This is a genomic window from Polyangium sp. 6x1 (genome assembly GCF_029946515.1).
GTDB lineage: Bacteria > Myxococcota_A > Polyangia > Polyangiales > Polyangiaceae > Polyangium.
Window position 1 is genome coordinate 112174 of record NZ_JARZHH010000018.1, and the last position, 57472, is coordinate 169645.

50 protein-coding genes (2 of these 50 running past the window's edge) are annotated in these 57472 nt (G+C 69.1%); 21 read left to right on the forward strand and 29 right to left on the reverse strand.

Going from position 1 to position 57472, the window contains the following annotated elements; all coding sequences use genetic code 11:
* On the forward strand, window positions 1–537 hold the 3' portion of the coding sequence (locus tag QHF85_RS19020; RefSeq protein ID WP_281328641.1) for an alpha/beta hydrolase. The gene continues 324 nt to the left of window position 1, outside the view; only the last 537 of its 861 coding nucleotides appear in the window; the start codon falls outside the window, past its left edge; its stop codon occupies window positions 535–537.
* 7 nt (window positions 538–544) lie between these two features.
* On the opposite strand, the gene QHF85_RS19025 is transcribed toward QHF85_RS19020, so the two are convergent.
* Window positions 545–1261, reverse strand: coding sequence for a hypothetical protein (locus QHF85_RS19025; RefSeq protein WP_281328642.1), 717 nt, complete (start codon window positions 1259–1261; stop codon window positions 545–547).
* A 138-nt stretch (window positions 1262–1399) separates the two neighbouring features.
* Here QHF85_RS19025 and QHF85_RS19030 point away from each other — a divergent pair, with 138 nt between their 5' ends.
* The 4 genes from QHF85_RS19030 to QHF85_RS19045 all read left to right on the forward strand — a co-directional run bounded on the left by QHF85_RS19030 (window position 1400) and on the right by QHF85_RS19045 (window position 4943).
* The gene (locus tag QHF85_RS19030) at window positions 1400–1942 is read left to right on the forward strand and encodes a zinc ribbon domain-containing protein (RefSeq protein WP_281328643.1); all 543 of its coding nucleotides are present in this window, start codon (window positions 1400–1402) and stop codon (window positions 1940–1942) included.
* Window positions 1939–2352, forward strand: coding sequence for a hypothetical protein (locus tag QHF85_RS19035; RefSeq protein ID WP_281328644.1), 414 nt, complete (start codon window positions 1939–1941; stop codon window positions 2350–2352). Before QHF85_RS19030 ends, QHF85_RS19035 begins: the two co-directional genes overlap by 4 nt.
* Window positions 2353–2434: 82 nt before the next feature.
* Window positions 2435–4108, forward strand: a complete 1674-nt coding sequence (gene ffh, locus QHF85_RS19040; RefSeq protein ID WP_281328645.1) for a signal recognition particle protein — start codon at window positions 2435–2437, stop codon at window positions 4106–4108.
* Window positions 4109–4118: 10 nt separating this feature from the next.
* Window positions 4119–4943 (forward strand): carbohydrate-binding family 9-like protein, encoded by an 825-nt coding sequence (locus QHF85_RS19045; protein ID WP_281328646.1) that lies wholly within the window; start codon window positions 4119–4121, stop codon window positions 4941–4943.
* Between the two features lie 4 nt (window positions 4944–4947).
* Here the strand turns inward: QHF85_RS19045 and QHF85_RS19050 are convergent, their stop codons facing one another.
* Window positions 4948–6228, reverse strand: coding sequence for an agmatine deiminase family protein (locus QHF85_RS19050; protein ID WP_281328647.1), 1281 nt, complete (start codon window positions 6226–6228; stop codon window positions 4948–4950).
* An 86-nt stretch (window positions 6229–6314) separates the two neighbouring features.
* Here QHF85_RS19050 and QHF85_RS19055 point away from each other — a divergent pair, with 86 nt between their 5' ends.
* Complete coding sequence (locus QHF85_RS19055; RefSeq protein ID WP_281328648.1) at window positions 6315–6941, forward strand: hypothetical protein; 627 nt, start codon at window positions 6315–6317, stop codon at window positions 6939–6941.
* Between the two features lie 30 nt (window positions 6942–6971).
* Here the strand turns inward: QHF85_RS19055 and QHF85_RS19060 are convergent, their stop codons facing one another.
* The 3 genes from QHF85_RS19060 to QHF85_RS19070 all read right to left on the reverse strand — a co-directional run bounded on the left by QHF85_RS19060 (window position 6972) and on the right by QHF85_RS19070 (window position 9580).
* Complete coding sequence (locus QHF85_RS19060) at window positions 6972–8627, reverse strand: protein kinase (RefSeq protein ID WP_281328649.1); 1656 nt, start codon at window positions 8625–8627, stop codon at window positions 6972–6974.
* Window positions 8628–8709: 82 nt separating this feature from the next.
* Window positions 8710–9192, reverse strand: a complete 483-nt coding sequence (locus QHF85_RS19065) for a hypothetical protein (protein WP_281328650.1) — start codon at window positions 9190–9192, stop codon at window positions 8710–8712.
* Window positions 9193–9220: 28 nt separating this feature from the next.
* The gene (locus QHF85_RS19070) at window positions 9221–9580 is read right to left on the reverse strand and encodes a hypothetical protein (protein WP_281328651.1); all 360 of its coding nucleotides are present in this window, start codon (window positions 9578–9580) and stop codon (window positions 9221–9223) included.
* A gap of 187 nt (window positions 9581–9767) precedes the next feature.
* Here QHF85_RS19070 and argC point away from each other — a divergent pair, with 187 nt between their 5' ends.
* The 3 genes from argC (at window position 9768) to QHF85_RS19085 (ending at window position 14266) form a co-directional block, all read left to right on the forward strand.
* Window positions 9768–10814 carry an N-acetyl-gamma-glutamyl-phosphate reductase gene (argC, locus tag QHF85_RS19075; protein WP_281328652.1) on the forward strand — a complete coding sequence of 349 codons (1047 nt, stop codon included), beginning with the start codon at window positions 9768–9770 and terminating at the stop codon, window positions 10812–10814.
* 70 nt (window positions 10815–10884) lie between these two features.
* Complete coding sequence (gene argJ, locus QHF85_RS19080) at window positions 10885–13011, forward strand: bifunctional glutamate N-acetyltransferase/amino-acid acetyltransferase ArgJ (RefSeq protein ID WP_281328653.1); 2127 nt, start codon at window positions 10885–10887, stop codon at window positions 13009–13011.
* Between the two features lie 16 nt (window positions 13012–13027).
* Window positions 13028–14266, forward strand: a complete 1239-nt coding sequence (locus QHF85_RS19085) for an NAD(P)/FAD-dependent oxidoreductase (protein WP_281328654.1) — start codon at window positions 13028–13030, stop codon at window positions 14264–14266.
* Here QHF85_RS19085 and QHF85_RS19090 read toward each other — a convergent pair.
* Window positions 14232–14963, reverse strand: a complete 732-nt coding sequence (locus QHF85_RS19090) for a hypothetical protein (protein ID WP_281328655.1) — start codon at window positions 14961–14963, stop codon at window positions 14232–14234. The genes QHF85_RS19085 and QHF85_RS19090 overlap by 35 nt on opposite strands.
* 102 nt (window positions 14964–15065) lie before the next feature.
* Between QHF85_RS19090 and QHF85_RS19095 the strand changes: the two genes are divergently transcribed.
* The 3 genes from QHF85_RS19095 (at window position 15066) to QHF85_RS19105 (ending at window position 18674) form a co-directional block, all read left to right on the forward strand.
* Window positions 15066–17060, forward strand: coding sequence for a hypothetical protein (locus QHF85_RS19095; RefSeq protein ID WP_281328656.1), 1995 nt, complete (start codon window positions 15066–15068; stop codon window positions 17058–17060).
* A gap of 170 nt (window positions 17061–17230) precedes the next feature.
* Entirely contained in the window at window positions 17231–17647 is a 417-nt protein-coding gene (locus QHF85_RS19100) for a TraR/DksA family transcriptional regulator (protein ID WP_281328657.1), read from the forward strand.
* Between the two features lie 43 nt (window positions 17648–17690).
* Complete coding sequence (locus tag QHF85_RS19105; RefSeq protein ID WP_281328658.1) at window positions 17691–18674, forward strand: DUF3105 domain-containing protein; 984 nt, start codon at window positions 17691–17693, stop codon at window positions 18672–18674.
* 36 nt (window positions 18675–18710) lie between these two features.
* Here QHF85_RS19105 and QHF85_RS19110 read toward each other — a convergent pair whose 3' ends face one another.
* The 6 genes from QHF85_RS19110 to QHF85_RS19135 all read right to left on the reverse strand — a co-directional run bounded on the left by QHF85_RS19110 (window position 18711) and on the right by QHF85_RS19135 (window position 25402).
* The gene (locus QHF85_RS19110) at window positions 18711–20171 is read right to left on the reverse strand and encodes a DUF1552 domain-containing protein (RefSeq protein ID WP_281328659.1); all 1461 of its coding nucleotides are present in this window, start codon (window positions 20169–20171) and stop codon (window positions 18711–18713) included.
* 7 nt (window positions 20172–20178) lie between these two features.
* Window positions 20179–21885 (reverse strand): DUF1592 domain-containing protein, encoded by a 1707-nt coding sequence (locus tag QHF85_RS19115; protein WP_281328660.1) that lies wholly within the window; start codon window positions 21883–21885, stop codon window positions 20179–20181.
* 270 nt (window positions 21886–22155) lie between these two features.
* A complete protein-coding gene (locus tag QHF85_RS19120; protein WP_281328661.1) occupies window positions 22156–22767 on the reverse strand; it encodes a TetR/AcrR family transcriptional regulator in 612 nt (203 codons plus the stop codon).
* 136 nt (window positions 22768–22903) lie between these two features.
* Window positions 22904–24070 (reverse strand): hypothetical protein, encoded by a 1167-nt coding sequence (locus QHF85_RS19125; protein WP_281328662.1) that lies wholly within the window; start codon window positions 24068–24070, stop codon window positions 22904–22906.
* A 100-nt stretch (window positions 24071–24170) separates the two neighbouring features.
* Window positions 24171–24884, reverse strand: a complete 714-nt coding sequence (locus tag QHF85_RS19130) for a hypothetical protein (RefSeq protein ID WP_281328663.1) — start codon at window positions 24882–24884, stop codon at window positions 24171–24173.
* Window positions 24881–25402 (reverse strand): hypothetical protein, encoded by a 522-nt coding sequence (locus tag QHF85_RS19135; RefSeq protein ID WP_281328664.1) that lies wholly within the window; start codon window positions 25400–25402, stop codon window positions 24881–24883. Before QHF85_RS19135 ends, QHF85_RS19130 begins: the two co-directional genes overlap by 4 nt.
* Window positions 25403–25630: 228 nt before the next feature.
* On the opposite strand from QHF85_RS19135, the gene QHF85_RS19140 reads away from it, so the two are divergent.
* Window positions 25631–25933: a hypothetical protein gene (locus QHF85_RS19140; RefSeq protein WP_281328665.1), complete on the forward strand. Its 303-nt coding sequence runs from the start codon at window positions 25631–25633 to the stop codon at window positions 25931–25933.
* Between the two features lie 109 nt (window positions 25934–26042).
* Complete coding sequence (locus QHF85_RS19145; RefSeq protein ID WP_281328666.1) at window positions 26043–27314, forward strand: vWA domain-containing protein; 1272 nt, start codon at window positions 26043–26045, stop codon at window positions 27312–27314.
* A gap of 8 nt (window positions 27315–27322) precedes the next feature.
* On the opposite strand, the gene def is transcribed toward QHF85_RS19145, so the two are convergent.
* Window positions 27323–27898: a peptide deformylase gene (gene def / locus QHF85_RS19150; protein ID WP_281328667.1), complete on the reverse strand. Its 576-nt coding sequence runs from the start codon at window positions 27896–27898 to the stop codon at window positions 27323–27325.
* Between the two features lie 76 nt (window positions 27899–27974).
* Here def and QHF85_RS19155 point away from each other — a divergent pair, with 76 nt between their 5' ends.
* Window positions 27975–28721, forward strand: coding sequence for a DUF2383 domain-containing protein (locus QHF85_RS19155; protein WP_281328668.1), 747 nt, complete (start codon window positions 27975–27977; stop codon window positions 28719–28721).
* Between the two features lie 69 nt (window positions 28722–28790).
* Here QHF85_RS19155 and QHF85_RS19160 read toward each other — a convergent pair whose 3' ends face one another.
* The 7 genes from QHF85_RS19160 to QHF85_RS19190 all read right to left on the reverse strand — a co-directional run bounded on the left by QHF85_RS19160 (window position 28791) and on the right by QHF85_RS19190 (window position 36307).
* Complete coding sequence (locus QHF85_RS19160; protein WP_281328669.1) at window positions 28791–29873, reverse strand: serine/threonine-protein kinase; 1083 nt, start codon at window positions 29871–29873, stop codon at window positions 28791–28793.
* Window positions 29874–29896: 23 nt separating this feature from the next.
* A complete protein-coding gene (locus QHF85_RS19165) occupies window positions 29897–30523 on the reverse strand; it encodes a hypothetical protein (RefSeq protein ID WP_281328670.1) in 627 nt (208 codons plus the stop codon).
* A 59-nt stretch (window positions 30524–30582) separates the two neighbouring features.
* The gene (locus QHF85_RS19170; RefSeq protein ID WP_281328671.1) at window positions 30583–31260 is read right to left on the reverse strand and encodes a dienelactone hydrolase family protein; all 678 of its coding nucleotides are present in this window, start codon (window positions 31258–31260) and stop codon (window positions 30583–30585) included.
* A 126-nt stretch (window positions 31261–31386) separates the two neighbouring features.
* Window positions 31387–34047, reverse strand: coding sequence for a serine/threonine-protein kinase (locus tag QHF85_RS19175; protein ID WP_281328672.1), 2661 nt, complete (start codon window positions 34045–34047; stop codon window positions 31387–31389).
* A gap of 16 nt (window positions 34048–34063) precedes the next feature.
* Window positions 34064–34717 (reverse strand): hypothetical protein, encoded by a 654-nt coding sequence (locus tag QHF85_RS19180; RefSeq protein ID WP_281328673.1) that lies wholly within the window; start codon window positions 34715–34717, stop codon window positions 34064–34066.
* A gap of 98 nt (window positions 34718–34815) precedes the next feature.
* Window positions 34816–35769 carry a sigma factor-like helix-turn-helix DNA-binding protein gene (locus QHF85_RS19185; protein WP_281328674.1) on the reverse strand — a complete coding sequence of 318 codons (954 nt, stop codon included), beginning with the start codon at window positions 35767–35769 and terminating at the stop codon, window positions 34816–34818.
* Window positions 35770–35782: 13 nt separating this feature from the next.
* Window positions 35783–36307: an O-acetyl-ADP-ribose deacetylase gene (locus QHF85_RS19190; RefSeq protein WP_281328675.1), complete on the reverse strand. Its 525-nt coding sequence runs from the start codon at window positions 36305–36307 to the stop codon at window positions 35783–35785.
* Window positions 36308–36553: 246 nt separating this feature from the next.
* On the opposite strand from QHF85_RS19190, the gene QHF85_RS19195 reads away from it, so the two are divergent.
* Both QHF85_RS19195 and QHF85_RS19200 read left to right on the forward strand, forming a co-directional pair.
* Complete coding sequence (locus QHF85_RS19195; RefSeq protein ID WP_281328676.1) at window positions 36554–38461, forward strand: bifunctional homocysteine S-methyltransferase/methylenetetrahydrofolate reductase; 1908 nt, start codon at window positions 36554–36556, stop codon at window positions 38459–38461.
* Window positions 38462–38494: 33 nt separating this feature from the next.
* Window positions 38495–41005: an SUMF1/EgtB/PvdO family nonheme iron enzyme gene (locus QHF85_RS19200; RefSeq protein ID WP_281328677.1), complete on the forward strand. Its 2511-nt coding sequence runs from the start codon at window positions 38495–38497 to the stop codon at window positions 41003–41005.
* A 9-nt stretch (window positions 41006–41014) separates the two neighbouring features.
* Here QHF85_RS19200 and QHF85_RS19205 read toward each other — a convergent pair whose 3' ends face one another.
* Complete coding sequence (locus tag QHF85_RS19205) at window positions 41015–42469, reverse strand: caspase family protein (protein ID WP_281328678.1); 1455 nt, start codon at window positions 42467–42469, stop codon at window positions 41015–41017.
* A 152-nt stretch (window positions 42470–42621) separates the two neighbouring features.
* On the opposite strand from QHF85_RS19205, the gene QHF85_RS19210 reads away from it, so the two are divergent.
* Entirely contained in the window at window positions 42622–43545 is a 924-nt protein-coding gene (locus tag QHF85_RS19210) for an FHA domain-containing protein (protein WP_281328679.1), read from the forward strand.
* A gap of 9 nt (window positions 43546–43554) precedes the next feature.
* On the opposite strand, the gene QHF85_RS19215 is transcribed toward QHF85_RS19210, so the two are convergent.
* Complete coding sequence (locus QHF85_RS19215; protein ID WP_281328680.1) at window positions 43555–44850, reverse strand: hypothetical protein; 1296 nt, start codon at window positions 44848–44850, stop codon at window positions 43555–43557.
* Between the two features lie 113 nt (window positions 44851–44963).
* The gene (locus QHF85_RS19220) at window positions 44964–46067 is read right to left on the reverse strand and encodes a hypothetical protein (RefSeq protein WP_281328681.1); all 1104 of its coding nucleotides are present in this window, start codon (window positions 46065–46067) and stop codon (window positions 44964–44966) included.
* A gap of 532 nt (window positions 46068–46599) precedes the next feature.
* Here QHF85_RS19220 and QHF85_RS19225 point away from each other — a divergent pair.
* From QHF85_RS19225 to QHF85_RS19235, 3 genes are all read left to right on the forward strand, one after another.
* On the forward strand, window positions 46600–47109 hold the full coding sequence (locus QHF85_RS19225) for a hypothetical protein (RefSeq protein ID WP_281328682.1): 510 nt from the start codon (window positions 46600–46602) through the stop codon (window positions 47107–47109).
* Window positions 47110–47515: 406 nt separating this feature from the next.
* Window positions 47516–48331, forward strand: coding sequence for a hypothetical protein (locus QHF85_RS19230; protein ID WP_281328683.1), 816 nt, complete (start codon window positions 47516–47518; stop codon window positions 48329–48331).
* A gap of 38 nt (window positions 48332–48369) precedes the next feature.
* Window positions 48370–50946 carry a DUF2169 domain-containing protein gene (locus tag QHF85_RS19235; RefSeq protein ID WP_281328684.1) on the forward strand — a complete coding sequence of 859 codons (2577 nt, stop codon included), beginning with the start codon at window positions 48370–48372 and terminating at the stop codon, window positions 50944–50946.
* 16 nt (window positions 50947–50962) lie between these two features.
* On the opposite strand, the gene QHF85_RS19240 is transcribed toward QHF85_RS19235, so the two are convergent.
* The 6 genes from QHF85_RS19240 to QHF85_RS19265 all read right to left on the reverse strand — a co-directional run.
* Complete coding sequence (locus QHF85_RS19240) at window positions 50963–51385, reverse strand: META domain-containing protein (RefSeq protein ID WP_281328685.1); 423 nt, start codon at window positions 51383–51385, stop codon at window positions 50963–50965.
* Between the two features lie 143 nt (window positions 51386–51528).
* Window positions 51529–52215 carry a penicillin-insensitive murein endopeptidase gene (locus QHF85_RS19245; RefSeq protein WP_281328686.1) on the reverse strand — a complete coding sequence of 229 codons (687 nt, stop codon included), beginning with the start codon at window positions 52213–52215 and terminating at the stop codon, window positions 51529–51531.
* A gap of 22 nt (window positions 52216–52237) precedes the next feature.
* Complete coding sequence (locus QHF85_RS19250) at window positions 52238–52858, reverse strand: hypothetical protein (RefSeq protein ID WP_281328687.1); 621 nt, start codon at window positions 52856–52858, stop codon at window positions 52238–52240.
* Window positions 52855–55680, reverse strand: coding sequence for a type VI secretion system tip protein TssI/VgrG (tssI, locus tag QHF85_RS19255; RefSeq protein WP_281328688.1), 2826 nt, complete (start codon window positions 55678–55680; stop codon window positions 52855–52857). The genes QHF85_RS19250 and tssI overlap by 4 nt, the downstream gene beginning before the upstream one ends.
* Window positions 55681–55692: 12 nt before the next feature.
* Window positions 55693–57288: a DUF2235 domain-containing protein gene (locus QHF85_RS19260; protein ID WP_281328689.1), complete on the reverse strand. Its 1596-nt coding sequence runs from the start codon at window positions 57286–57288 to the stop codon at window positions 55693–55695.
* Window positions 57289–57306: 18 nt separating this feature from the next.
* Window positions 57307–57472: the final stretch of a hypothetical protein gene (locus QHF85_RS19265; protein WP_281328690.1), read on the reverse strand. The gene runs 248 nt beyond the window's last position; only the last 166 of its 414 coding nucleotides appear in the window; its start codon lies off the right edge, out of view; its stop codon occupies window positions 57307–57309.

Below are 57472 nucleotides of genomic sequence, written 5' to 3' on the forward strand. Positions count from 1 at the left end.
ACCGCGCTCGCGCCCGCGCGCTTCTCCCACCTCGTCACGATCGCGGTGCCGCACCTCGGCGCCACGTTGCCCAGGCTCGCGCAGCCCGCGCAGCTCCGTCGCTCCTGGTACACCGCCTTCTTCCAGCTCCGCGGCGTCGCCGAGCGTGGCCTCGCGAAGAACGACTTCGCGCTCATCGATCGCCTCTGGCGCGACTGGTCCCCCGGCTACGTCGCCTCGCGCGAGGATCTCGACATCATCAAGGCAGGCATCGCGCCCCGCGTCTCCGAGGTCATCGCCTACTACCGCGCGTTCTTCACGCCGAGCGCGCTCTTCGGCGCGTCGCGACGCCTGCTCCTCGCGAAGACCACCGTGCCGGCGATCCACATCCACGGCGAGGACGACGGCTGCGTCGGCGTCGAGCTCACGCGCGGCATGGAGAAACATTTCCTCGCGGGCATCCGCGTGCACACCGTGCCGCGCGCGGGCCACTTCGTGCACCTCGAACGACCCGAGGTCGTGAACCCGATCCTGCTCGAGTTCTTCAACGCTCCCTGACGCGCACCTACCGCGCTTCGCCGTCTCGCACCCGCGCGAGCACGCGCACGATGCCCGCGAGGTTCCACGCGGCAAAGCCGAGGAAGAGCGCGACCAGCGCGACGGCCCAGCGCGACGCGCGCGGCGAGCTCCCGTCGATGAGCACCCAGGCATCGTCGGGCACGTTCTTGTTCGTCTGCGCGTGCACCGCTTCGGGCAGGCGCGCGTGGCGCAGGCCTGCTTGACGGAACGGGACGAGCCTGCCGGCGAAGCTCGTCGGCGGCACGAAGCGCGGACCCTCGAAGCCCTCGGGCACGCGGATCTCCACCCAGATCTTGTCGTTGCCCGCGACGGGCGCGAGCCGGAACGAGTCCCCTTCCGCCGCGCGCCCGTAGCGGATCGCGCCCGTCGTGCCGAGCAGGCCCGTCGCGCGCACGTAGCGGTTGTCCAGATCCGCGCCGGGCGTGAGCGTCGCGAGGTCCGGCACCTCCATGAGCTGGCCCGGCGTGAGCGCGTAGCGCGCTTCTCCAGACAGCACGAACGCCATCCATGCGGCCGCGAGCGCCGTGATCCCCATCAGCACCACCGTCGCCGTGCGCTCGCGTTTCGGCGGCGCGGGCAGCGCGATGAGCTCGGGATCCGACCCCGCGGCGTCGAGGGCAGGCGGGCGGGGCGCGGTCAGGGTGGGCGACGGATCGCGGGGCACGAGCAGGGGCGTGGGGGGGGCGTAGGGGTGTCCGGTCACGAGTATAACCGACGGACATCTCCGGGCGGGCGCGGTTCCTTCGTCCTCGCGTCGGATTTCGGCGCCTGCCCGTCCGGTTCCTCGGGGCCGAGCGGGGGATCTCTTGCCCTCGTGCCCTCGCTTTTCTAGCCTACGCGCGTGGCAACGTCCGCGAAGAAGCTTTCCTCCGTCGTCTGCCCCTCCTGCGGGGCGACGAACTCGCCCGTCCCGCCGAGCGGCCGGTGCGTCTCGTGCGGCGCGTCGATGGAGCTCGGCCGGAGCCGCGACGACGGTGAAGGCCGGCGCGGCGGCGACGGGTTCAGCGTCGCCTGGGCCGGCATCGCGCTGCTCGTGCAGGCCGTCCTCACGGCGGCGATCGTCGTCGGCCTGCCGATGGTCGTCAGCGCCTTCGACTTCGAGGGCCGCTACGGGATGATGATCGCGGTGCCCGTCTGGTTCGTCGGGGGCATCCTGCTCGGCATGATCTCGCCCGGAAAGACGGTGGCCGAGCCCGTCGTCGCGACGCTGCTCGTCGCGATCCCCACGGTCTTTCAGCTCATGAAGTCGCAGACCGTCCGGACGCTGCCGCTCTTCATGTACGTCATCCTCGCGGTGATCGGCGTGCTCTTCACGATGGTCGGCTCGTACATCGGCGAGCGCATCCAGATGGGCCCGGCGCCGAAGCGCGCGGGCGCGGATTGATCCGCCTCCGCCCGCACCTCCTCGCCCTGGGCTTCACCTCCGCCCTCGGCTGCGCGTCCGCCGAAGCCGAGGAGGAGCGCGCGCTCGTCGCGGCGATCGAGTCGCTCCGCGACGCGCCGGCGGAGGACCTGGCGGGACGGAAGAACCTCCTCTCGACGCTCGAAAAGAAGCCGGCGAAGAGCCCCGAGGCCTTGCGAGCTCGGGACCGTTGCGTCGAGGCGTACCGACTCCTCCTCGAAGGCAAGGAGGGCACCGAGGGCGTCAAGCGCGCGCTCGGCGGCCCGGGTCCGGTGCCCTCGACCCTGCTCGCGGACCTCGCCGCGGCCGAGGAGAAGATCAAGAAGAGCAGCGACGAGGCCATGCCCGCCTGCGAAAAGGCGGCGACCGAGCTGCGCCTTCGCCGCCGCTGACGGAGTTTTCGGAACCAGGCAAGGGAAAACGCGAGCTGGGGGGTACGGGACACGCGCGCCTCGTGCTAAAGAGCGCCCCCGTATGTTCGACACGCTCGCCCGAGGTTTTCGTCAGGCCCGCAACCGCCTCGCGGGGCTCACGGAGCTCACGGACTCCAACATCGAGCCCGCGCTCCGCGAGGTGAGGCTCAGCTTGCTCGAAGCCGACGTCGAGATCGGCGTCGTGAAGGCCTTCCTGAGCCGCGTGAAGCAGAAGGCCGTCGGCCGCACGCTCGACGCGAAGGTGAAACACGAGGGCGAGACCCTGCAGGTCTCGGCGAGTGATCACTTCGTCAAGATCTGCCACGACGAGCTCGAGGCCATGATGTCGCACGAGGGCGAACCCGTCGTGTGGGCGTCGGGCCGTCCGACCGGGCTCATGATGGTCGGCCTCCAGGGCTCTGGAAAGACGACGACCTGCGCCAAGCTCGCCCGCTACATCGCGAAGCAGGGCAAGAAGCCCATGCTCGTCGCGGCCGACATGCAGCGCCCGGCGGCCGTCGAGCAGCTCAAGGTGCTCGGCAACCAGATCAAGATCCCGGTCTTCAACATCGCGGGCAAGTCGCCTGTCGAGATCTGCGCGGCGGCCGAGGCCGAGGCGAAGAAGCTCGGGCGCGACGTCATCATCTACGACACCGCGGGCCGCCTCGCGATCGACGAGAAGCTCATGCAGGAGCTCGCGGAGATCAAGTCGAAGGTCGCGCCGGACAACATCTTCCTCGTGGTCGACGCGATGATCGGCCAGGACTCGGTGAAGACGGCGCGCGCCTTCCACGAGCGTCTCGGCATCAGCGGCGTCGTGCTGACGAAGCTCGACGGTGACGCGCGCGGCGGCGCGGCGATCAGCATCAAGGAGGTCACGGGCGCGCCCGTCCTCTTCAGCGGCGTCGGCGAGACGACGGACAAGTTCGAGGAGTTCCGCGCCGACGGCATGGCGAGCCGCATCCTCGGCATGGGCGACGTCGTCGGCCTCATGCAGGACTTCGAGCAGGTCGTCGATCAGAAGAAGGCCGAGAAGGACGCCGAGCGCTTGCTCCAGGGCGACTTCTCGCTCGACGACTTCCTCGAGCAGGTCCGCATGATCCAGAAGATGGGGTCGCTGAAGGACCTCGTCGACAAGCTCCCGCTCGGCGGCATGTTCCCGGGCGGCCTGCCGAAGGACGTGAACCTCGACGACAAGGAGCTCGTGCGGATCGAGGCGATCATCCAGTCGATGACGCGGTTCGAGAAGCGCGATCCTTACGCGCTCATCCGCGAGCCGCGGCGTGCCGAGCGTATCGCGAAGGGCTCGGGCACGAACGCCGAGGCCGTCGCGGAGCTCGTGCAGAAGTTCCTGTTCATGAAGCAGATGATGTCGGGCCTCGGCCAGAACATGGGCCTGATGGGCAAGATCCCCGGCATGAAGCAGATGGCCCAGATGCGGAACATGCAGAAGGCCATGGCCGGCATGGGCGGCGGCGGCGGCATGCCGGGTTTCCCGGGCATGGGCGGCATGCCGGGCATGCCGGGCGGCTTCCCCGGGATGGGGATGCCGGGCTTTCCGGGCATGGGCATGCCGGGGTTCCCTGGGATGGGGATGCCGGGCATGGGCATGCCGGGCGGCGGCGCCGAGGGGCCGAGCATGACGAAGATGCGCACGCTCAGCCAGGCCGAGAAGAACCAGAAGAAGGCGCAGCGCAAGCGCGAGCGCGACGCGCGGAAGAAGGGCCGGAAGTAAAAGGCCGCGCATGCGTCGATTCCTCTTCGTCGCGTGCGCGCTCGCCGTCGCCGCGTGCTCGCGGGATCCGGGCGGCGGCAAACCGGAACAGCAAGCGGGCGGGACGGGCGCGAAGAGCGCGTCGGCCGAGGATCCGCGGCGCGTGATCAAGGAGATCGCCGTGAAGGCGATCTCCTCCGGCGAGGCGATCACGATCGACGGCAAGCTCGACGAGCCTGCATGGGCGAAGGCCGCGGACACGGGTCCGTTCGTCGACGTCTCGTCTGGCGCGCCAAACCCGCGGATCCCGGTGCAGGGCGGCGCGCGGCTCCTCTGGGACGATCAATACCTTTACGTCGGCTTCGACGTGAAAGACACGACGATCCGCGGGGGTTTTCCCACGGACGCGCCGGATCCGCACCTCTGGGAGCGCGACACCGTCGAGGTCATGATCGACCCCGACGGAGACGGCGACAACAAAGACTATTACGAGATCCAGGTCAACCCGCAGAACCTCGTCTTCGACTCGCAGTTCGACGATTACAATCGTCCCCGGGGCGGCAATGCCGGCCCCTTCGGGCACCAGGACTGGAGCGCCGGGCTCGAGAGCGCGGTCGTCCTGCGCGGCACGATCGACGCGGACGAGGACAAGGACGAGGGGTACACCGTGGAGGCGCGGATCCCCTGGAAATCATTCGCCAAAGCGAAAGCTTCGCCGCCCGCGCCCGGGGATGCCTGGCGGATGAATTTTTATGCGATGCAGAACAACGGCGGCGTCGCCTGGTCCCCGATCCTCGGGATGGGGAATTTCCACAAGGCGTCGCGGTTTGGCCGGGTGAAATGGGTGCGCGAGTAGCCGCTCAGAGCGGCTCCTGCTGCGTGATGCAATGAACGCCGCCGCCGCCGAGGTTCACGGCCTCGGCGTCGATCGGGACGATTTTCCTCCCGGGAAAAACCTCCCCGAGGATGCGCTGCGCAGCCTCGTCCTTCTTTTTCACGCGCGGCGATCGCCCTTCCTTGAAATAGACCTGGACGAGCACGACGCCATTCGTGACCAGGAAATTCAGGTAACTCGTCGACACGATGACCCGCACCGGCGAGCCCTTCGGAAAGGTCACGCCGCTCGTGTATCGCATCCTCTTCATGGCCTCGTAGACGCCGTCGCCGGGCCGGAGCGTGTCGTAGAGCGGCTCGGGCATCGGGACACGCACGATCCGGAAAGGACGGCCGTCCTGATCGACCGACGCCTCGATCGCCGCGCGCGCCTTTTCGAGCCGCTCGCGCGTCATCGCGCGGATTGCATCTTCCCGCGCCTCGGCCTCGGTCACCTCGCCGAGCAGGATCGTGTGGGCGTCGGCGAAACGCGCATACTCGTCGATGTGCCCTCCCGGCGTGAGCGGCGTGTAAATGCCTCCTGGCAGCGGCCCTTCCCACGTCGCGTCGTCCTCCGCGATTCCTTGCGGCAGCCACACGAAATGCTTCGCGCCGAGCGTCCTTCGGAATTCCGCTTCGATCTGCTCGCGCGAGAGCCCCGGGTTTCGTTGCCGCTCCACCTGCTCCGTGAGCATCAACGTCCCCGCGCCGTTCGACTCCCGATCGCCCCCTTCGCTCGACAGGCTCGACCGCACGACCGGCAGGCCCCGCAGCGCTGCCACGTTTCGATCGACGGCGTCCTCGATCAACCCCGTTCGGCTCGATCGATCGAAGCCGGGATATCCCCAGGCATTGAACGCGTAATCGACGACCGCGCGTCCGCCGCCGCTCGTCCTCACGAAGATCGGCCCCATGTCGCGCAGCCAGATGTCCGCGTGCGGCACGGCGTGGATTCGTACGTGATCGGACGGCACGGCGTCGCGGGCGAGCCGCTCCCGGATCACGCCCGCCTCGGCCTCGTCCTGGGCGAGCAGGTCGACCGACACGTGACCGTGGAGCGCGCGGAGGATGTCCTCCACGACGGGCTCGGTCGGGTGACCTGCCTTGTTCTGGTAGGTCGGCCAGGCGAGCCAGATCGACGCGTGCGGCTCGAATTCGGCCGGGAACGAATACGTTTCTCCGGGCTCCGCCCGCGGTGCGGCGGCCTCTGGGGCCGTCGTACACGCCGCGATCCCGAGGCCAAGGAGAGCGAGGGCGAGGAAGCGCATGGCAGGCGCGATTCGTACCACGAGCGGTGGGGGCTTGGGGGGGAAGGAACGAGAGGTTCGCGCGAAGTTGAGTTATCGTCGCACGCATGCGAATGTTTTCGGCACTCTTGGGGATGGGCCTTCTGGGCGCGGCGAGCTTGCTCTCCGCGTGCGAAGGCGACTCGACGAACAACGATTCGGGGGGCGCGGGGGGCGCGGGCGGCGCCGGTCCGACAATACAGGCCTGTTACGATTACTGTGACGCGCTCGAAGCGAACAGCTGCCCGGATGCGTCGGACACGTGCATGAAGCGGTGCGACGGCTTCATCGACCTTTACACCGCCGAATGCGAGGACGAACTGGGTGCGGCCTACGCCTGCCTTCTGCCATTCGCGTCGACTTGCGCGGACGACCAGGGCGCGTGCAAGGACGCGTGGGACACGTTCGAGACGTGCGGGGGGATGCACGGGTGTCTCATCCTGGGCTCGGACTCGTGCCCGGGAGACGTGGACATGAACGGCGACGTGAACTGCGGCTGCGGCAACCTCTGCTTCAACAAGACCTACGAGACCGACTGCTCGGCGCCTGCCGGCGGCACGATGACCTGCAAATGCCTCGTCGACGGCGTCGAGGTGGGCACGTGTGACGAGGGAGAACAGCAGTCTTGCAAGTCTGCTACGAGGGGCTGCTGCCAGGCCGAATATTTCAAGATTCCCCCACCGTGGGGGTTCTGATTCCGCCCCCCAATTTCGTGGGCAGGTCTGTCAGGCGTCGCTCTGCAATGCCGCCCGCGACGCGCGCTCGATCAAATCGGTCGCCGACTTCTCCAGCGGATCGACCCGCTCGGCGCCCACGCGCAGCCGCAGCGTGAGTCGCCGCGTCTCCTTGCGCTTGCCGAACTCCTCGCGGAGCTTCTCGCTGAGCGCCTTCGCGAGCGCGCGGGAGAACTTGCTGCCCGCGTCGGGCACGATGAGCACGAGGCTCGACGGCCCGTACCGGCCGAGGAAGTTCTTCCGCCCGTAGAGCCCGTGCAGCGTCGTCACGAGCTCGCGCACGTCGGCGTCGATCGACGCCTTGTCCCGCGTCGGATCGAGGCCCCGGAGCGGCAGCTCGAAGACGACGATCGAGAACTTCGTGCCCGTCATCTTCGCCTTCGCGATCGCCTCGTCGAGCGTCAGCCGCAGGTAACGCTCGCTGTAGGCGCCCGTCGCGGGATCGCGAAACAACGGGACGTTGTCCTCCCAGCTCTCGTCGACGGGCTTCGCCTTGCTCTTCGGCGGCTTCGACGAGCCCGAGGGCGGCGCGGGCGCGTCGGCGTAGAGGAGCGGTTTGTCCGCGGGCGGCGGGCGCAGGGGCGCGGGCGGGTTCGCGATCGCCGCGTCGGCGTAGAGGAGCGGTTTGTCCGCGACCGGCACCGGACGGACGGCGGACACGGGCGGCGCGTGGCGCGGGCTCGACGGCGGGGGCAGGGGCATGGCGATCATGGCGTTCGAGGTCACGACGCCGAGGGCCTCGCAAAGCTCGGCGATCGCCTGCGTCGCGCGCTCGGGCCGCTTCTGCGGCTCGAGGTTCGTCGTCCGCGAGAACCAGGCGTCGAACGGGGGGGGGATCCGCACGCCGCGCCGCGCCGCGCGGGTCGTCGCCGGCTCGGGCGGACCCGCCATGATCCGCTTGAACAGCACGAAGAGCGAGAGCGAGCTCTTCGCCTCGCTCATCCAGTACGCCTCACCCGAGAGCAGCGTGTAGGCGAGGTGGCCGAGCGCGTAGACGTCGGCGCGCGGGCCGATCGCGCCGTCGCCCTGGACCTGCTCGGGCGCCATGTAGAGCGGCGTGCCGACGATCGCGGTGCGGCGCTGGAACGTCGTCTCCACCATCACCTTCGCGACGCCGTAATCCAGGATCTTCACGCACGGGCTGCCGTCGTCGCGCGTCGTGATGAACAGGTTTTCGGGCTTGAGATCCCTGTGCACGATGCTCGCTGCGTGCGTCTTGTCGAGCGCGATCGCCGTCTGTCCCAGGTAGAGCACGACCTCGGCCGGCGGCAGCGCGCCGCGGCGCGCGATCATGCTGCCGAGCTCTTCGCCCGAGAACAGGTCCATCACGAGGAACGGCATGCTCGTGCCGTCGTCGATGCCCGCGTCGGAGACCTGCACGATGTGATCGCTCTCGATGCCGCCCGTGATCGTGGCCTCCTGCGCGAATCGCTCGCGCAGGATCGGGTCCTCGATGGTCCCGGGCAGCATCACCTTGAGCGCGCGCCTGCGACGCGTCGCCTCGTCGGCGACCTCGTAAACGGCGCCCATGCCGCCCGCCTTGATGCAGCGGATGACGCGGTATCGGCCGTGAAAGAGCGCGTCGGGTACGAGCACGTGGGCGAGGCGACGCCTTGCCGGGAAGCCGGAGGCGAGCGCGGAGAGCATGGATGAAGATGGGGCCGCAGATCAAGGCCGACGCGTCTGCCTCCGCACGAGCCTCGCGTCCTTCTGCCGCGCGTCCCTTGGATCAGGGAGCTTCTTCGTCGACGTCCGCGCTCGATGCGGCCGCGTCGACCGAGAGCACCGTCAGCATCGACGACGACGGGAAGTCCGTATCGACGAACGTGTCGGTACCTTGATAGATGCGGAAGGGCCGCAGCGGCAGCGTGGTGCTCACCTCCGACCCGTCGGAGGCGATGAGCTTCGCGTCGCCCACGTACGTCCCTTCGGGCAGCGTCACCGTCATCTGCAGCTCTTCGCACGGCTGATAGGCGCGCGCGACCATGCGGCCGGACGTGTCGCGGATGATGAGCTCCATGCGATCGGCGCCGTAGGTCCTGCAGAGGCGCCCGTCGAGGCGCCCTCCGAGCGACCAGCGCTGCGTCACCGTCCCCGTGTCGCGGGTGACGGGCACGTAGATGCCCCCCTCGGCCTGGCACCCCATCGTGGCGGGGGCGAGCGAGAGGACGAAGGCCACGGGGCCTGCCCATTTCAGGATCGAATCGCGCATGGAAAAACCTCCCCCTGTTTGTCGCCGATCAATGCGGCCGATACTCGCGACGAAGCTCGCGAGGTTGCGTCGGCTGCACCGGCGGATAGCCGTACTCGACCGCGGGCGGCGGAACGGCGCGCGGCGGCGCGGTCTGGACCCGCGTGCGGTACATCGCGAGCTCCGGCGGCTCCTCGAGGAACGTCACCCAGCCGTTATCGGTCGGCCAGTACCAGCGCCCCTCGACCAGGTACGCGAGCCGGCCCCGATACTCGACGGCCGGGTACCTGTTCACATCGACGGGAACGGCCTCCGCATACGCCACGTCGTACCCGCCCACGTTCGGGGTCCCGGCCGACAATGTCGCGATACAGCCGGCCGCCAGCATCGAGAATGCGAGGACGGGCAAGAGCAGCCACGCGCCGCGTCCTCCCCGATTCGCTCGCCCATATCGTCCGTCCTGGGCGCCTACGTTGCATCTGATCCGCACAGGTCACCTCGCTTGCGGCTCGGACGAGCAACCGAGGTGCCATCCTCCCGGCGGGCACGCACAACCGTTTGACAAGGGCGCCGTCGGTCAGTAGGGAAGCGCGCCCGTGAGTGCGTCCAAAGTCCCCGTCTCGATCCTCGGCGTCAGCGGCTTTGCCGGCAGCGAGCTCGCGAGGCTCGTCGCCGACCACGCATCGCTCTCGCTCGTGGGCGTCGCCGCGGATCGATGGCAGGGATCGAAGCTCGGCGAGCGCGTGCGCGTGCCCGCGAGCGCCTCGAAGCTCCCTGTCGCGCCGATGAGCGACGCCGTCGCCGTGGCCCGGCAGAGCGAGGTCGCGCTGCTCGCGACGCCCGCCGAGGTCTCGGCCAAGCTCGCGCCGGAGCTGCTCGCGCACGGCGTGCGCGTCGTCGACCTCTCGGGCGCGTTTCGCCTGGAGGATCCGGCCGCGTATCCGCGCTGGTACGGCTTCGAGCACCCGGCGCCGGAGCTGCTCGCCGAGGCGCATTACGGCCTGCCCGAGGTCGCCTCCGCCTCGACGCGCACGGGCGGCGCGAAGGACGCGCGCCTCATCGCGAACCCCGGTTGCTACGCGACGGCGGCGATCCTCGCGCTCGCGCCGCTCGTCGAGGCGGGCGCGATCGACCCGGCTTCGATGTACGTCGACGGCAAGAGCGGCGTCTCGGGCGCGGGCCGCAAGGTCGAAGAGCGGCTCATGTTCATGGAGGTCGACGAGAACCTCTCGGCCTACCGCGTGGGCAACCACCAGCACACGCCCGAGATCGAGCAAGCGCTCTCCCGCGCGGGCCGCGTGCGCGCCTCCGTGACGTTCGTCCCGCACCTCTTGCCCGTGCGCCGCGGCCTGCTCGTCACGGCCTTCGCGCGCCTCTCGGGGGCGGTCCCGCACGACCAGATCGAAGCGCTCTTCCGCCGCGCGTACGGCCCCACGGACCTCGTCGAGGTGCGCGCGCCCGAGGACGTCACGCTCGCCCAGGTCGCGTACACCCCGTATGCGCGCCTCGGCGTCCGCGCCGACCGCGAGCGTGGCACGGTCGTCGTCACCTCTGCGCTCGACAACTTGCTCAAGGGAGCCGCCTCGCAGGCGCTCCAGAACCTCTGCGCCATGATCGGCGCGCCGCCGCTATCGCCGCATTGACAGACAGACCCAAGAAGGGCTCCCCCGCGTCGCGCCTCGCGCCGCGGCTCCCCCTACCCCGAGGTGGCCCGTGAAAATACCGCTTGGTTTCTCGTTTGCCGGGGCCTCTGCCGGCATCAAGGTCAAACGCTCCGACCTCGCGCTCGTGCTGTCGGAGGTGCCCGCCGTCGCGGCCGGGTGCTTCACACAGTCGAAGTCGCGCGCGGCGTGCGTCGACTGGAACGTAGCGCGCCTGCCTCGCACCGACGCGCGCGCGATCGTGGCGAACAGCGGCAACGCGAACTGCCTCTCGGGTGAAGAGGGCGTCCTCGCGAACCAGCGCATGGCCGGGGCCGTCGCCGACGCGCTCGGCGTCCCCATCGACGCGGTCCTCACGTGCTCGACAGGCGTCATCGGCGTGCCCTTGCCGCACGCGAAGGTCTCGGCCGCCATGCCCGGCCTCATCGCCAAGCTCGGCCAGGATCCCTTGCCCGCGGCCGAGGCGATCCTCACGACGGACACCTGCACGAAGCTCGCCTCGCGCGAGATCTTCCTCGGCGGCGATCGCGTGCGCATCGCGGGCATCGCCAAGGGCTCGGGCATGATCCACCCGAACATGGCCACGATGCTCGCGTTCCTCGTGACCGACGCGGCCATCGACGTCTCCTTGCTCGACGCGATCCTGCGCTCCGCGGTCGACGAGACCTTCAACATGGTCAGCGTCGATCGCGACACGTCGACGAACGATCAGGTCCTCGTGCTCGCGAACGGCATGGCGGAAAACGATCCGATCACGCGCCGCGACTCGCCCGAGGCGCAGAGCTTCGCCGCGGCGCTCGTCGACATCTGCCGCGAGCTCGCGCGCACGATCGCCGGCGACGGCGAGGGCGCCCAGCACCTCATCACGGTCACGGTGCGCGGCGCCGAGGACCTCACCTCGGCGCGCGCGCTCGCTCGCGCCGTCACCGAGTCGAACCTCGCGAAGGCCGCGTTCTTCGGGACCGACCCGAACTGGGGCCGCGTCCTCGCGGCCGTCGGCTCGCGCGCCGCCGAGCAGCAGATCCGCTTCGATCCGGCCGTCGCGAGCGTGCGCCTGCAGAACGTCCTCGTCTACGCGCAGGGCAAGCCGCAGTCCTTCGACGCCGACGCGCTCCGCGCGCTCCTTCGTGGCGAGGAGGTCTTCGTCGACATCGAGGTCGGCGCGGGCCCGGGCGAGGCCACGGCCTGGGGCTGCGACCTTTCCTACGACTACGTACGAATCAACGCCGACTACGCCGCGGTGCTCATCGAGTCGCCCGACGGCCCCGTGCGGCGTGATCCGAGCCTCGACCGAAAGACGCCCGAGCTCAAGGCCGACACGCTCGTGCAGGCGCTCCGCTACATCGAGCGCTTCGCCGGCACGCGCGCGGTCATCAAGTACGGCGGCGCCGCGATGGTGCGCGCCGACCTGAAGGATCGCTTCGCCGAGGACGTGCGCCTGCTCCAGGCCGTTGGTCTCCGTCCGATCATCGTGCACGGCGGCGGCCCCGAGATCTCGCGCACGCTCGAGCAGATGGGCCAGGTGACCGAGTTCGTCGACGGCCTGCGCGTCACCGACGCCGCGAGCCTGCGCGTCGTCGAGATGGTCCTCACGGGCCAGATCAACAAGGAGGTCGTCGCCTCGCTCGCGCGCGCGGGCACGAAGGCCGTGGGTTTGTCCGGTAAGGACGGCGGCCTGATCGAGGCGCGCAAGATGAACATGCCGCCGGGCAAGGACCTCGGCTACGTCGGCGAGGTCGCGCGGGTCGATCCCGACGTGCTCGAGCTGTTGCTCGGCAAGGGGTACATCCCGGTCATCTCGCCGATCGGCCTCGGCAAAGACGGGAACACGTACAACATCAACGCCGACACCGTGGCCGCCGAGGTCGCGGTCGCGTGCGGCGCGCGCAAGCTCATCTACCTGACCGACGTCGCGGGCATCCTCTCGAACGGCCTCCTCGTGTCGGAGATGAGCGCCGAGGAGCTCGACGCGCGCATGCGTGACGGCACGGTCACGGGCGGCATGCTCCCGAAGGCGGCGTCGATCCTGCGCGCGCTCGAGGGCGGCGTGGAGACGGTGCACATCATCGACGGCCGCGTCCCGCACAACGTCGTGGCGGAGCTCTTCACCTCGCGCGGCGTCGGCACGATGATCCGCGCCGGCGCACCCAAAGAGGGCGAAGAGTTCCCCATGGGCTGAAGGCCTGCGCTTCGCCATGCTCGACGCGGAGATCGTGATCGTCGGCGGCGGCCCCGCCGGCATCTCGACGGCGCTCTTCCTCGCGCACGCCGCGCCGCGGCTCGCCGAACGGATCCTCGTCATCGAGCGGGCGAAGTTCCCGCGTGAAAAGGTCTGCGCGGGCGCGATCGGCGCGCGCGCGGACAAACTGCTCGCGTCCATCGGCGTGCGCGTCGACGTCCCCTCGGTGCCGATCCACGGTTTGTCCGTGGACGCCTCGGGCCGAAGGCTCGCCGCGCGCGCCGAGGGGCCGCCGATCGGCCGCGTCGTGCGGCGCTTCGAGTTCGATCACGCCTTCGCGCGCGAGGCCATGGCGCGCGGCGTCCGCGTGCGCGACGGCGTGAAGGTCACGGGCCTCGTGATCGGCGAAGGCGACGCGCGGATCGACACCTCGATCGGCGAGGTTCGCGCGCGCGCCGTCGTCGGCGCCGACGGCGTCGGCAGCGTCGTGCGGCGCGCGCTCGGCTTGCCGCGCGGCGCGTTCATGGCCCAGGCCGTCGAGGTCGACACGATGGCGGCCCGCGGCGACGGCCCTCGCGACGTTCTTCATTTCGACATGGCCGCGCGCGGTTTGCCCGGGTACGCGTGGGATTTTCCGACGCTCGTCCACGGCCGACCCATGGTTTGTCGTGGCATCTACGAGCTCCGCGCCGAGGGCGTGCCCGAGCGCGCCGCGACCGAGCTCGCGCCGGCCGAGCGGCTGCTCGCCCGCGCGGACGAGCAGGGCGTACCCGCGTCCGCGTCGTCGCTCCGCCGCTTCGCCGAGCGGGGGCTTTCCTTGCACGAGCCTTTCGCGCGGCCGCGTGTGCTCCTCGTCGGCGAGGCGGCGGGCATCGATCCGGCGCTCGGCGAGGGCATCGCGCAGGCGATCCAGTACGGCGCCGTGGCAGGCCCGTTCCTCGCGCGCGCGCTCGAAGCGGGCGACCTCTCGTTCGCCTCGTTTCCGGCGACGCTCCGCGAGAGCCGCCTCGGCCTCGACCTTCGCTTGCGCGGGCGCGCGGCGCGCTTCGTGTACGGCGGCGCGCGCCCCGTGATCGAGCGATGGGTCACGCGCTCGCACGCGCTCGCGCAGGCGGGGATGGATTATTTCGCGGGTGAACGAGTCGATCGGCGCGCGCTCGGCAGGAGCGCGCTCGATCTCGGTGGAGCCATGCTCTCGTGGGCGCTCGATCAGGCGCGGATCACTTGGGCGCCTCGGTCGGGGGCTTCGCCGTGACGTGCATGAAGAAGTTGCCGATCGACTTGATCTTGAAGAAGGCCATCCCCGTCGCGTCGTCGATCTTCTCGGGCGCGTAGATGGTCCACGTGATCTTCTCGCGGCCCTTGTCGTCGACCTTCACCTCGCCGATCGCCAGGTTCGCGTCCTTCTTGTTGCCCGCGGGGAAGCTGAACTCGAAGGGTTTGTCCAGGGTCTCGAGCGTGGGCGTCTCCGCCGAGTTCTCGATCTGCACGAGCAGCCGGTAGATCTTCCCGATCGGCACGCCCGTCGTCTTGCCCTTCGGATCGAGCTTGAACGTGATGATGTGCGGCGACCCGAGCGAGCCTTCGCGGATGCGGAAGACGGCGCGGCCGCTGTCGTCGCCGAGCTCGAGCTTCGCGCCCGGGCTCGTCGTGAAGATCGATTGCAGCTCCTTCTCGGAGCTCATCAGCACCGGCGGCCGGCTCTCCTCGGAAGACTTCGGCGGAGGCGGCGCTTCGGCGGACGCCGACGCCGTGGGCTGGGCCGTGGGCTCCGGCGCGGCCGTCGGGGTCTCCGTCGGCGCGGGCGCAGGCTTCGCCGCGGGGGGCGGCTCGGGCGTGGCCGGGGGCGGGGTCGGCTCGCCGCCGCACGCCGCGGCGACGACGGCAACGAGCGCCGGCAATCCAAGGGTCGTGAGGCGGAGCAGCTTATCGAAGCGGGGCCGTACGCGCATGAAGCTCGGCGTAGGACGAGGTCGCGCGGAAGGCAAGCCCGAGCCCGCGCGTGAATCTGGCTCTTCTCGACGCCCGCTCTGGCTCGCCGTATAAAGCGGCCCATGCGCACGTCGCTCCTTCCGGCCTTTGCCCTCCTCGCCCTCGCGTGTGGCCCGTCCCCCGCGACCGTCGAACCCACGAAGACGCCGGCCGATACCTCGAAGGAAAAGGGCGCCGCGCAAGTCGCCGCCCCCACGCCTGCCGAGACGGCCTACGACCTCTCGCCGGTGCCGGAGCCCGAGGACGTCGTCGCGTTCTTCGGCTGGAAAAACCCCGCGGCGACGCTGAACGCATTCGGGAGCTGCGCGGCCATCCCGCCGGAGCCGCTCATGGGCGGCGTCGAGGGCGAGCTGCGGAAGGTCTTGCGCGACGTCGTGTCGAGCAACGCCGACGTGCGTGGCCTCGCGGCCGCCGTCTCGCTCGACGCGCCCGTCTTCGCCGTGGCCTCGCTCGAGACGCAGTCGAAGCGCGCCGGCGCCTTCGTGGCCTTCTCGCTCGGCCTCACCTCGCTCGAAAAGGCGAAAATGGCCGTCGAGGGCGCGGGCCCCGTGACGGAGCTCGGCCCCGGCATGTTCCGCATCGGCGGCAGGTCGAGCGCGACGTGCGTGATCGCCGCGTCCGCGGGCGCGACGCCCGCGCGGCTCGTGTGCGGGCCGAAGGAGAAGGACGTCACCACGCTCGCGCCGTACCTCACGCGCACGTTGCCGGCGAAGGCCGGCGCCGCTTCGGACATGCACCTCGAAGTGCGCTTCGCGCCGGCCGAGGCCCGGTACGGCTCGCTCCTCCGCACGCAGGTGCAAGGTTTGCCCGTGATCGCGCAGGCCGAGCTCGCGATCGGCGAGCCCAAGTTCGATCGCGCGATCGTCGACGCCGCCACGGGCCTCGCGGACGAGGTCGTCGCCTTCGCGCAGGACGCGGACAAACTCACGTTCGACGTGGCCATGGATCCGGCGACGTGCCTGCGCGGGAGCGTCGCGCTCTCGATGCGCGGGAAAAACTCCTGGGTGAGCGGCCTCATGGGCGAGCGTCCCGAGCGCGCCGGCCCGCCGCCCGCGATTTTCTGGCGCGCGCCGAAGGACAGCGCGAGCGTCTTGTACGGCCGCGGCACCGATCCGAAGCGCTTCCAGCCGATCCTGCGCACCGCGCGCCTCCTCGCCGAAGGCATCCTCGCGAAGCTGAACATCGGCTCCGAGGCCGATCATCGCGCGGTCGGAGAGCTCTTCGACTGGCCCATGGGCAAGGACGTCGAGACGGTCTCGGCGAGCGGCCGCATCGAGGTCCCGGAGGTCAAGGGCAAGCGCACGCCGCAGCAAGAGGCCGATGCCATGGTGAACGGCTGGATCGGCTGGGGCCTCGCCGGCTACGAGGAAGGCTCGGCGAACCTCGGCAAACAGCTCCGCAAGATCGCGGATGTCTACAACCGCAAGGGCTTCCAGGATCCGCTGCGCAAGGAGCTCGGCCCGGAGCTCGCGAAGGCGATTCCCAAGGTGAAGGTCGGCCCTGGCCCCGCGGCCCTCGGGTCCGACTCGCTGGATCTTTCGATCAGGATCGAGAACGTCCCGGCCGCGCTGCTCGAGATCAAGGGCGCCACGCAGAAGGACCTCGTCACCTTCGAGGTGCACGTCCTGCTCATGACCGACGGCAAGTCGCGCACGTGGATCGCCGTCGGGGGCGGTAAGCCGGACGGGCTCGTCAAGCGCCTGCTCGCGGTGAAGACCGGCGCGCCCGACGCGGGGACGATCGCGTCGCGCACGGATCTCGAGCCGCTCCGCCGCGGCACCTTCATGGGCGCGGGCTTCCTCTCGATGGGCCCGCTGGTCAAGAGCCTCGATCGCATGAAGGAAGTGTTCGGCCCTCGCGAGGATGCTCGCATCCAGCAGCTCATGCGCGCCGTCACGACGCTGCCGCACCAGGGCGACACGCCCATCTTCATCACGTCGAGCTCGACGGGCACCGTGGACGCACCGCGCGGCGAGGTCACCGTCACGGCTTCGAAGGCGACCTTCGAGGACATCGGCTGGCTGATCAAGACGCTCGGGACCGGCGCGCGCCGCTGAGCCTGCTAGGCTCCCCGTCTTCAACGCGACGTGCGATTCGTGCGCAGGGCGAGGGGCATGTCCCTTGCCGTTCGTCCGGAAAACATCGCCGAACCGCAAAGGGGACCATGGACGCTCGAAAGGGAGTAGGGATCGGGAGCATCGCGCCGCGAGGGCCCGGTGCGAGGCCGGTGACGCGCGCGGGAGCGCTGAACCCCGAGTCGAACGACGAGCAACCCGAGCTCACGCAAGAGCAGCGCGAGGAGTTGCGCGGCTTGCTGGACGCGCGGCGCGCGGAGATTCTGGCGAGCATCGAGACGCGCCAGGAGCAAGAGCGCGACACGGGCCGCGAGGTCGGCGACGAGATGGACGAGGCGAACATCGAGGGCGCGACGGCGATGGCTTCGCGCCTGCTCGAACGGGACGTGCAGCTCCTCTCGGAGATCGACCGCGCGCTCGCGAAGTTCAACGACGGCACGTACGGCCTGTGCGAGGGCACGGGCGAGCCGATCGGCTTCCCGCGCCTGCGGTCGCGGCCCTGGGCGCGCTTCAGCGTGGAGTACCAGGAGCAGCTCGAGCGCGAGGCGCGCACGCGCGGCGGCATCTGAAAACCGAGCCCGACGGGGGCGCCAGCCTGATAACGTCTCGGGGGTGATTCGCCGCCGAGACCGCTCGTTTTTGCGGAGCGTCGTGCTCCTTTCTGCGCTCGCGCTCCCCGTCGTCGTGTTCGCGTGCTCGCCGGTCGAGACGGTGTCTCCTGCGCCGGTGGACGCTGGCGCGGATGCGTCGTCTGCGTCGTCGTCCTCGTCGTCTGCGTCGTCCTCCTCGTCGAGCGGCGCGGGAGGGCAGGGCGGCGGCGGAAGCGGCGGCGCGGGCGGTGTCGGCGGAAGCGGCGGCGTCGGCGGCACCGGAGGCGGAAGCGGCGGAAGCGGCGGCGTCGGCGGCACCGGAGGCGGAAGCGGCGGCGCGGGCGGCGTTGGTGGAACCGGCAGCGGTGGCTCCGGCGGAAGCGGCGGCGTTGGCGGAAGCGGCAGCGGTGGCTCCGGCGGAAGCGGCGGCGTCGGCGGCAACGAGCCCGACGCCGGCCCGAGCGACGCCGGCGCGTGCCCCGTCACCACGATGGCCGTGCCCATCCTCCCATCCCCGCACGTCGCGATGTGCTCCCCCGTCGTGTATTCGACGAACCCTCCGACCTCGGGCCCGCACTATCCCTCGTGGGCCGCATTCAAATGGTATGACGCCCCCGTCCCGCGTGGTTTCCTCGTCCATTCGATGGAGCACGGCGCGGTCGTCATCTCGTACCATTGCGAGGGCGGCTGCGCGTCCGAGCTTGCGACCCTCGCGGCCTTCCTCGACGCGCGCCCGGCCGATCCGCTCTGCGCCGCGCCCTTGAAGGCGCGCATCATCGTCGTGCCCGACCCCGAGCTCGACGTCCGCTTCGCCGCCGCCGGGTGGGGCGCGCTCCTCCGCGCCGATTGCCTCGACACGGCCGCGCTCGGCGCGTTCCTCGACACCTATTATGCGAAGGGGCCGGAGAACATCTGCTTCGACGGCGTGGACGTCCTCGCCCCGGGCAGCGGGGTTCCGGCCGATTGCGGCACCCAGCCGATGGATGCGGGCGCCGACGCCCCGTGACCTGACGAGGCACGGGGCGTCGGGGGGCCGAGGCGCTCAGCCCATTGCCTCGCCGGTGTACAGGAAGGGCACCGGCGACCGGCGACCGGCCGTGGTGTCCCAGAAGGCGCCATTCGGCTTTTTTGCGAGGGCGTTCGGAGGATAACTCCCATAGCCCTTCCCGGACGTCGCCTCGTAGTCCTCCGACGACAGGCCCATGCAGTTCATGAACGTCACGAGGAGGTTGTTCATCGGAATCCCGCGCCGGCTGTCATCGTGGAGCGTTTCACTCGCCGGCTCCCGGAAATCGATGTAGTGGCCTTGCTTCAGCTTGCCGCCGGCGCCGCCGGCGACCATCACGGGCATTCCGTTGGCGCTGTGCTCCCCTCCGATCACGACGCAGCCGTATTGCATGGCCCAGTAGACGAGCGAATTGTCGAGCAATGTGCCCGAAGACTCCGTCACCGCGTCGAGGATGCCGAGCAGCCTCGCCACGCGGCTTCCGGTGAGCTTCAGGTCGACCGCCAGCTCCGACGCGGTTTCACCCGACATGGTCTTCCCATAGATCTTGTGGTGCTGCTCGTGACGTGGGTAGGTGCCCATGGACATGCCGAGCGTGATGCTGGCGACGCGCGTCAGGTCACAGGCCATGGCCGCCGCGAGGATGCGGAACTGATTGGTGATCACGGCCTCGATGTCGACCTCGTCCACCTGCATTGCGGGTGTGCACGTGCCGGCTCCCTTCTGGATGTCGGCGACGAGCGACATGTACGATTCGAGCTTCTGCTTGTCGGCCGCCGAGATGCGGCTGCTGTCGCGCACCTTCTTGTAGTCGGCGTACACGGCCTGCAAGAGGGCCGTCTCGCGCGGGTCGCCTTCGGCCACGCCACCGAAGCCCGAAGCGAAAGCATCGAAGAAGGCCTGGGTCTGCTTCACGGGCCGAATCATCTCGAGCTTCCCGTTCGCCGAACGCCACGAGAACGAGCGGTTCTTGCTGTAGTCGTCGGTGATGACCGGGTTGAGGACCACCAGGCGCCGCACCGCAGGCACCTCGGGCCCGTACACCTTTGCCGAGTTCGACAGCATCACATCAATCGACTCCTGGCCGCTGGTCGGTGGCGCCTCGTCATTGTCGAGGCCCGCCGCGTACGAGGAGGCGCAGGTGGGGAAGCAGTATTGATGGTTCCAGTTTTCGGCCAGCACGTCGATCCCGCGCAGCACCGAGAGCTTGCTCGTGAAGGGCGTGAACGCGTCCCCGAGGATGGGCGAGATGGCGCCCGGGAGCTCGCTCAGGGCCTTCACGTTGACGAACGGCTCGATGTTTTGGTTGGCCTTCAATGCGCCGTAGTAGAGCGGGGCGTTCGGACCGTAGGGGTTCAAGACCTGGATGTATCGAGGCGGCGTGGTCTCGGGCCCCGCGTACGCCTCCCTCGGCATCAACGAGCGCAGCGCCGGCAGCACCAGGGCCGCCCCCGCGCCGCACAGGAACAATCGTCGGCTTTTCGGGTTGTATTTCATGGCGTCCTCAGGGCTCCTGCTTCCAGAAAATGTCTTCGTTGGCGATGGTGGCGATCAGCACGGATTGAAGCGTGCCGCTTTGACTTTGAGCCTCTCCCTCGCTGAGGATGCAGCTGTCGTTGGCAATGTCGACGGTGCTCGCGTGGTAATACTCGAAGAGTCGACGCGAGATGCAGGCCCGGGCTTTGTAGCTCTCGGACATGGCGAGCGCGAGCTCCACCGAGTCGCTCAATCGCTCCGGCCCCCCGGGCTCGAGCTCCGGGTCCTGTGCCGTGGTATCAATGGGCCAGGTTGCTCCGGGCTCGCCCTGTTCATTGAACACGAGCTCCTCGCTCCGCGTCGCGCCGAGCTGATCGAACCCCTCGAAGGCGAACCCGATCCCGTTGACTCTCGCGTGGCAGGCAATGCAAGCGGGCGCATCGGTGAGCTTCATCGTCTTGTCGCGATTGCTCATGTTTTCGATGTCGCCGACCTCGCTCTTGCGCTCCGCGACCGCCGCCGGGTCCGGCATCCCCAGCTCGTCGCAAAGGAACGCTTTCCGCAGGCGCGCGCCGCGCACGATGGGGCTCGTGCGCCCGCCAGCGTTCGTCAGCAGCGCGGGGCGGTGCAGCAGCCCTGGGTGTGACGCTGCGCTGGCGACCGGCGCCTCGCTCGACACCACCTCCGTATCGAAGATTCGAGCCATCGCCTCGGACCGCGGGAAAGCCGCGCTCGAGGTCATCAGTTCGTGGAACGTGCCCTCGTCCGACCAGAAGACGTGCTCGAAGAAGTCGAACGCCTCCTGCCTCATCTCGTCCCCGAGCCCCGAGGTATCGGGGATGCCGATCTGCGCGCCCACCGCGGGCATCGGATCGGGCACGGTGCCGAGGCGCGCGTAATAGCGGAAGAAGTCGCGCACCTTGAGGTGCGCCTTCTCCCCGGCGAGCAGGCGCTCCACGTGCGCTCGCACGCCCTCGAGGGATTGAAGCTCTCCGCTGCGCGCCGCCGCCATGAGCGCGTCGTCGGGCATGGTGTTCTGCGTGAGGTACGAGATGCGCGAGGCCACCTCGAAATCGGTGAGGCGAATCCGGCCGTTCTTGATCTCGGCGCCTTCCTCGATGTGGAACACCAGAGAGGGCGACTGCAGCAGTCGACGCAAGAGGTACGAGAGCCCCCCCATATCCGCGCCGGCTTCGTGATAGTAACTCAGGTACGACTGCACCTCGTCGGAGCTGAGATCGCGGCGCCAGACCTGGCCGCCGAATTGCTCCACGACCTCCTCCACACAAGCGTCGGTGAGCGGGCTCGTGCCGGCGCAGCTCGGCAGGTGATCGGTTTTCCACGTGGGGCTCGCCATCGCGAGCTCGACGGCGCGCTTCGACACCTGGGAAAGCGCGAGCGCCGTGCCCACGGGAGGGTTGTCCGTGAAGTCACCGGCGATCACCATCTCGTCGGCCGGCAACCCGGACAATTTCGTCTGAATCTCGGCGTCTCCGATGATGGACTCGCCCAGCAGCGCACCCAGCGTATGGACCAGCTCGGCGTGCGACAGTCGACGCGTGTGGTCGAAGGTGACGCCGCGCGCGAGCTTCCGCTGCTCGGTGCAGGCATACGTGAGCCGAGTCCCCTCGTTTTCCGAAGGATCGGAGCCGCCAATGGTACCCACGCAGCTCACCGCCGTGCAGGCGAGAACGGCGATCCATCCGCCGGCATGAACGTTCGCCAGCTTCTTCATGCGCATCTCCTCGGGCGGTTGCAACGGATGGCGCTGCTCCGCCCGTCCCCAATGAAAAGCCATGCTCCGCAATCTCGGCGCGACGACGTCGACGGCGAGACGACGGAGCACTTCATTACGGGACGATGCGCACACCTGTCAATGCACGCCCTCTCCGGCGCGGGCCGCGTTCGACTTCGCGAGCACGACGAATCCGCTGTGATTTTCGGACGTTTCAGCGTGCCACGTGGATCGGGTGTTCGATTTCGATCCGGGCACGCCGGAGGGCCGTCATCGCTCGTCTTTGTCGGCGAGGAGGTACCGTAGGATCATATCGCTTAGCTCGCGCTGGAATTCACCGCTCTTCACGCGATCACGATGCCGATGCGCCGCGGCCCACGACATGAGCGCGAGCGTCTCCGTCGCGATGAGCAGGCTCGTCCGCAGATCCGGCCTGCGGAAGCGCGGGGCGACCACGGCCAGCGTTCGAGCCAGAAAATCCGCGGTGTGTTCGTATCTCTCGGCCATCACCGTGCGCATGTCGGCGTCGTCCATCGAGATGCCGTGCCGGTCGACGCGCTGGAGCACTCTCTCGACGGTGAAGCCGATCAGGTGCGACGCGACCATCTCGACCGTTTCTGGGTCGATCTGAGCCGGATCGATCTCGGTCAAGCGCCCGAGGAGCACCGCGTACTCCGCCTCCCACGCGCGCCGCTCCGCCTCGCGCAGGAGCGCCACGCGATCGGCAAAGTGGTGGTAGACGGTCCCGACACCGACGCCTGCCTCGCGAGCGACGCGCTTCGTCGTCACGGCCGTGGGCCCTTCGCGCGCGAGGATCCGATCCGTCGCCTCGAGGATGAAGCGGACCGTATCCTCGCTTCGCTTCTGACGCGCAGCCTTCATGAGTCCACGCGGGATCCTACGCGAAAGTACCGCGTGCGCGAGGGGCATGTTCGGCGACCGGATACGCCGCTGAAGCTTTGCAGTATGCCTGTTGCGAGGGCTGCGCCGAGGGGCGCGGGCGCAGATTCGCGCGAATTCAGCGATATCGCTCGGCGCAAACACCTAGCGCCACGCCCGTCGTCTGGAGGCATTTGTTCAGATCGGCGCACGCGGCCAGGGGTTCTCGGTAGCTGCATTCCTTCGCCACCTGGTAGCAGCGTATGCAGGCCGCCTCGTTGAACTTCTCGGCGGAGAGCTTGTGCTCGTAGACCACGAAGTCCGCGGTGCCCCGCCCAGGCGCGAATTTGGGCGGGTTTTCCAGCGCGAGGCCGTCGAAGGTCGTGAACGAGAGCTCCGCGGGCTGGGTCCGATAGACGGGACAGGCGATCTCCCCGGCTCCCGCGCGTGACCAGATCCCGTCGAGGAAATGCTTCGAGTAAAACCTGCTCGGATCCCCGTCGCGCCGCTGGCTGAAGCCGCCGGCGGCGGCGTTGTTGTACGGTATGCCGGGGAAGACCTCCGGATTGGGGACCTTGTACGTGAAATTGATCGAAGTGACCTCGCTGAACTTGCGCTCGATGGGTTCGGGGTGGAAGGCGATCGCCAGCATGTAACAATGCCCGCGCTTGAGCTGGATGGTCTCGGGCGCGCGGTCGGGCAGATCCTCGAGCTTCGCGGTGAACCGTTTGACCTCGCGGTAGCCGTCCTTGGCCAGCGAAAGCCGCCCGAGGAGCGTCTCGACGTCGGGGTATTTGGGCGGGTCGGGGGCGAGGGAGACGGCGTAATAGGTCCGTTTCCGCACGGGCATGGGAGCGAAGGCGTCAGTGATGCTGCTCGTCAAGTAGAGAGCGTTCGCGCCATGGCGCGCCGCCTCCGCGGCGAGGAGTTTTTCGCGCCGCGCGCGCAGGGCCTCGTTGTTCAACGCGGCCTTGAGCCCCTCTTTGTCGTACCCCGAGACGTCGACGCGCTCCTTCAGGGAGATCATGCCGAGGACACGATGGGGCCGCTCCTCGCTCGGATACCTCGGCGCGGCCATGAACCTCTTCTCCGGCGTCGGGCCATATTGGTCGTAGAAGAAGGCGTCCGGCAGCTCGCTCTGTTCGTGGATTTCGACGCGAGACGCGTCCGCCGGAGGCGCGTCCTCGACGAAGGACTCGTAGGCGACGTCGTGGTGGTGCTCGAAGTTGATCCCATCGGCCCCGTGCCTGCGGCAACCCGAGGCGGCGGACAGGACGAGCGCGAGGGCGAGGACGATACGCTTCACGGATGAGCTCGCTCGTGTGAGGGCGCCGCATATACCCCAGGCACGCACGGGCGCAACCGGCGAGACTCATTCGTTGGGGTTCAAACGAACCCGCGCCGCCTCAAGTCGCGAGCCAGAAATCCGCGCCGAGCAGGCTCTTCGCCGTCTCGATCGTGCTGAACGCGCGCTTCAGGTCCGTCTTCGCCTGGTGCTCGGAGAGCTGCACGATGTACGGGATCCACAGCGGCCGGCACACGAGCAGCGCCGCGTAGCACCCCTCGGCCTCCTCGTTCCAGCCTTGCGACGTGGCGATCCGGGCGAGCAGGGAGTTCACCGGTACGGGCGAGCCGACCTGACCGATCTCCGACGCGCGCGCCATCACGTCGCGGGCGAGCTCCGCGCGCGCGGCCTCGTCCTCCACGTTCTTCGCGCCGCGGAACTTCTGGAACGCGATCTCCAGCCGTTGCTCGTTGTCGACCTGCTCCTGCAGCCGATCCCGCACGATCACGCTCCAGGCCTCCACGAACGGCCGCCCGACGAGGTCCGGCGCCGCCTCGCAGTGCGCGAGCAAGAGCTCGGCTTCTTTCCAGTCGCCCGCGTCGCGCGCGAGCTCGAGGCCCGACAGGACACGCTCTTCCTCTCCGCGGCCCGGGTCCTTCTCGAGGAGCCACCGCTCCCAGTAGAGCGCGCCGCGCGACAGCGTGCGGAACACCATCGCCGGCTGCGTGAGCCGCGCGTACATCGCCTGCTGAATGAGGAGGCTCTTGTGGCGCTCGACGTCCGGCACCGCGAGGCTCTTCGGCCAGGCCTCGGCCCCGAAGGCGAAGGTGATCATGTGAGGACCCGGATCGCGGCCTTTCCTCCGCCGAAGGCCACGGCGCCGGCGATCTTTCGCCCACCCGGCGCGCCGCGCACGTGCTGCACCACGTCCGCGAGCACAGAGTCCGGATCGGCGCCCTCGGTGCCGAACGCGACGAGCACGCCGTCGTCCTGCCCGTCGGGCTTCTGGAGATGCAGATCCAGCCACGGACCCCGCTTCGACACGCGCGCCACGCGCAGCTCGTTCCGCGCCCGCAGGATCGCGGTGATCACGCCGGCCGCGGCCACGTGCAAGACATCTTCGCGCCCGTCGGCGCGCAGCGCCTCGACGTCGGCGGCCGAGACGTCGGCCGCGTGCACCAGCGAAAAACCTTCGACCGTCGGATCCTGGGCGCCCGGAGCGAAGTAGGCGAGCTCGAAGGAGCTCGTGGTCCCGGGCGCGGCCTCGCACGCGAGCAGACACGCTGGCAGCACGAGCGGCGGCCACAAATTCGGCTGATCCGCCCTCAATTTCGCGAGGTTATAAGTCTGCATCGAGGAGATCCGCGAGCAGGGTACCACGCCGCGTCCAGGCTCAAAAGGCCCATGGCGCGCCTTCGACCCGGAACATCACGCTGCGGCGTGGTGGGCTGCTCCACGCCCGGAAGGACAAACACGGCCGTTCGCGCGCCCTGTCACGTTTCTGTCATCACGGACCATCCGCATTTTTCGGCCCGTCTCCGCGCCCGCGCCTCGGCGTGTATCATGGGCAGCCGTCCTCCCATGCGTCCCGACCCGGCCTCGATCGAACCCTGCCCGCTCTGTGGCCGGCCGAATCTGCACCCCTCGGATCATCACCTCGTGCCGCGCAGCCGCGGGGGCAAGAAGACGCTCGCGATTTGCCGCGATTGCCACCACGCCGTCCACGCCGTGCTCACGAACAAGGAGCTCGAGGCCAGGTATCACACGGTCGACGAACTGCTCGCGCACCCCGAGCTCGCGAAGATGATCGCGTTCATCGCGCGGCAAGATCCCGGCGGTCGCGTGCGTGTGCGGTGGACGAACACGCGCCCGAAGCGGCCTTGATCGGCGCGCCGCGAACGTGCTCGAAGCGCCCGCGGCGCGCCCTTCGACCGAGGCAGGACGGCGGGGTGGGGTGGTACACTTCGGGCAGGCACGAACCCAGGAGCTTTCCATGAACTTTGCGCGTCCTTCTCGTCCACGCTCGCCCTCGTTTTTCCGCCGTCTCTTCGCGCCTGCCCTCGCGATGGGCCTCGCGTCCTGGGTCGCCGCGCTCGGCGCGAGCTGCGGCTCGACGAGCACCGGCACGCCGCCGTGCGAGTCGGTCTACGCCGGCAAGTGCGGCGGCACCTGCGCGAACGATTTCACCTGTCCGGACGGCCTGTATTGCGGGATCAGCGGCACCTGCACGGCGGACTGCGCCCCCGGCGCGGCCGGATGCCCCGCGGGACAAACGTGCAACGTCAAGGGGCACTGCATCCCCACGGGCGAAGGCGGATCCGGCGGCATGGGCGGCATCGACTTCGTGACGTCGTCGACGGGCGGCACCGGCCCCGGCGCCGACGCCTGCGCCGACGTCAACGTCAATTTCGAGAAGCAGATCCCCACCGTGATGCTGCTCATCGATCAATCGGGCAGCATGACCGAGAGCTTCGGCAACGGCGATCGCTGGGGCGTCCTTTACGACACGCTCATGGATCCGAATGACGGGATCGTGAAGAAGCTCGAAAAGGACGTCCGGTTCGGGCTCGCGCTGTACACGAGCAACAACGGCAACGCGGGCGGCACGTGCCCGATGCTCGCGAAGGTGCCGCTCGCGCTGAACAACCACGGGGCCATCGACGCCGTCTATGGCCCGCAGAGCCCCGCGGGCGACACGCCGACGGGCGAGAGCATCACGGCCGTGACCGCGGATCTCGTCGCGTACCAGGAGGCGGGGCCGAAGATCATCGTGCTCGCGACCGACGGCGAGCCCGACACCTGCGCCGAGCCAAACCCGCAAAATGGCCAGGACGAGTCGATCGCCGCCGCGCAGGCCGCGTTTGGCAAGGACGTCCGCACGTTCGTCATCAGCGTCGGCGCCGACGTGAGCCTCGGCCATTTGCAGGACCTGGCGAACGCGGGCGCGGGCCTTTCCGTCGGCGGCGCCGAGAAGGCCCCGTTCTACCAGGCGCTGAACCCGCAGACGTTGATCGACGCCTTCGACACCATCATCAACGGCGTGCGCTCGTGCGTGCTCAAATTGAATGGCATCGTCGACGAGACCGCGGCCGCCTCGGGCCAGGTCTACCTCGATGGCAAGTCGCTGCCCTACAACGACATGAACGGCTGGCGGCTCAATGGCCCCGACGAGATCGAGCTGCTCGGCACCGCGTGCGACACGATCAAGCAGGGCGACCATTCCCTCTCGGTCCAGTTCCCCTGCGGGATCGTCGTCCCGAAGTGATTCGCTGATCAGCCGCCCATTCGCTTCACGAACGGCACGATCCGCTCGACGAACGCCTGCTTGTGGAACCGGTCGAACTCGGCCCACGTGCAGAGCGTCGAGGTGTCGGTCACCCGATCCACGAAGAGCTTCCCGTCGAGGTGGTCCACCTCGTGCTGGAACGTCCCCGCCGTCAAACCCCGCGCGATACGCTCGAACGGCGCGCCGTGCCGATCCCAGCCGGTCACGCGCACCTCGGCGAAACGCGACACCATGCCGCGCAGGTTCGGCACCGACAGGCAGCCCTCGTAATTGTCGAATCGCTCCTCCGTGAGCGGCTCGACCACGGGGTTGACCACGATCGTGAGCGGAATGTTCGGCTTGTAGGGATAACGGGGGTTGTCCTTGACCTCGATCGCCACGATCCGCTTCGGCACGTGCACCTGCGTGGCGGCGAGCCCGGCGCCGTTCGCGTCGTGCATCGTCTCGACGAGGTCGTCGATGAACGCTTGCACCTCGGCCGTGGCGAGCTCGTCGCGCTCGACCTCGCGCGCTCGCTGGCGGAGCACCGGATGACCAATCTGAGCAATTTTCAGGAGCGTCACGGACGCGAGCCTACCACGAGACGTCACGGACGACGCGCGCTCGACGCGGACGCGCGGGCGCCCCAGGGATCGGCGCATGAACCAGGACAAGCGCCAGCCCGACTTTTCCACGAACGTCCCCCAAGGCAGCGACACCGAGTCGAGCGGACGAACGGACGTCGAGCACGAGGTGCAGGGCGAAGAGGAGAACGCCCCGATCGAGCGCAGCGGCGGCGATGAACGCGAGAGCGGCTCGATCGAGCGCGCCAAGGCCCACCTCGGGCACGCAGGCCGGGACATCGCCGCCGCGGCGAGCGAGGTGGCGACCGTCGCGCGCGCCGCGGCCGAGTCCGCCAAGGAAGCATTCAAGGACGAAGTGCCCTCGACCCGGCGGACGGGCGAGCCCTCGAAGGAGAGCACGCTCGACCGGCTGAACGACCTCTTGCGTGGCGAGCTCGCCAGCGTCGAGACCTACGATCTCGCGCTGCGCAGCGTGCGCGACGCGGACCTCACGAGCTCGCTGCGCCAGATTCACGAGAGCCACCAGCGGCGCGTCGACCGGCTGCGGAACAAGGTCCGCGAGCTCGGCGGCGAGCCTGCGCAGAGCTCGGGCGTGTGGGGCGCGTTCGCGCGCATCGTGCAGCGCGGCGCCGACCTGCTCGGCCACCGCGCCGCGCTCGCCGCGCTGGAAGAGGGCGAGGATCAGGGCAAAAAGCGATACATGCGGGACACGGACGAGCTCGAGCCGCCCGTGCGCGATTTCGTCCTGCAGGAGCTCGCGCCCGAGCAACAACGCACGCACGACCTCGCGCAATCGCTGCAGAAGTTCGTCAAGGCGGCTTGAGCCGTCCCCTCTCCCGAATCTCTGCCCCCTCCCCCGAAAGGGAGAGGGGGTTGGGGGTGAGGGAGTGTTTCACTTCCAGGCAGGCGGCGTCATCCCCAGCTTGTTGTAAAAAAACTTCGCCGCCGTCCGCGAGAGCTGATCCTTCGGCTCATACACGTCCGGACCACGCGGCAAGAGCCCCGCCGACAGCGACCCGAGCCGCTTGCCCATGAGCCGCTCGACGTCGTCGCAAAAAGCCTCCATCGTCGAATACCGATCCTCGGGCTTCTTGCGCAGCGCCTTCATGATCACGCCTTCCGTGGCCCGATCGATGCCCGGCAGCACCTCCGAGGGCTCGCGCGGCGGCACGATGAGCTGCCTCGCCAGAAGGATCGCATAATCGTCCGCGCGGAACGGCAGCTCCCCGACCAGCATGCGATACATCATCACGCCGAGCGCATACACGTCCGACCGCGGATCCGACTTGTCCCCGACGACCTGCTCCGGCGGCATGTATTCGGGCGTCCCCACGGCCACCCCCGCCTGCGTGACCGCCTTGGCCGCTTCGAGCTTCGACAAACCGAAATCGAGCACCTTCGTGTTGTAAGGTTCGCCCGGCTCGCCGACCAGGAAGAGATTGTCCGGCTTCACGTCGCGATGCACGATCCCCGCGCGGTGCGCCGCCCCGAGCGCCGAGGCCGTGTGCGAAAGCACCGGGAGCGCGATATGGAGCGGCATCGTCGTATCGCGACGTAGCCAGTCTCCCAGCGTCTCGCCGAAGAGATATTCCATCACGAGGAATGGCACGCCGTCCGGCCGCTCCCCCGTATCGAGCACCTTTACGATGTTGGGATGGGCGAGCGCGTTTGCCGCCTTCGCCTCGCGGTCGAAACGCGCGCGCGCGCCGGGCGCGCGGAGGTGCAGCGAATCGAGCATCTTGATGGCGACCGGCTCGCTCGTGTTCCGATCCAGCGCCAGGTAGATCCGGGCCATCCCCCCCCGACCGATGAGCCCTCGCACCTCGTAGCGGCCGCCGAGCACCGCGCCCGTATCGGACGTGGGTTTGGCGCGCAGCAACGATACGTCCGGCGTCGTGACGAGCTTGGTCCCGTCGTACGGACAGAAGCGGTGCTCTTCATCCTCGAAACGCCTGAGACAACGCGGGCAATACATCGGTCTCCGTCCCGTTCAAGAGATCACGGCATCGCGCCGCCGCAGATCCAGTCCGATACCGTCTGAATCTTCTCATTCGAGAGCGCGATGGCCGGCGGCATCTTGTTTCCGGCGCATTTGTCGACGTTCATCATCTTGTCGATGATGTAGCTCTCCGAAGGGGCGCCCGGCTTGACGCGCATCCGCGTCTCGCCCGCGCATTGCTCGGCCGGCACGTCCACGAGCTCCGCGAGCGCGTTCGCGCTCGTCAGATCGAGCCCCTGCTTCGCGCCCGCGCCCGAATGGCAGCCGCCGATCGCGCAGCTCGCCGTCAGGATCGTCTGCACGTCGGCGAACGAGACGCTCGTGTTTGCGCAGGTGCAAACGCCGCCCGCGCAGGTTTGTCCCGGCGCGCACTTGTTGTCGCAGGCGCCGCAGTTCAGCACATCCGTCATCGTATCGCCGCAGCCGCCGCCGGCGCCGCCAGCGCCGCCCGCGCCGCCCATGCCGCCGCTGCCCGAGCTGCTGCTGCTCGAGCTGCTGCTCGCCGGCGACCCGCCTGCGCCGCCTTCGCCGCCGGCGCCGCCCGAGCCATCCGAGCCGTCCGAGCAGCCCGTGCCCGCGAAGCCGAGCACCGCCGCGCAGGGAACGGCGATAAGCCAAAGTTTCAACCAACGATTCGACATCGACCAACCTCCAACCAAGTCAACCTGAAAAGCGGCCCCGCGGATCAGCCGAGGTGCCGGTGCAAGAAAGCAATGGTGCGGCTCCAGGCGAGCGCGGCCGCCTCCGGGACGTACACGTCCTTGCGCGACTCGTGCGCGAACGCGTGCCCGGCCTCGTACACGTGGAGCTCCATGGTTTGTCCGCGCGAATGCATCTGCTCCATCACCGCGCGGGCGGCGTCCGCCTTGGCCCACTCGTCCTTCGACGCGAAATGAGCGAGGATCGGCGCCTTCACCTTCGCGTAATCGAACTTGTCCGAGGGCGCGAGGCCGTAAAACGGCACGACGGCCTCGAGCTCCGGCACGACGGTGGCCGAGGCGAACGAGAGCGCGCCGCCGAGGCAGAACCCGACCACGCCGACGTGCCCGTTGCTCCGCGGATGCTGCTTCAAGAAGGCCGCCGCGCTGCCGATCTCGTCGAGCGCGCGTGGCCAATCGAGGCCTTCCATGAGCTTCTGGGCCTCGGCGGGGTCGACGGTCCAGCGCCCGTGATAGAGATCGGGGATCGCCACGAGGAACCCTTCCTTGGCGAGGCGGGCGGCGACGTGCCGGATCTGCCCGTTGAGCCCCCACCACTCCTGGATCAGCACCACCGCGGGCGCCCGCTCCACGCCCTCGGGCGCCACGAGCTCACCCGGCGCATCGGCCCCACTTTTCGTCGGAAATTTGATCGGTTCGTACATGGTGCTCGCCTCCGTGCATCCCTCGCGCAGCCGCGCGGGCGGGCGGAGCATAGCCTAGTTCGTCGTGGCGAGGGCGGCTCTCGGGTGGGGTGTTCGGTACGATCGCGAAACACCCCTGCGCTCACTTCAGCGGAGCCACGCTTCGATCTCGGCGATCTGTTCCTCGGTGCCAGCGCCGATGGAGCGGAAGAGCTCCACCGCCCGGCGCGCGTGCGGGATCGCCTGGGCTTTTGCGTGGCCCGCGCACACCCACGCCTTCGCGTGCAGGAACGCGAGGGCCGCCGCGTCCTCGGGCTCGCACGCGGACTTCGCGCAGATGGCGAGCGCCCGCTGCGTCTCGTCGAGGCCTTCGGCGCACGCGCCCTCCGCGACGTACACCTGGCCGACGCCCGTGAGCGCGCGCGCGCGGTCCGGCGCGTCGGGCCCGAGGGCCCGCTCCAAGGCCGCCGCCGACTCGATGTAACGAGCGCGCGCGTCCGGATATCGCTTCAGGCGGTAGAGCGCCTCGGCGAGGTTCGAGGCCGCACGGCCAATCCGCGGATGGTTCGCGCCGAGCGTGCGCTTGTATCCTGCGAGCGCCGCCTCGAACACCGGGACCGCCTCGGTGTAGCGGCCGGCGTTGCCGAGCGCCGCGCCGTAGGAATTGAGCGCCTGGAACGCGTCGGGGTGATCGGCGCCGAGCGCTGCGACGAAGAGGTCGTACGACTCCTTCAGCAGCGGCAGCGCGTCGTCGAAGCGACCCTGGTGCAAGATCGCGCTCGCCAGATTGGAGAGCACGCGGGCGCGGCTCGGGTGCGCCGCGCCGAGCCGCTTGCGGACGCTCTCCTCCACGCGGCGAAAATGCTCCTCGGCCAGCCGCAGGTTGCCGCGGCGCGCCTCGATGACCCCGCGCACCGTGGCGACGCGATCGAGGAGCGGCGCATCGTCGGGGCCGAGCAGCGCGTCGGCTTGCGACGCCCATCGTTCGCCGTCGTCGGGACGCGAGCGCAGATACCCGACGACGTAGGCGAGCTCCGCGAACGCCTCGGCAGCGAGGACGCGGCTGCCCACCCGGTGCGCGGCGAGCGCTGCGTCGAATATCTCGCGCTCGGCCTCGTCGAGGCGGCCGAGCGGCTCGAGCGTGCGCGCGTGCTCGACGAGGAGCGCGGCCCGCGCGGCGGCGGCGTTGGGTGGAGCCTCGCGTCCGAGCGCGGCCTTGGTGACACGCTCGGCCTCGGCGAACTTTCCGAGGTCCTGCAGGGTCCTTCCGCGCTGCACGTCGGCGCGGATCACCACGCACGCCTCGCATGGCTCCGCGTCGGCAGGATCGACCTTGACCGCTACGCAGGTGTCGAGCGGCGCCATTCGTTCGACGACGGATGTCGCGCGGTTGACCGCGTCGGTCCCTCCGAGCGAGAGCACCTCGACGGCAGCATCGAGCTCTGCCAGGCGCTCGTCCAGGCAGGCGACACGCGCGCGGAAGAGGGGATCGGGCTGCGCCGCTTCGACCAGCGCTTCGCACGCCTCGACGCGCTCGGCCCGCCAGGCGGACGCGCGTGCCGAGACCGCGCCGTCGACGGCACCAAAGGCCTGCGCGGCATACGAGAGGCCCGTGCGGTCGAAGGCCTCACGCACCACGGCGCGGCGCGCGTCGTCCCACGCGGCCCGGTGCCGCTCCTCGGCGAGCACGCACGTTGGATGACGGCGGACGGCCTCGTTCGGCCGCGCGACGAGGACGACGCCGAAGATCAGCAGGGCCGCGCCGATCAGCATCGGGAGGCCGAAACGACGAGGCTTCTCGATCGCGCGTTCGAGCGCGTCGACGAGTGTGGTCACCGAAGGATGCCGCTCGCGAGGATCGGGATGGAGCCCGCCTTGCAGCAGGCGGCGCACGGCGGGAGGCACCGGCGACGCCGCTGGCGCGCGGGCCGCCTGCTCCCGCACGGCCCGCGCGAGCTCGGCGACGGTGCGACCCTCGAAGGGGCGCTCGCCATACAGCGCTTCCCATAACGACACGCAAAACGCGAACTGGTCGGAGGCCTCGGTGGCCGGCGCGCCTTCGAGCTGATCCGGCGCCATGTAGACCGGCGTTCCGAGGAGCGCGCCCGTCTCCGTGAGGGCCAGGGCGGTCGGGGCGGCGGCCGCTTCGTCGCGGAGCCTGGTTTCGGCGGCCAGGCCGAAGTCGGTGACCTGCGCGCGCCCATCGGCGCGCACGAGGACGTTGTCGGGCTTCAGGTCCCGATGCACGACCCCGGCTGCGTGTGCAGCGGCGAGACCGCGCCCGACCTGGATCCACAAACGCAGGATCTCGCGCCACGGGCGTGGCTCCCGCGTGGCCCAGGCGCGGGCCGACCCGCCGGGGACGAACTCGAGCGCGATGAACGCCTGCTGCGCCCACGTCCCCACGTCGAACACGGTCACGACGTTCGGGTGCGACAGGCGCGCCAGCGTCTGGGCTTCACGCGCGAGCCGCGCGCGCCGCTGCTCCTCCTCCGCGAAAGGCCGCGACGAGAAGCGCAAGAGCTTCAGCGCCACCTTGCGGTCGAGCTCGGGATCGTAGGCGGCGAACACCTGCCCCATGGCGCCGACGCCGACCCGCTCCACGACGAGGTACCGGCCGATCGCCGTCCCGCGTGTCACGAGCGCCGGGGGCGCCGGCGCGGCGGCCCCGCTCGCGCGCAGCGCCGCGGCCACCACGCGCCGGCAGCGGGGGCAGGTGTCGAGGTGCTCTTCGGCCTTGGCCAAGGCGGCCCCGTCGAGCTGCCCGACGGACAGCTCGAACAAGAGGTTCTCGTCGAGGCAGGCCATCAGCGTGTCTTGGGCCTCAGTTCACGACGCACTGCCCGAGCGCGTCGTTGCACTTGAATGCGCTCGGGCAATCGGCGTTGTACTTGCACGGCAGCCCGCCGCAATTGGCGCTCGCCTCCACGCAATGCTCCGTGGCCGCGTTGCATTTCGACTCGTTCGAACAATCGGCGTCGTACATGCACGCGGCACCGTGACACGCCGGGGTGGCGACGGCGATGCGGCAATACGAGCCGAACCCGTACTCGTCGCGGCAGACCGTGCCGACGACCTCCGGCTCGCCGCTCCCGTTGCAGGTCCAGTCCCCGGCCTGCGTCTTGCCGAGGCAATCGGTCTCCGCGATCCATTTGTCCTGGCAGAGATCGTTCTGCGTCTTGCTCATGATGTCGACGCACTGAGCCGTCGAGGTGAACCAGCCGGGGCAGCCGGCGAGCATCGTCTTTTCGCAGAAGACCTGGAGCCGTTCCATTTCGGTGAGGCCGCTCTGCCCGGACGAAGTGGACGACGACGAGCTGGAAGAAGACGACGACGAACCGGGACCGCTCCCGCCCTCGCCCCCGCTCCCGCCCTCGCCCCCGCTCCCGCCCTCGCCATTGTTGGAGCCGGAGCTCCCGGTGCCGGAGCTGCAGGCGAGGAGGAACGCGAGAGGGAACGACCACACGAGTTGTTTCACGACGAGACTCCTTGGTGACGTGGAGGAACACCGCGGCCGGTGCACATGCACCCCGCACCAAGGGACAGGTCGTCGGGAGTCGAGGTCGCAACAAATCGTCAGGTCGCATCGGGCGGGGCCCCGGCGCCGTGGGACTCGCGCAGCAGGCGAGACAGGCTGAGGTCGAAGCGGCTGAGCACGCCGCCGAGCAGGCTTTCGAGGTCGTCCGGGCGCAGGCGCAGGCGGCTCGCGAGCGCCTGCCGAGTCCGCGTGGCCAAAAGGTCGCGCGCGGCGCCGAGCCAGCGGGCCACGGTCGCGCGATGGGCGCCGTACATCGGCGCGATGTCGTCGATCGAGAGGCCATCGAGCAAGCTGAGGCGCAAAAGCGCGCGGTCGCGCGAGGAAAGCGTCGCGAGCGCCTCGCGAAACGCCGCGCGAAAGTGCTGCTGCTGGTCCAGCCGGCAGAGCCCCGCCTCCACGTCGGCGGCCTCGGGCAGCGCGGCCAGCGCGTCGTCGTCGTCCTCGACAGGCTTCGCGGCGGCCTCGTCGTTCGCGAGGAGGTGGACCGCGACGGTGCGCACGAACCCTCCGACGGGCCCGCGGCCGGCGTACAGCGCGAGCTTGGGGGGGCCGTGAAGCTCCGTGAGCAGGCGCGTGCGCGTCCGTTGCAGCATCTCGTCGACGCGCGCTTCGTCGGCGCGCGTCGACAGGGCGCGCCGCGCCGACGGCAAGACCTCCCGCTCGAACGCGTCGAGTGCCGCGGGCACGCCTTGCAAGCATGCGGCGGCGAGGTACAGGCCGCCCGCGTCGACGGCGTCGAGCTGCGCGGCGAGGGGCTCGTCCTCGCGGAGCCGGCGGGCCAGGTGACCGAGCCACAGCTCGTCCTCGATCGGGACCGTGGGCCACGCCTCGCGGCCGCGCGCCGCTGCCCGCGCGAGCGCGGCTTCGGCCCGCGCGTCGAGCGCACCACGCAGCGGCTCGGGCAGGCCCGCCTCGAAGGCTTCTCGTGCTATCCGCTCTTTCCCGATCACGGCGCCATTGTTGCACACCTCCTCCCCGTGACCACCGGGCATGGCGCCGCGCGGATCAGGGGGCCCCGCCGAAGACCTCGTCGGCGGCGCGCTCGAATGCCGAAAGCGCGTTCACGCCGAACAGCACCATCCGCACGAGGGCCGGCGCGCCGTGGGCGCAGAGGTCGTCCCGCACCGCCGTGAGCGACACGCGCGCGGCCTCGTCGAGCGGATAACCGTAAATGCCCGTGCTGATCGCGGGGAATGCGATGGACGAGAGGCCGTGCGCGCGGCACAGGCGGAGCGCCTCGGTGTAACAGCTCGCGAGGAGCCTCGCCGCGGCCGCTCCCTCGCGCGCGTACGCCGGCCCGACGCAGTGAATCACGTGCCTGGCGCGCAGGCGGAACCCGGGCGTGAGGACGGCCCCGCCGGTCCGCAAGAGCCCTCCGGGGAGGGATTTTTTCTCCTCGCGGCATGCGGAGAGCAGGTCGGGGCCCGCGGCCCGGTGAATGGCGCCGTCCACGCCGCCGCCGCCGAGCAATCCGGCATTCGCGGCATTGGCAATGGCGTCGACGTCCTCGGTCGTGATGTCACCTTCCACCAGGGAGACTCTGCAGGGCCCCACGGCCAGCTCACGCGGCATACGTCGCTCCTCGTTCGAGGCGCGTACGATACGGCAAGCGCGCCGCTTTGCCTATGCGGGAGCCGCCCGCGCGCCGCACCTGGAGCCGGGGGTTTCCGTGTGTGCAGGCTCTCCCCTGATCCACGGGGTCGGGGGCTCGGAGACAGGCGGAAGGGGGCCGCTCGTTCGGCCGCTGCCGACATCTCCTGTGCTAGGGTGCGCGCGATGTCGAGCGCCCCGTCTGCCCTGACCCAGAAACCCACGCGTTTCCTCGACGCCGTTCGTCGCGGCGTGCTCGTCGTCGATGGGGGCATGGGGACCCAGATCTACGAGCGTGGCGTTCTCTTCAACGTCAACTACGAAGAGCTCGTCATCTCGCGCCCGGAGCTCGTCCTTCGCATCCACGAAGACTACGTGCGCGCCGGCGCCCAGGTGGTCGAGACGAACACGTTCGGCGCCAACCGCGTCCGGCTCGCCCGTCACGGCTACGCCGACCGTGTCCGCGAGTTCAACGTCGCCGCCGCGCAGCTCGCCCGCAAGGCCGTGGGCGACCGCGGCTTCGTCGCCGGCGCGATCGGCCCGAGCGGCCTCGTGCTCGCCGCCTTCGGCGATGACGACCGCAGCCGCGTGCGTGATTCCTTTCGCGAGCAAGCCGAAGCCCTCGCCGAGGGCGGCGCCGACCTCCTCCTCGTCGAGACGATGCGCCAGCCCGAGGAGCTGCTGCTCGCCATCGAGGGCGTCCGCAGGGCCGTCGGCGACGCCTTGCCCATCGTCGCGGGGGTCTCCGTCGACGCCGACCTCACCCTCTCGGACGGCACGCCCGTCGCCGACGTCGGCGCGCGCTTGCGGGACCTCGGCTGCAATGTCATCGGCGTGAATTGCTCCGACGGCCCGCAGGTCGTCCTCGCCGCGATCGAAAAACTCTTGCCGCTCGGCGTCCCGCTCGCCGCCATTCCGAATGCCGGCCTTCCTCGCCGCGTCGACGACCGCTTCATTTACGTCTCCACGCCCGAATACTTCGGCGTCTTCGCCCGCAGGCTCTGCAAGCTCGGCGTCCGGCTCATCGGCGGCTGCTGCGGCACGACGCCCGAGCACATTCGCCGCATGGCCGCGGCCGCGCGCATGGAGGCGAGCGCCGCCGCAGGCGCGTGCGAGGAGCCGGGGCCACTATGGGTCGGGGTCTCCGATAGCAGCGTTCCCCCCGAGCCGCCCGTGATCGTGAGCGGCCAGAGGCCCGTCGCCACGGCGGAAAAGAGCAAGCTCGCGAGCAAGATCGGCAAGAAGTTCGTCGTCTCCGTCGAGGTGAATCCGCCCATCGGCGTCGACCCGACCTCCGCCATCCAGGCCGCGAAGATGCTCGTCACGGGCGGCGTCGACATCATCAACATCGCGGACGGCGCGCGCGCGCAGGCCCGCATGTCGAACCTCGCGCTCGCCGTGCTCATGCAGGAAGAGCTCGGCGTCGAGACGCTTTTGCACGTCTGCGGCCGTGATCGGAACCTGCTCGGGCAGGTCGCGCACCTGCTCGGCGCCCACGCGCTCGGCATTCGCAACCTCGTCGTCGTCACGGGCGACCCGCCCAAGATGGGCGATTTCCCCGACGCCACGGCGGTCTACGACCTCGACTCGATCGGCATCCTCCGCCTCGCCTCGCGCCTCAATGCCGGCATCGACCCCGGCGGCAAACAGCTCGGCGGCGTGACCTCGTTCTTCTGCGCGACGGGCGTCGAGCCTGCCGCTTTGAATTACGAGCGCGAAATGGAGCGCCTCAAGCTGAAGAAACGCGCGGGCGCCGAATTGATCATGACGCAGCCGGTGTACGACCCGGCCGTGCTCGATCGCTTCTTGAAAGACGCCGAGCCCCTCGAGCTGCCCGTCCTCGTCGGCATCCTGCCGCTCGCGAGCCACAAGAACGCCGAATTCCTCCACAACGAGGTGCCCGGCATGCAGATCCCGAAGGACGTGCGCGACCGCATGCAACGCGCCGGCAGCGGCCCCGCCGCGCGCAAGGAGGGCGTCGCGATTGCCCGGGAAATGCTCGCGGCGGTGCGGAATCGCGTCGCGGGGGCGTACATCATGCCACCGCTCGGGCGGTACGAGCTCGCGCTCGAGGTGATGGACGGGATCGTCTGACCGGCCTCGCGAGGGTGTAGTACTCTCGGCGGGTTGATTGACGAAAAACGCCCCCCCGATGGCCCGCTCGAAGGCCCCGGCGCGCGTCGCACCGTGCTCACCGTGCCCGCGGACGGCGAGCCACCCGAGCGACCCGGCACGGCGACGCTCCCCGAGCGGTACGAGGATCTGCGCGTCCTCGGCAGCGGCAGCTTCGGCGAGGTGCGCCGCGTGCGCGACCGGAAGCTCGATCGTGTCGTGGCCATGAAGATCCTCTTGCCCGGCGCGGATCGCGGCGAGGCGATCCGGGCCCGCTTCCTCGCCGAGATCAAGCTCACGGCCGACCTTCAGCATCCCGGCATCGTCGCCATTCACGATTTCGGCGAGCTTTCGGACGGGCGGCTCTGGTACACCATGCTCGAGGTCCGCGGCCGCACGTTGCGCGCGGTCCTCGACGATACGTTCGGCCCCCCCGGCGACGGCCCGACGTGGAGCCGCCGCCGCCTCCTCGACGCCTTCGCCCGCGTCTGTGAGACGATGGGCTATGCGCATAGCCGTGGCGTGATCCACCGGGACCTCAAGCCCGAGAACATCATGATCGGCGAATTCGGCCAGGTGATGGTCATGGATTGGGGCCTCGCCAGGCGCGTGCACGACGAGGGGGAGGACAAACCGCATCCCGCGAGGTCCGAGCCGCTCCCGGGCTCCGAGGCGGATGCCTCGTTGACCCGCCACGGCGACGTCCTCGGCACACCCGCGTACATGTCGCCCGAGCAGGCGCGCGGCGAGGTGCATCGCCACGGCCCGGCCGCCGATGTCTATTCGCTGGGCGCCATTCTTTTTCATTTGCTCGCCGGCAAGCACCCCTTCGCGGATCTCGGGCCGCTGGCCTTCCGGCGCCTCCTCTCCGGCGACCCGCCCCGACTCTCCGAGGCCGTGGGCCCTGACGTTCCTCGTGACCTCGTCGCCCTCTGCGAGCGCGCCATGGCGCGAGAGCCCGAGGCGCGCCACGCGGACGCCGCGAAGCTCGCCGTGGACATTGCTGCGTTCCTCGACGGCGCGAGGCGGCGGGAGCGGGCGCTCGCGGAGCTCGAAAAGGCGAACGCCGAGGGACCGCGTATCGCCGCATTGCGTGGGCGCGCCGAGGCACGCCGGGCGCAGGCGCGGGAGCTGCTCTCCTCGGTGCGCCCGTCGGACCACGTCGAGAAGAAGCTCCCGGGCTGGCAATCCGAGGACGAGGCCGCGCGTGACGAGCTCGAGGCGAGCTTGCTCGAGACGACGTGGATCCAGGGCATGCACGGCGTGCTGACGATCGACCCGGATCTCCCGGAGGCGCACGCGCTGCTCGCGGACCATTACAAGGAAAAACTGCTCGATGCCGAGCGAGGCCACCGCGCGGGCGACGTGGCGCGGTTCGAGGTGCTCTTGCGGGCGCACGATCGGGGCCGGCACGTGGCCATCCTGAGCGGCAAGGGCGCCCTGACGCTCGTGACCGATCCCGAAGGAGCGCGCGTGACGCTGTATCGGTACACGATGTTCCAGAGGCGCCGCGTGCCCGAGCTCGTGGGGGATCTCGGCGTGACGCCGCTCGTGGAGGTCCCGCTCGACAAGGGGAGTTATTTGCTGCTCCTCGATGCGCCGGGATATGAAACGGTGAAATATCCCGTGCTCATCGAGCGGGGCGAGCCCTGGGATGGGTGCCCGCCCGGAGGAAGGGAGGCACATTCCATCAAGCTCCCACGCGTGGGAGAGCTCTTCGTCGACGAGGTGTACGTGCCCGCGGGATATACGTGGACGGGCGGGGATCCGGAGGCGCCGGACAGCTTTCCGAGGCGCCGCCTGTGGCTCGATGCTTTCGTGCTCGGCCGGTATCCCGTCACGAACGAGGCGTATCTCGCATTCTTGAACGATCTCGTCCGCGCGGGTCGGGAGGCGGAGGCGCTCGGGGCCTGTCCCCGGACGAACCCGGGCACGCGCTCGGGGGCAGGCGAGTCGCTCTCCTATGCCCGGCGGGCCGACGGCCTCTTCGTGTTGAGGGAGGACGATCCCGGGGAGACGTGGCAGCCGCGAGGCCCGGCGGTCTTGATGGACTGGCGCGGGGCCATGGCGTATGCGCGGTGGTTATCGATCCGTACGGGAAAGCCATACAGACTGGTGCACGAGATCGAGCGGGAGAAAGCGACGCGTGGGGTGGACGGGCGCGCGTTCCCCTGGGGAAACCATTTCGATCCGACCTTCGCGTGCATGCTCTCCAGCCACACGGGCGACCCGGGTCGGGTGGAGGTGTCCCTGTATCCGCTCGACGAGGGGCCGTACGGGATGCGCGGCGGCGCCGGGAACAGCCGCGATTTCTGCGCGAACCTCTGGACGCTCGAGGGGCCGAGGATCGAAGAGGGGCGCCTGCTCGCCGAGGTCGCGACGTCGGGGGATCCAGGATACCGATCGGTGCGGGGCGGGGCGTGGAGCAGCGTGGAAAACCATTGCCGGGCAGCGGCGCGGTTCGCCCTGCGCCCGGATCAGCGCCGAAGCGCGATCGGGCTGCGGGTGGGAAGGACGTTCACGTGAGGGCGTGATCTATCGGTTCGGATCGAACGCCTCGAAGACGGAGGCGGCGTAGAAGTCGGTGCTCGGCGGAGTACGCCTCGTCGCGTACAACATCGTGGTCATGTCCTTGGGCTCGAGGTTGTCCTGCCCCGTCTGGACCCACCACCCGTTCGTCGGCGTGGTGCCCCGGTATTGCAGCGCGAATCCTCGGAGCGTCCCGCTGCCGCCGGAGAACACGAATGCATCCGCCGGGGCGACCTCGCCGTTCACCTGCGTCCACGAGGTCTGCTCGACGGCCTTGAAGTACGACGCCTTGTCGTTGACGTCGATGGACGAGGAGGCGACGTTCCCCGCGACGATCTGGAGATACTGGATTCCCCCGTAGGATTGTTGCAAATTGCTGATGACGTCACTCGGAAAAACCCAGTATTCCATGCCCGGTTGCATGGGGACCTTTCCGATCGTCGGCGGTTCGTCGCCCATGCTCGAAGCGGCGGTGACGTAGACCTGGGCGAGAACCTCGAACACGCCGCGTCCGCCGTCGTATACGACCTGGTAGATCTGGTACTGGCCGGCGTCGAGTTGTCCCCCGTCGAGCTGACGCCCAGGCCTTCGGCCGTCCGGCGCCGCGCTCGTCTCCCCCGGGTGCACCTCGTCGCCGGGGTGCAAGAACGGCAACGCCGCGACGCCCGGAGGCCCCGAGAGCACCGGCTCCTGCTCGAACGAGAGCGCGGCGAGGAGCGCGCGCGTCCGCGAAAGGAGCTCGCCGTACGACACCGTCGACCGAACCACGCCGTTTTCCCGCCGCACCCGCCATTGCCCCAGGGTCGCCGTCATCGCCCACGTGAACGCCCCCATCCGCTCGCCGCCGAAATGGCTCGATTGGGATTCTTGATCCCTGGGGCATGCGGAGACGATGCGCTCTTCGACCCCGCGTCTCTCCGGGACCGGCGACGCCTTCGCCTTCGCCTCGAGCTGCGCGCGCAGGCTTTGCTGGCGATCGAGACCCACCTGGCCGTGGCAGCCGTCGATCAGCGCGGTGAGGTTCTTCGCCGCCTCTCCACCGCCGAGGGCCCGCCGCAGCTCGGCCACGTCGATCACCCCGTCGAGCGAAGCCGTCACGTCGGAGGGGCAAAGCAAGAGGTGGCCGCCCGACGCCTCGCCGTGGCCCGAGAACGTCAGCAGCCCGGCCGCGGGGGCCTCGCCCGCGATTTCGGCGAGCAGCCACCGGATCCCCGCGAGCATCCCTTCACGGTTTGCCTCGCCGAGGCCGAGCGACGCGCCCGCCGGCCCGAAATCCTCCGGCGCGAGCTTCGGCGACGTGAGCACGCGGATCCGGTCCGGCGAGAACCCCAGGGCGAGGCATTGCCGGACCCAGGTGCGCGCGTCGGAGAGCGCGCCCGCGACGTCGCTCCTCCCGCTCGGATCGGCGGTGCTGTAATCGTGAACCCCGATGATCAATGCGTAGTCGTTTGCTTTCGTCATGATGTGCTTCCCGTCCGAGGGCCCCCGTGTGGCGGCTTCGTTCTCTTCATCGAGCAGCATACAGGCGCCCGCGTGGTGCACAATGACGCGGATATTACGGACCCCGCCCGGTTGCCCTTGAGCTCCCCTGCGTGGAGCGATACCGTCGGCGAATGGCGATCCTCGTCGATACGCGGACCGGGCACGCGTTCACGCTGCCGGCGCGATGCCTGCTCGGTCGATCCTCGGCGTGCACGCTGCGCGTGGACGACCCGCGCGTCTCGGGCGAGCACGCGCGTATCTCGTGGCAAGGCGACCGCTGGGAGGTCCGTGATCTTGGCAGCCGCAACGGGACGTTCCTGAATGACAAGCGGACCGAGCCGAGCACCTCCGTGGTGCTCGCGGCGACCGATCGTATCGCGCTCGGGGACGTCGCCGTCGTGTTCTCCCTGCTCGACGCGTCCCCGCCTCTGGCGCAAGCGAGGCAGCTCGTCACGGGCACGATCCTGCTCGCGCGGGGCGGGCTCCTGCCGCTCCCTTCGGAGGACGACCCGGAGGCGACCGTCATGCAGGACGCGGATGGGCGCTGGATCGTCGAGGCGGGGGGCGAGGCACGCGTCGTGCTGGATGGCGAGGTGCTTCAGGTCGGGAGCGAGGCCTTCGCGCTGCACCTGCCCGCGCCCATGGCGCCCACGGTCGACGCGCGGGGCGAGCCGCCCGATATTCGCGGCGTGGGCCTCCGTTTTCGCGTCAGCCGTGACGAGGAGCGCGTCGAGGTGGTGATCGAGCTCGGCCCGACCACGCGTGTCTTCGCGCCGCGCGCCCACCATTACACGCTGCTCACGCTGGCCCGCGCGCGCTTCCGCGACGAGGAGGAGGGGAAGCTCCCCGAGCCGTCGCGCGGCTGGATCGCGGTGGACGAGCTTTGCAGGATGCTCGCGATCGACGAGAACAAGCTGAACGTCGAGGTCTTTCGCATCCGCCAGGACTTCGGCGCGCTCGACGTGCAGAACACGACGGCCATCGTCGAGCGACGGAAGGGTGTGCGGCAACTGCGCCTCGGCACGGCTTGCGTCACGATCGAGCGACCCTCCTGAGGTGCATCGTCAGGGAATGCAGGCCGATGCGCGCAGGCCGCCGATCAGCGTGTAATCGACGGCTTGCACCTGGCTGCCATTGAAGGAGAAGGTGACACGGTCGACGTCCTGGAAGTTCACGTTGGGGAAGCTCGTGAACGGGATGTAGACCATTCCGTCGTTGAGGAGCGACACGGTCGCCGAGCGGGTGGTGGCGCCGCTCTGGACGGTCACCGTCAAGGGCACGGGGCGGTAGGGCACGCTGTCGTTCATGTCGCCCACGATCTCCAGCTCGAAGGCCTTCGCGCGGCTGAGGTTCGCGTTGAGGTTGCTCTGCGCGCCGTAGACGAGCTGCAGGGTGCCCGACGTCGAGGACGGCGTGGCGTACGAGAGGATGGGCGTGCCGTTTTGCGCGGTCATGGTCGCGTAGATGAAGTTCGTCTGGGACGAGGTCGACAGCACGGAATCGCGCTGGCCGCCGATCACGCCGAAGAGGCCCGTCTGCGACGCCGTGTCCGTGGGCTTCAGCGTGCCATTCAGCTTGCCGGCCCACAGGTTCGGCAGGGTGCCGATGCCGGGCCAGGTGCGCATCGGGAAGGGTGCGCCGAACGTATCGAGCATGATGTCCGCGACCGCGCTCCCGCTCGGCTGAAGGCACGCCGTGGTGCGCAGGCCGCCGATCAGGGTGTAATCGATCGCCGACACCTGCGTCCCGTCGAAGTCGAAGCTGATGTAATCGACGTCGGCGAAGTTCACGCCGGGAAAACTCGAGAAGGGGATCTGGTAGACGCCGTCGTTCACGACCGTGACCGTGGAGAAGGCCTGGGTCGCGCCGCTCGCGACGGTCACGGTGAGCTTTACGGGGCGGTAGGGGAGCGCGTTGTCCATGTCGCCCTGGATCTCCAGCTCGAATGCGACCGAACCGTCCGCGACGAGGTTCGCATTGAGGTCCGTTGCCGCGCCATACTCGAGGAGCAGGTGGCCCGAGGAGCCCGTGCCGGCGGCATAGGAGAGCGCATCGCTGCCGTTGCTCGTCGTGGAGGTGAAGGTGACCGCGTTCGACAGGGTCGACGCCATCAGCGTGGCCTCGCGGGCGCCGCCGAGGACCCCGGCGATTCCGGATTGCGAGGCCACGTCGTCCGGCTGGGAGCTGCTGCCGAGGGTGCCCACCCAGAGGGACGGGCTGGGGCTCGACGCGCCCGGCAAGGTTTGCTGCGGGAGGGGTGTGGCGAAGGTATCGATGAAGCGCTCGGCGCGGGCGAGGCCGCTCATCGAGCCGAGGGCGCAGAGGCACGAAAACGCGAGGAGGGTGGTCTTGGTGTTCATGGCGTCGTCCTTTTTGGTGCGGGGGTTCGATGACCTGCACCGATGGTTTATGCGGACGACGCGACGATCACCATGACGCGGTTCTTACAGCGGCGGGGAGCAAGCGCAGGCGCTCATGGAGTCGTGCTGTTGAGCGATGCCCCTGCCACGTCGGGATCACATAACAATCCCGGCATCGCGTCGATGGCGCGCTCCGCATTCTCGAAGGTCAGAAACCAGGTCTCCGAGCTGCCGAGGTGCTCGAAGCTCTTGGCGCCATGCTTGCGCCCGAGCGCGGCCCCGTCTGCGTCGCGCCACACGTCGAGACTCACGACCTCGCGCGGCAGGCCCTTCGGTGCGCGCGGAAAGCCGTTGCGGTAGCGAACCGCCGCCGCATCCCACTGGGCGAGGAGGTCGCGATTGTCGAGCAAGCGCGCCTTTTGCAAGATCAGATCCCGCGAACAGGGCCCGGTCGGCAACGTCGCGGGCTCGGGTCGGTTCGCGCAAGGGGACTCGACCTTGCAAAAGGGCACGCCGCGCCTGCGCATCTCCGCGTTCGATTCGGCGAACAGTTTGTCCCAGTCGGGATCCGGCTTCGGGGGGTGGAAGCACCAGCCCTCGATCACGAATTCGAGGTACGGGGACGCGTAGTCCGCGCCTTCCTCGGGCGTCGCATCGGAGACGCCCTGCGCGGCATACCACTCGTACGTGTTGATCCGGCGCCCGGTGAAGTAGCCGGTCAGCGTGAAGCTCCCGCCATGAACTCTCGGCGGCAGGCCGCTGCTGCCGGGCAAGCCACGAACGGTATGCGGGAGAATCGCGTGGTGCGCGAAGCCCATCTGCTCGTAACAGGGGCAGCCCATGCCATGAAGCGAGAACGCCTGAATCGTGATCCGTTGCGGCTCGTTTTTCTCCATCGCCGCCTGCGAGCTTTGGACGAGGTCGTCGACGTCCACCTCCGAGACACACGTCGCGGCTTCGGGGCGGGCGGGCCGAACGGGTTGCTTCAGGGCGGGGTCGAGCCACGCGGGCGTCGGGCGCACCGTGGGCGCGGGGGGTTCGAGCGGCGGCGCGGCGCTGGAGGGGGAGGGGGGCGCCGGTGCAGTCGCCACGGGAGCGGATGCAGACGCAGCCGCCTCGGGGTTCGTGGTCCGATCGCCGCACGAGCAGCCAAACGCCATCACGAGGGCGCTGATCACAAGGCTCGCCGTGGACAGGAGTGAAAGCCGGCGCGTCATGTTTCCGGATACGAGGCTCGCGCAGCTCCAGAGCGAAGGCAACACGGCATCGACCGACCCTGCCGGCGGCATCCCGTCCGCGTCTGCCTTCGGGTCGCCTTCGGCTGCCTTCGCGGCCTGTGCGTGTTCTTTCGCACACAGGGTGCACCGCATTCGTACGAAGTCCGTGTGAAACCGCACACGGCTTCGCTGTTTTCGCGACGATTCTGCGTGCCGTGGTGCGCTTGCCGGGTGGCATCGCGCGGCTGACCATCGACTGTGGCTTCATAATTCCACTGCGGTTTCATGGAATTGTTCGTTGTAACCATAGCTACGCTGGATTCTTGCTGCACTAGATTACGGCTGGCTCTGCTCGCTCGCTTTGCTGTATGGACGGTTCGCGCTCGGGAACACGTCCCGGTCGGAATCTGTCAAGGAGAAAAAGTAAGTGAGCATTCTTCGTAAGTCTCAATTGGTCGTCGCGACGTTTGCCATTGCGGCTACTTCCCTGCTGGGGTGTATCGCTTCGAGCGGCGATGAGGGCTTCGACGCCGTGGACAGCAATGAGGATACCGCGGAAGCGGTGGGCGCCTTCGGCGAGTCGACGTGCGGTACCCGTACGCCTGACGATACCTACCCGCAAGCGTCCTGGTCCTGCGGGGAGTTCTCCTCGAACTTCACGTCCACGACCGGCTACGGCCATACCGATTGCACCAATGGATTCATCGTCGATTTCCAGAACCCCCGCTCGGGGCTCGGCGGGTACGCGACCTGGGGCACGACGGCCCCTGCGACCCAGACGGAATGCCTCAAGTCCGTGGTGAAGATCTCGACGTATGACAATGCCGGTACGCTGATCGGCACGACCAGCAACATTGGTACGTGGAACGGTACCTCGTGCGTCATGCCTACGGTCAGCAACGGCCTGAACAACCTGAGCGGCTCGAATTCGTGGGGGCGCGTGGTCGCGCAAGCGTATGTGTGCAATGACGGCCTGCTCAACTGCAGCACGAACAGGTCGTACAAGAATGTGACCGTCTGGGCTCAGTATCCGGTCTGCTGAGCAAGCGGCCGGGCACGTCTCGTCGCCCCGCCTTCGCACGTCCGTGATGCGGCGGCGAAGGCGCGGGCGGCATCCCGGAAGCCGCGGGCAGCGTCCCTGAAGCCGCGGGCGGCACCTCGAAAGCCGTACGCGGCATCTCGGAAGCCGCGGGCGGCGTCTCGGAAGCCGCGGGCGGCATCTCGGAAGCCGTGCGCGGCATGGCTGGACCCCGCGGGCAGCGTCCCTGAACCCGTGAACGGCACCTCTGAAGCCGCGGGCAGCGTCCCTGAAGCCGCGGGCGGCATCTCGGAAGCCGTGCGCGGCATCTCGGAAGCCGCGGGCAGCGTCCCTGAAGCCGCGAACGGCACCTCGGAACCCGCGCACGGCACCCCAGAAGCCGCGCCCCCCGTCTGCTACCCTCTCCCCGTTGAACCCCGCTCCCCCCGCCTCCGACGACGCCCCCGCCCTCCTCGCCGCGCGCCTCTGCAAGGTCGTCCCCGCGCTCCCCGACCTCGCCATGCGCACCGCCCTCGTCCTCCGCACCCTCGAAACCGCTGGCCCGCCCGCCGCCGCCCGCGCCCTCGACGACATCGCCTCCCGCGCCGAACAGACCGACCCGGCCGCCCGCGAAGTCCTCGCCGCCCTCCTCCCGCTCCTCGGCGACCCCACCCACGCCGCCTTCCTCAGCGCCCTCCGCGACCTCGCCAAGGACGCCTCCCTCCTCGCCCTCTCTCGCCTCCTCCGCCGCAAGGCCAAACACGCCGAGCCCCACGCCACCTCGCCCATCGAACACCGCGGCATCGCCCTCGAACCCGGCGGCAGGCCCCTCTCCCTCGGCGAACGCCGCGCCCTCGCGCGCAAGCCCTCCCGCGGGGTCCTCGACAAACTCCTCGCCGACCCGCATCCCCGCGTCATCGAGAACCTCCTCGCCAATCCGCGCCTCACCGAGGACGACGTCGTCCGTATCGCCGCCAAGCGCCCCCAAAAGCCCGAAATCGCCTCCGAGGTCGCTCGCTCCGCCCGCTGGATGGCCCGCGCCCGCGTCCGCATGGCCCTCGTCTTGAACCCCGGCACGCCCCCCGAGCTCTCCGTCCCCGTCCTCTCCCTGCTCCTCCGACACGAGCTCGCCGAGGTCGCCGACGCCACCCAGCTCCCCCGCGTCCTTCGCTCCGCCGCCCTCGATCTGCTCGCGCGCAGGCCCCCGCTCCCGCCCGATCCGAACGGCGGCGCATCGATGCAATGACCTGGTAACGGGGGACCCCGATGGATTAACCTCGCGGAATGGAGGTCGTTTCCCTCTCCCCGCTGCCGGTCGCCTCGATGATCTGGCAGTCCGGACCCGGCGCCTGGACCCTCACGTTCGTCGCCAAGGCGACGTGCCAGATCCAGCCGGGGAAATCGCCCCTCGCGTCGGCCCAGGAGCCGGTGCACGAGGAGGATTGCCACTGGGACGACGACGACGCCCGGAGCCTCTTCGCCGCGAGCGACCTCGTACCCCTCAAGCCGCGCGTCGACGTCACGCTCGTCGGCTCCGCGTTCGCGCCCCAGGGACAGCCCGTCCGCTCCCTCTTTGCGCGCCTCATCATCGGCGACCTCGACAAATCGATCGAGGTCCACCAGGACCGCACCTTCACCGCCGACGGCGCCCTCGTCGAGGGCCCGCGCTTCTCCCGCATGTCCCTCGCGTACGAGCGCGCCGCGGGTGGCCCCGACACCACGAACCCCGTCGGCGTCCGCGCCGACGTCCGCGACTCCTTCGGACGCTTGAAGCTGCCGAACCTCCAGTCGCCCGGCCTCCTCATCAGCTCCGCGAGCACCCTCATCGCGCCCGTCGGCTTTGGCCCGGTCGCCCCGGGCTGGCCGCTCCGCCGCGGAAAGCTCGGTCGATATGCGGCGAGCTTCACCCCGCATTCCCTCATCGCGGCCCCGCTCCCCGACGACCTCGATCGTTCGTTCTTCAATGTCGCGCCCGGCGACCAGCAGCTCGCCGAGCTCGCCGAGGACGCGCGCGTCGTCCTCGAAAACATGCACCCGCAGATCCCCCGCCTCGTCACGAATCTGCCGGGCCTCAGGCCTCGCGCCGTGCTCGAAGCCCGGGGCGGCGCGCATGTCCTGCCCTTGCGTTGCGATACGCTGTGGATCGACACCGATCGCCAGATCGCGACGCTCACGTTCCGCGGGCGCATGCAGCTCGAGCGCCTCGAAGAGCCGGGCCGCATCGTGGTCACGCTCGAAGAGGCCACGAGCGTCGTCGCCGCGGTGCCGGCCGCCCCCGTACGTCCTGCCAACCCCGAGACCGTCATTCCCCCGCCGCCGCCCAAGCCGCGCGGCGCCACGATGACGATGATCGCCGAAGACGACGAGGGGATCTCGACCGTCATTCCCCAGGATCCGCGGGGGACCCCGGCGTCGCGACAGCCGACCGCGCTCCCCTTCAAGGCCGCGCCCGCCCAGCACAACATCGCCGACGAACGCACGACGCAATCGGGCGGCCTGCCCTTCGCCGCGACCCCGCAGCCGGCGGCGCGGGCGGCGATCTGGGACGAGCGCACGACGCAATCGGGCGGGCTCCCGTTTGCCAAGCCAACCCAGACGGCGAACCCCTGGCCGGCCGCGCCGGCAGCGCCGCAGAAGCCGCCTCCGCCCCCGGCGCGCGCTTCGTCGTCGGGCTGGCAAGCGCCGATCGTTCCGGGCCAGCCGCCCTCGGCCCCGCCGTCGCCCGTCGTGGCCCCGCCGCCGCCCGCGCCCGTGCAACCGCCGCCGCCCGTCGCGCGCGCCTCGCAGCCGGCCGGCGCCGCTCGTCCTGCGGAAGGCGATAGCGTCTGGGGCGCGGGCATCAGCCGCGGCGACGCCCCGGCCGGGCAATCCATTGGCCAGGTCGTCGTCGCCGCCAGCGCCGCCGCCGCGCAATCGTCGCGCGACGACGCGACTGCCGGCGTCCTCGGCGCCTCCAATGCCGCCGCGGGCCCCTCGAATGCGACGACCGCCGGCAAACGCGACGACGTCCGCATCTCCCCCACGGCCTTCGGCGCGGGCGTTCGTCCCTCCGGGCGCCTCGACACGCGCGAGGTCCTTCACCTGATCTGGTACAACCCCGAGAGCGTCGCGCGCGTCTGCCGCGTCCCCGTCTGGCGCGCCATTCTCGAAGAAATGGAGAAGAAACCCGCGGACGACAACCTCGACGATCCGGCCCCCACGAAGGACCCCATCGAGATCGAGGACACGCGCGACATCTTCGAGATCCTCTCGCGCGGCGCCTCCCAGGACGTCGACCAGCTCGAAGCCGAGCTCGGCGCGGCCGTTCGTCCGGGCAACAAGTTCGTCCCGTCGCTCCTCCTGCTCGCGGGCGACCTCTCTTTTCCTTTCGACGAGCGCAAGACGCTCGAAGCCGCCGTGGCCGTGGCGACGCCCATTGCGGGCGCCGACGAGGGGCTCAAGACGGCCCTTCGTGAGGCACGCGAGTTCTTGATGACGCCCGGGGAGCTCTGCCCCGCGCCGATCGTCGAGGGGTACACGGCGCGCATCCGCGAGGCCTTCCAGCGCAGCCGACGCGCCATCACCCTCGATACGTTCGAATCCCAGATCGAGCGCGCGCTCGTCGAGGGGCGCCATTACCAGAGGCGCCAGGTCCTCGGGATGAACGCGATTCGCGCGTACCTCCACACGACCACCGGCACCGGCGCGCGTCCCGCGCCCGTCTACATTCCCGAGGACCTCGCCAAGAAGCTCCCCCTCTTCCAGAAGTTCCGCGCGCGATTGCTCGTCGAGCTCTACTTCCAGGAAGACCAGTACGAGCCGCACCCGGCCGCGCTCAAGGCGCTCGCCATCGGCCGGGTGCAATCGAGCGACCGGCGCTGACGCTGGCAGGCCTTCCTCAATCTTCTCGCTCGAAGATCAGCGTGCCCCGCCCATTGCCATACTCGATTCTCAGTTCATCTCCCGTGAGCTGGAAGGAGTCGGCCTGCTCCAGCGCGCGGAGGTACTGGCTTTCCCGTTCCATCACGCCCGCACAAAACATCCTCGTGCTCCCCGCGGATGACATCGAGAGCGTGTTCCCCTCGACCCTGTAGGAGGTAAAGTAGTAGTTGCAGGGGGCTTTGCCATTCGCCTTCCCGTCGGCCTGGAACACGAGTGTGACCTCGTTCCTGTCGGAGGGCTCCCACGCCGTCCTCCCCTCGACGATGGATTCGAGCTCCCATTGCGTATTCGCCAGGATGTTCGCCTCATTCGCCGCCGCAGGGGCGACCATCGACAGGACAGGCAGCATCGCGAACAGAGATCGCAGAACGTAACCCATGGTGGAGCTCCCACGCTCGCGTATGGACCATCGACGCGAACGTGCCTCGAAGCCGGAGCAATGCGCGAGCCCCGAGCGGGTCGGCGCGGATGTGCAATCCCTGCCCGAGCGCGAACGGGCGAGCGGCACGCCCGATGCTGGTGTCACTCCTCGAAGCGCACGTGCAAGTGATTGTGGTGCCCTTCCCAGAAGCGCACGCCGGCCATCTTCGAATCGTTGAACAAGATGAGCTTCAGGTTCGGCTCCGCGCGCAGCGCCTCCACGAGCAGCTTCGTCCGCGCGTGGCTGTAATTCGGATCCGTGATCGTCACCGGCGCCCTTCGCCCGTCCGCGCGCACCGGCCGAATGTCGACGTCCGTGCCGCGCCGATGCGAGCCGTGCGGCGCCATGCGCCCGCCTTGCTGGAAGCTGATGTCCCCGATCGCGATCTCGAACCCGTGCGGCCGCAAGACCATCGCGACGTTCCGGATCGATTGAATCGTCGCCGGCGTGCCCCAGACCCGGTCCTGCGGCTCGTACAGATAAAAATTGCCGTTTTCGCCCGCGAGCTGCACGAACGCCACGTTCGTCGCCTGGGGCTGATCGCCGAGCAACGTGCGCCAGGTTCGTCCGTGCGGATCGACGCGCCCGTCCGGCGAGCCGAGCCGCACGACCGAGCGCTGGAACGAGACGATCGCGCGTTGCGTCGCCTCGTCCAGGATCCCCGTCTCCGGCACCGCGCCCACGGCGGACATGATGTGCGCGTTCTTGTTGAGCTGCTTCTGGACGAGCAGCACGTCGTCGTGCGCATTGCGCCCGCCCTGGCCGACCGAACCCGTGAGACGATACATGGCAGCGCTCCTCCGCGGGAAATCAGGAATCGGCGAGCGAGGGGTCGATTTGCGCGATCTCGCAGATCGCCACGAAGGCCTTCCGGCGCGTGGCTTCGTCCTCCGAGCCGAGCTGGAGATACAGCGGCCGGAGGTGCCAGACGAAGGGATCATTCGACGCGCCCGACGCATACAGGAGAATCGAGCCCGCGCTCGACCGCGCGGTGGCCGTCGGATGATGCATGCAAGCCCAGGTGAGCGCGTCACGAATCTCGGGGGAGCGCATCTCGCGCGCGACGGCCATGGCGGCTGGCGCGCTGTCGTTATCTCCCGAGCGAATGACCTCGGCCACGATGGGATCGGCGGGACCTGCGTCGAGCTCCGCGAGCGCGAGCGCGATGGCCACCTTCATCCGTCCGCTGGCCTTCGGGAGCGCGGCCTTCATGGGCGCGACCGCGCCGCGGCATTCTGCCTTGGCGAGCGCTCGGGGCGCGCGTGTATCATTCTCGTCGAGCTCTCGCATCAAGAGCTCCTCTGCCGCGCGGCGCTCCTCTCCTTCGAGCGAGAGGAGCGCGGCGACGTCGACGTCCTCTCGCCACTGGAGGGATTTTCCCTCGACGCTCTCGACGAACCGCCTGAATGCCTCGGACCCTGCTTCGCTCATGACGATTGCTCCTCGTCGTCCTCGCTCGGCGCCTCGACGCTCGGCGGCGCCGGGGCCGGTTTGGCCAGCGCTTTTTCCATCGACACGGGGACGAGCTCGTACGTCTTCCCGCTCGCGTCTTTGTATTGCCCCGTGGGGCTCGCCTGGATCTGGAACACGCGGATGTCCGTCACGTTCGGGTTCATGGCGAGCTCCTCGATCTCTTGACGGACCACCTTGTCCATCGCGACCGGGATCTCCGCGAGGACCACGGTGACCTCGCCGCTCGCGCCCGCGGCGAACCTGCGTGACAGGATCGTCCACGCCTCGTGCTTGACCTCACGCGGGTCGTCTGCGGAGATCTTCGTCATTTCGATCCCGGCAGGCGTGGACTCGAGGTTCGTGGACGGCGTGCCCGCGGCGGTGCGCTGCTTCGCCACGTCCTCTGCGATGGCCCCGGCGTAGTCGAGGCCTCCCGACCAGAGAATCACCCCGTTCGGCTTCGAGGAGACATCGGCGACCTTCGCGAATTCGTTCAGGTAGTTCTTCCGCTGGAGCGCCGCATAACGCAGGTCTTCGGGCTTGGTCGCGAGGGCGGCCTTGAGCCCGTCCCACATCGACTTCATCTTGGCGAACACCGGCGCGTCCGGCTGCGCGTGCACCTGCCCGATCGACGGCTGCGCGTCCTCCGCCTTCGCGACCTCTTTCGGGTGGGACCCGTGTCCGTGCCCCGGCGAGCCGCCTACGTTGATGTCGACCTTCGTCCCCGAAATGACGATGCCGGTCGCGTCGATGCGGATGAACCCGCCCGGCCCCTTCAGCGTGATGTCGCTGGACTCGCCGACGGTGTTCTGGCCGGCCTTGTAATGGATCTCCTTGCCCGTCTCCCGCGCGTAGCTCCCGCCGACCTTCTCGTGTTTCTCCTGGTACACGAAGACCGAGTGATCCTTGCCCGTGCGGTCTTTGCGGTTCTCCTTCGTGCGGAGGTGCAGGTCCCACTCCGTGCGCTCGCGCTTGTGGCCCTTCACCACCGCGTCCATGTCCTTTTTGACGAGCAGGCGCCGGTGCGTGAAGTTGTACTCGACCTCGTTCTTCCGGATGAGCTGCCAGCGATTGCCCAAGGTGTGCGTGTGGTGCAGCCGCCCGGTCATCTCGTGCCGCTCGGCTTCGGTGTGCTGGGTGCGGTTGCCGCCGACGTTCTCGAACAAGAGGGCCTGCACGATCTTGTCGCGGTCGCGGCCCACGGTGTCGACTTCGTCGTTTTTCACGAGCTTGCGGAGGTTCTTCTCCGCCTGCATGTAAAAGAGCTCTTCGCCCTTCTGGTCCTCGTACTTGATCTCGTTGAAGCCGTTCATCGCCGGCATCGACTGGCTCTTCCACGTGCTGACGGTCTTGTGCTCCGGCAGCTTGTAGGGGACCGGCTTTTCAGCGTTGTAGACTCGTCCGGCGAGCACGGGGCGATCGGGGTCCCCCTCGATGAACGTCACGAGCAGCTCGTGCCCCACGCGCGGCAGGTTCAGCCAGCCATAGCCCGTGCCGCCCCAGCCCTCGACGACGCGGATCCAGCACGAGCTGTTGTCGTTGTAGAGGCCCTCCCGATCCCAGGGGAATTGCACGCGCACGCGGCCGAATTCGTCGACGTCGACCGCCTGATCGAGGTCGAGCCCCGAAGCGGGCCCCACGACCCGCACCGATTGCACGCCGAGCACCTCGGGCCGCGGCGTCACGAGCGGCGGGCGATAAGGCACATCCGCGAAGACCGCGTGGCCGAAGACGCTCCATTCCCCCTCGGCCGAGCCTTCGAGGATCGTGTCCGTCGTCAGCATCGGCCGCGCGACGTCGGAGTGTGGGTGGTGGTCGATCTGGAACACCACGCCCGGGGTCAGATCATTGAGGTTGCTCTCGAAGGCGATGCCGCCGCGATCGGCCCGCGCCGCCTCGAGCGCCCGCGTCGCCCGCTTCGTGCCCGTCGGCTGATCGTGCCTTGCGATGCCTTTTTCGTCCGCGATGGGCGTATCGCCCCCGCGCCCCGCCTCGACGAACATGCCTCCGGCGATGTAATGGTATTGCTCGAACCGCGCCTCGTCCCCCGCCTTCGGCGCCTCCCCGAAGAGCGGGTAATCGGGCCGCCGGAAATCGTAGTCCCGGATCACGAGCGCTCCGGGCCGCACGTCACGCACGAGGGAGATCTTCGAGACGAACTCCCGCTCGGCCTCCATCGTCGGGTTGTGCTCGTAAGGCACGGGCGCCCCGGGGCGCGGCGGGTTTTTGTGGAGCTGGTCGTTGAAGGTGAGCAGCGAGCCATTGTCATCCACGTCCGGGAACGTGTACGCGATGCCCGCCTCCTCCAGGATCCGGCTGACGAACGTGAAATCGCTCTCGCCGTATTGCACCCGGAACTCGTGCTTCGGGTATTGCCCCCGATCGATCTTCCAGGCGCGCCGCACGTTCCACTCGTCGAGGATCTTGTCGACGATGTCGGGGACCGAGAGGTGCTGGAAGATGCGGTGATTGCGACGCTGATCGAGCAGCCACAGGTGCGGGACGATCCGGAACTGGTACGTCGACAGCACCTTGGTTTGCCGGTGCTCCGCGTGCGTCTGCTCCATGTAGCTCACGTACCCGCTCCAGACGCGCAGGCCGCCGCCCGAGAGGTTCACGTAGCCGGAGCGCACCTTGAAGATCGCCGGCTGCCCGACGATGGCGCCGATGTCGACGGCCGGGTTTTCGCTGCGCACCCAGAGCGAGACCGTGAACGGCGTGGAGACCGCCTCGTGGATCGAGAAGCGGCGCACCACGAGCGAGGTCTCCCCGGAATCGAAGCTCAATTCGAAGAAAGCCATGATGACCTCGCCTCAGCCGTTCTGCGGCGGCAGGTGGTGGGGCCGCACTTTCACGCTGCTCGAATAGCTCGGCTGTGCCGCCGTCATGATGACCCTGCGCTGGAGCCGCGGCAGCTCGCCCTCCTCGTCCGCGCGCGGGGCGAGCGCGAAGAGCCAGGGGTGCTCGTTGACCATCTCCGACTGCGAGTCGTGGATGTACGTCGTGCGCAGGGCCTGGAATGCCGGGTTCGAGACGCGCGGGACGATGTTCGCCCAGGCCGGGTTTTGCGGGCGCCGCGGCGGCGGCTGGTAGAAGCCCATCGTGGGCATGCCCGTCACGGCCGCCGACATGTCGAAGGCCGGATACTCGGGCTCCGGCGCCGGCCCATACATCCGGATCATGTACTCCTCGGTCCGGAAGGAGTGGATGTACTGGCTCGTCGGCTGTTCCTTGTGGTTTGCCCAGTCCTTGTTGCTCCGGAAATCACAATAGAGGCGGTAGAGCCGGATGCACTCGCCCGTCGGCTCGGGGATGTCCTCGATGGGAACCGTGGCCTTCTTCATGGCGCGCCACATGTCCCAGAGCGTGATGAACTTGATGTCGCCCTTCTTCCGGTCGTCCCTCGTGGGCCCCGTGCGATCGAGGTACGAGCCGCCGATGTCGCTGTGGCACCCCGGATACCACATCTCGCTCATCCACTTCGCGTAATCGCGCGGGTTCTGGTAACGCGGGTCCGCCGGGTCGTCGTTCCTCCCTCGCGGCTTGGCCGGGTCCGAGTTGGGATCCATGAAGATCGACGTGAGCGGGAACTGGGAGCGGAACTCGTCCTCCGCGACGAAATGGACGCAATACTCGACGTACGTGTGATCGACGTCGAGCAAGAACGTGCCCGTCTCCCAGCCGAACATCGAGACGGTATCGTAGATCCCCATGAACTTCGGCGTGATCGTCGACGGATCGAAGCACTCGTAGAACTCGTCGAGGGCCGCGATCTCGTCCGGCTTGTAGAGCCGGAACTGCGAATCGGTGATCTTCTTGTTGAGGTTCGCCACGCGATTGGCGCGCACCTGATTGACGAAATCACGTGCGAGCGCCGCGCCGCGGCTGAAGCCGAAGACGTCGAAATACTTCTCCGTCGCCAGCTCGTTCGTCTGGTAGCTGTAGAACTCGGCGAGCATCCTGAGGCCCCATTCGATGCGAGCCTTGCCGCCGTGGCCGCGGGCGGTGCCGCGCGTGTTTCCCTTCCGATCCTCGGTCTGCGACTTCGGCTTCCCGTCCATCGTCTGGCCCATCGTCGGGTCGAGGCTCGGATCGACGGGGATCGCGTCGCCATTCCCGTCGTAATCGGTACCGACGCCGTGATGGTACGCCTTGTCGAGGACGGGTTGCCTCCTCGGGCCATATTTCTGGTACAGGTACACGACGTTCGTCGCGCCGTTGTCCCTGTTCCCCTCCGGCAAGGGGCGGCCGTTCTGACGCTGCTCGCGGCGCAGATCGGTCCACATGTTGTTGCCGGTGCCGTCGAAGAAAATGCCGATCCGGATGCGGCCGCGCGGGCAGCGCGCCTCCCCGCACGGCGACTCGAGCGGCAAGCCCTGTCCATTCTCCAGCGCTGCAAGCGCCCTCATGAACGCGTCGCCCATACGTCACTCCTCGCTGCCCGGATCGGCCATCTCACGATCCACGATTCGCCAGTACTCCGCCGCGTCGCACATCGCCTCCGCCTCGTCCCAGGCGCGCGGCGAGATCTCCCCGACGAGCCCCTCGAGGCGCTCCTGCTCGGGCAAAGACCCGTCCGCGAGCAGCCGCGTG

Excerpts from the sequence above, each read along its gene's own strand:
- ffh (WP_281328645.1), top strand. The coding sequence starts at position 2,435 with ATGTTCGACACGCTCGCCCGAGGTTTTCGTCAGGCCCGCAACCGCCTC.
- QHF85_RS19045 (WP_281328646.1), top strand. The coding sequence starts at position 4,119 with ATGCGTCGATTCCTCTTCGTCGCGTGCGCGCTCGCCGTCGCCGCGTGC.
- QHF85_RS19050 (WP_281328647.1), bottom strand. The coding sequence starts at position 6,228 with ATGCGCTTCCTCGCCCTCGCTCTCCTTGGCCTCGGGATCGCGGCGTGT.
- QHF85_RS19055 (WP_281328648.1), top strand. The coding sequence starts at position 6,315 with ATGCGAATGTTTTCGGCACTCTTGGGGATGGGCCTTCTGGGCGCGGCG.
- QHF85_RS19060 (WP_281328649.1), bottom strand. The coding sequence starts at position 8,627 with ATGCTCTCCGCGCTCGCCTCCGGCTTCCCGGCAAGGCGTCGCCTCGCC.
- QHF85_RS19065 (WP_281328650.1), bottom strand. The coding sequence starts at position 9,192 with ATGCGCGATTCGATCCTGAAATGGGCAGGCCCCGTGGCCTTCGTCCTC.
- QHF85_RS19085 (WP_281328654.1), top strand. The coding sequence starts at position 13,028 with ATGCTCGACGCGGAGATCGTGATCGTCGGCGGCGGCCCCGCCGGCATC.
- QHF85_RS19090 (WP_281328655.1), bottom strand. The coding sequence starts at position 14,963 with ATGCGCGTACGGCCCCGCTTCGATAAGCTGCTCCGCCTCACGACCCTT.
- QHF85_RS19095 (WP_281328656.1), top strand. The coding sequence starts at position 15,066 with ATGCGCACGTCGCTCCTTCCGGCCTTTGCCCTCCTCGCCCTCGCGTGT.
- QHF85_RS19110 (WP_281328659.1), bottom strand. The coding sequence starts at position 20,171 with ATGAAATACAACCCGAAAAGCCGACGATTGTTCCTGTGCGGCGCGGGG.
- QHF85_RS19115 (WP_281328660.1), bottom strand. The coding sequence starts at position 21,885 with ATGAAGAAGCTGGCGAACGTTCATGCCGGCGGATGGATCGCCGTTCTC.
- QHF85_RS19120 (WP_281328661.1), bottom strand. The coding sequence starts at position 22,767 with ATGAAGGCTGCGCGTCAGAAGCGAAGCGAGGATACGGTCCGCTTCATC.
- QHF85_RS19130 (WP_281328663.1), bottom strand. The coding sequence starts at position 24,884 with ATGATCACCTTCGCCTTCGGGGCCGAGGCCTGGCCGAAGAGCCTCGCG.
- QHF85_RS19135 (WP_281328664.1), bottom strand. The coding sequence starts at position 25,402 with ATGCAGACTTATAACCTCGCGAAATTGAGGGCGGATCAGCCGAATTTG.
- QHF85_RS19140 (WP_281328665.1), top strand. The coding sequence starts at position 25,631 with ATGCGTCCCGACCCGGCCTCGATCGAACCCTGCCCGCTCTGTGGCCGG.
- QHF85_RS19145 (WP_281328666.1), top strand. The coding sequence starts at position 26,043 with ATGAACTTTGCGCGTCCTTCTCGTCCACGCTCGCCCTCGTTTTTCCGC.
- QHF85_RS19155 (WP_281328668.1), top strand. The coding sequence starts at position 27,975 with ATGAACCAGGACAAGCGCCAGCCCGACTTTTCCACGAACGTCCCCCAA.
- QHF85_RS19160 (WP_281328669.1), bottom strand. The coding sequence starts at position 29,873 with ATGTATTGCCCGCGTTGTCTCAGGCGTTTCGAGGATGAAGAGCACCGC.
- QHF85_RS19170 (WP_281328671.1), bottom strand. The coding sequence starts at position 31,260 with ATGTACGAACCGATCAAATTTCCGACGAAAAGTGGGGCCGATGCGCCG.
- QHF85_RS19175 (WP_281328672.1), bottom strand. The coding sequence starts at position 34,047 with ATGGCCTGCCTCGACGAGAACCTCTTGTTCGAGCTGTCCGTCGGGCAG.
- QHF85_RS19185 (WP_281328674.1), bottom strand. The coding sequence starts at position 35,769 with ATGCCCGGTGGTCACGGGGAGGAGGTGTGCAACAATGGCGCCGTGATC.
- QHF85_RS19195 (WP_281328676.1), top strand. The coding sequence starts at position 36,554 with ATGTCGAGCGCCCCGTCTGCCCTGACCCAGAAACCCACGCGTTTCCTC.
- QHF85_RS19205 (WP_281328678.1), bottom strand. The coding sequence starts at position 42,469 with ATGACGAAAGCAAACGACTACGCATTGATCATCGGGGTTCACGATTAC.
- QHF85_RS19210 (WP_281328679.1), top strand. The coding sequence starts at position 42,622 with ATGGCGATCCTCGTCGATACGCGGACCGGGCACGCGTTCACGCTGCCG.
- QHF85_RS19215 (WP_281328680.1), bottom strand. The coding sequence starts at position 44,850 with ATGAACACCAAGACCACCCTCCTCGCGTTTTCGTGCCTCTGCGCCCTC.
- QHF85_RS19220 (WP_281328681.1), bottom strand. The coding sequence starts at position 46,067 with ATGACGCGCCGGCTTTCACTCCTGTCCACGGCGAGCCTTGTGATCAGC.
- QHF85_RS19235 (WP_281328684.1), top strand. The coding sequence starts at position 48,370 with ATGGAGGTCGTTTCCCTCTCCCCGCTGCCGGTCGCCTCGATGATCTGG.
- QHF85_RS19240 (WP_281328685.1), bottom strand. The coding sequence starts at position 51,385 with ATGGGTTACGTTCTGCGATCTCTGTTCGCGATGCTGCCTGTCCTGTCG.
- QHF85_RS19245 (WP_281328686.1), bottom strand. The coding sequence starts at position 52,215 with ATGTATCGTCTCACGGGTTCGGTCGGCCAGGGCGGGCGCAATGCGCAC.
- QHF85_RS19250 (WP_281328687.1), bottom strand. The coding sequence starts at position 52,858 with ATGAGCGAAGCAGGGTCCGAGGCATTCAGGCGGTTCGTCGAGAGCGTC.
- tssI (WP_281328688.1), bottom strand. The coding sequence starts at position 55,680 with ATGGCTTTCTTCGAATTGAGCTTCGATTCCGGGGAGACCTCGCTCGTG.
- QHF85_RS19260 (WP_281328689.1), bottom strand. The coding sequence starts at position 57,288 with ATGAGGGCGCTTGCAGCGCTGGAGAATGGACAGGGCTTGCCGCTCGAG.